Below are 57,671 nucleotides of genomic sequence, written 5' to 3' on the forward strand. Positions count from 1 at the left end.
ACAAATTGAGATGCCTAGCTTTACTTATTTCGTGCAAATGAACCCATTACTTCCTTTGTTTCTGTGATATTAACAAAAGCTTGTGGATCTGTTTCATTAATTAGTCTTTTTATTTCTGTTAGCTGGTATCTTGTTATAACGGTCATTAAGATTCTTTTTCTCTCACCTGTATAAGCACCGTACCCGTCCATAATGGTAATTCCACGAAAGAAGTTTTGGAGTAATTTCTTCTGGAGCTCTTCCCCCTTTTTCGTAACAATCATTAAGGTTAATTTAATATGACTCGTATGAATCGTATCAATTACCTTCCCTGAAGCATAAATCCCAATCAATGTGTTTAATGCCGAATCCCATCCAAAAATAAAGCCCGAAAAAATAACGACAATTGCATTTAACCCTGATAGAATCGAACCTAATGGAAGATCCTTTTTTTTCGTTAACAAGACTGCCAGGATATCAAATCCACCTGAGGATCCGGAAGCACGAAGAATAATACCGACACCAATCCCGCCCATTACTCCGCCAAAAATAGATGACAGAATCGGTTGTGATGAAATTGGAGTAACAGGTATAACATACAATGCTAAAGATGTCACAAGAACGGATATTATTGTAAAGAAAATAAATCGTTTACCCAATTTGATTGTCCCAATAATGAGTAAAGGCAAATTTAATACGAAATTTAATAACCCTGTATCAAAAGGTGTGATTAGCCCCAACATGATTGCAATTCCACTCAGTCCACTACTGAGAATCTGATGCGGGATAAAAAATAGATTAAAAGCTACACTGATTAGTAAAGAGCCAATAATAATAATAAATAAGTGAACCAAATCTTTTCTACCTAGTTTATCACTCATAACAAACCTCCCCGATCCACTCTATTCAGTTTATCAGTCAATCGTAATAATTATACTGGGAACAAAGTATATTCCTTTTCAACTACAAAATTTTGAGTTAGGATAGTATAAAGGTTTCATAAATTTTAAAATTTTCCGATACTTGGGAGGAAGTTGCCTTGTCACTAAAAAATACAGAAAAAAATAAACGTATTGAAAAGGATTTTTTAGGAGAAAAGGAAATCCCTTTTGATGCTTACTATGGTATTCAAACATTAAGAGCTGCTGAGAATTTTCCTATTACACACTATCCTCTTCATACTGAATTAATCAAGGCATTGGCGATTGTCAAAAAAGCTGCTGCATTAGCAAACATGAAAACAAAAGGACTTTATGAAGGTCTAGGTGTGGCGATTGTACAAGCTGCTGAGGAAATTATCCAAGGAAAATACCATGATCAATTCATTGTCGATCCGATTCAAGGTGGTGCAGGAACATCCATTAATATGAATGCTAATGAAGTTATCGCCAATCGAGCCCTTGAAATATTGAGAGAAGAAAAAGGCGATTATACAAAACTAAGCCCTAACACACACGTGAACATGTCACAATCAACAAATGACGCCTTCCCGACTGCCATTCACATTTCAACTTTAAACCTATTAGATACTTTGCTAGAAACAATGGAAGATATGCATAATGTATTTCAAGCAAAGGCTACACAATTTGATGCAGTGATTAAAATGGGGAGGACCCACTTACAGGATGCGGTCCCAATCCGCCTCGGTCAGGAATTTGAAGCATACCGCCGTGTACTGAAACGTGATATTAAGAGGATTAAAAACACCCGTGAGAATTTATATGAAGTAAATATGGGAGCAACAGCGGTTGGAACCGGATTAAATGCCGATCCTAAATATATCGATTATGTAGTTGAATATTTGGCTGAGATCAGTGAACTTCCTCTAATAAAGTCAGATCACCTTGTTGATGGAACACAAAATACGGATGCTTACACAGAAGTATCATCCGCGCTAAAAATTTGTATGATTAATATGTCTAAAATAGCCAATGACTTACGTCTAATGGCCTCTGGACCGAGGGCAGGTTTAGGAGAAATTTCACTAGTTCCTAGACAACCAGGCTCCTCCATCATGCCAGGAAAAGTAAACCCGGTTATGCCAGAAATGATTAATCAAGTCGCTTTCCAAGTAATTGGCAATGATCATACCATTAGTTTAGCGTCTGAAGCAGGGCAATTAGAATTAAATGTGATGGAACCGGTTCTAGTGTTTAACTTGCATCAATCGATCAGCATCATGAATAATGCTTTCAGGGCCTTTACCGATCGTTGCTTAGTTACCATTGAAGCAAATGAAGAAAGGTTAAAAGAATTTGTTGATAAAAGTGTTGGATTAATCACAGCTGTAAATCCACATATTGGTTATGAAGTGGCTGCTCGAATCGCACGTGAAGCGATTATTAATGGTCGTTCAGTAAGAGAATTATGCCGTTTATATGATGTTTTGACCGATGAAGAACTAGACCTTATCTTAAATCCTTACGAAATGACCAATCCTGGGATTGCCGGTGCTTCTCTTCTCGAACGAGATTGATAAAAAAAAGTAAATGATAGTCCTAAAAGTCCGCATTTATTAGCTTTTAGGACTTTTTATTTATTCTCTACCTATCTATAAATTAGTTAGACCCTACTAAAAAAAGCAATTACGAATCTTATTATTTTAAATCTTCTAAAACTATTGATAGAATATTCATATGGTCTTATATTAATATACTATCAGAGAAAGAAGTTGAAAAAATAATGAACAAGACGATCCAAGATATTGCTTATTCAATCCTAGACTTAGTTCCAATTAATAAAGGTAGTGATGCGAACGTTTCTTTTAAACATTCGGCAGATTTAGCTCAACATGCTGAAAATTGGGGATATAAGAGGTATTGGTTAGCTGAGCATCACAATAAGCCAGGAATTGCGAGCTCTGCTACTCCTATTTTAATTGGTCATATTGCTGCTAATACGTCTAAAATTCAAGTCGGTTCAGGAGGAATTATGCTACCTAACCACGCCCCGCTCGTAGTAGCCGAACAGTTTGGAACGTTAGAATCGCTGTTTCCTGGCCGAATCGACTTAGGTATTGGACGGGCTCCAGGAACTGACCAACTAACTGCCTATGCTTTACGTCGCAACGCTAAAAGTGATGGCCATGATTTTCCAGAACAATTAGAAGAACTAAGAGCTTATTTTAGCCCTGTAGACATGAAAGTAAATGCAATCCCCGGCAAAGGTCTTCAAATACCGATTTGGCTTCTTGGCTCAAGTGGGTATAGTGCAGAATTAGCTGGAAAACTAGGTCTTCCTTTTGCCTTTGCTAATCATTTTTCACCAGAAAATACATTGCCAGCTCTTGATTTGTATCGGAATAGTTTTAAACCATCCTCAATGCTGCAAAAGCCGTATGTAATGATTGGTACCAATATTGTTGCTGCAGAGACAGATGAAGAGGCTGTAAGACGATCAACATCCTTGCTGCAACATCATCTTGGGCTTATTCGTAATCAACAAACCTCTCTTCAACCACCAGTTGACGACATTGATACTCTATGTAGTAGTTACGAAAAGTCTATTTTAGAACAAAAGTTAGCAGGCTCGATCATTGGCAGCAGAGAGACTGTTAAAAGAAAACTCGAAAAGTTTGTACAAGAAACACAGACAGATGAAATAATCATAAATAGTCAAATTTTTGACCATGAAGCTCGCTTACAGTCCTATGAAATTGTAGCTGATGTCATTAGAAACGCTTAAATTAAAAAAAGTGAAACCCATCTAATATGGATTTCACTTTTTACTTATCATGAACTTTTTATAGTTGCTCGGATAATTCCGTTAAATATGTCCATCTTTCAATCAAAAATTCTAATCGTTCATTTAAGTGTGCTTCTTCTTCCATTAACTTCTGTGCCTTTTCAAAGTCACTTCCGGTATTATTCATTTCATTTGTAATTTCCTCTAAGCGGCTCTCCACATCTGCGATATCATCTTCGATAGTTTCAAATTCTCTTTGTTCGTTATAGGACATTTTTTTCTTTTTTGGCTTTTCTATTATAGGTGCTTCTACTTTTGGTTCTTCCTTCTTTTTCTCTACTAATTGACTCTCTTGCTCAAGAAATTCCGAATAATTTCCATAAAACGTTTGGATCAGTCCATTCCCTTTTAAAACGAGTAGCTGTTCAGCAACCTTATCTAGAAAATAACGATCATGTGAAACCGTAATGACAACACCCAAGAATTCCTCCAAATAATCTTCTAATACAGTCAATGTTTGCGTGTCTAAATCATTTGTTGGTTCATCCAATAATAAAACATTCGGTTGAAGCATTAATATCTTCAATAAATATAGTCTTCTTTTTTCTCCACCTGATAGTTTCCGAATCGGTGTACCATGTGAATATGGTGGAAACAAAAACCTCTCCAGCATTTGAGCAGCCGAAATGGTTTTCCCATCTGATGTCTCAATGACTTCGGCACTTTCTTTTAAGTACTCAATCACTCGCTTATTTTCATCCATATCCTCGTTTTCCTGAGTATAATAAGCGACTTTAACTGTCTGGCCGATAATCCGCTCTCCATCATCAAGAGGAATCTTCCCTCCCAAAATATTTAGCAATGTTGATTTCCCTGTGCCGTTCTTACCAATAATCCCGATTCGATCCCCTGGCTTCACAAGCAAATCAAAATCTTCCATGATCACTTGATCAGCAAATCGTTTAGTTGCATCTTTCAATTCAAATACTTGTTTCCCTAGTCGGCTTCCTTTAAGAGAGATATCTAATTTTTCATTCGTTTTCACAGATGATAATTCCTCATCTAAACTTTCAAATCGTTGAATCCTTGCCTTTTGCTTCGTTGAACGAGCTTTGGCCCCTCTCCTAATCCATTCGAGTTCCCGTCTAAACAAATTCTTTTGCTTTAAAACTGTTGCCGCATCATTTTCATCTCGGATTGCTTTTGCCTCAAGGAAGTCCGCATAATTTCCTTTATACGTATAGATCTTTCCACCATCTAATTCAAAAATCCGATTTGTCACTCGATCAAGAAAATATCGATCATGTGTCACGAGTAAGATTGCCCCTTGATAACGGCCTAAATAATCTTCCAACCATTTGACAGATTCATAATCTAAATGGTTCGTTGGTTCATCTAGTATTAATAAGTCAGGGGATTGAATGAGGACTTGGGCAAGCGCCACTCGTTTCTTTTGTCCGCCCGATAAATCTCCAATTTTTTTATTAAAATCATCTATACCTAATTTTGTTAAGATCGTTTTGGCATCCGTACTAACATCCCAAGCATTTAATGTATCCATATTCTTTTGTAATCGAAATAAGTCATCTTGGATTTTTTGACTATCAGGCTGTTCATTTAACTGAAGTAATGTTTTTTCATAGTTCCTCAGTAATTGAAAAATTGGGGCATCACCTGCAAAGATTTGTTCAAGCACCATTAATTCGGGTGATAGATCTGGTTGTTGGGCCAAGTAGGATATCGTATAATCTTTCCCGTAAATGAATTCTCCTTCATCTGGAAGATCGATTCCAGCTATTAATTTTAGTAAAGAGGATTTCCCCGTTCCATTGACACCGATTAACCCAATTCTCTCTTTCTCTGTAATGGTAAAAGAAAGATCACGAAATAATGTTTTTTCCCCATATGTTTTTGTTACGTGTTCGATCGTAATTGTTTTCATAAAAACCAGTCCATTCATTAATATTACTTATTGAGTAGTGCGTCCATTTATTATATCATTTTTTTTACGTCATAAAGGATTGCATGACCCCACTGATGGAAGTTTCACTTTATTCATTTGATCGGTTTAGAACAACTTCCATTTGCATTAAGGTTTCCACTATTTGTTGGGCGATGTCTGGAAGATCATTCATGTGATCTTCTGTTAGAAGTTGATTAAACTCAAGAAACCCATGGTGCTCCATCTTTTTTCCTCTTTTAAAAGGTTCATATACGACCGTTTGTTTAATTTTTACCTTTTTCCATGTCTCTTTTAAAATACTTTCAATTTGTTTGAGAAAAAATTCGTCCTTTTCATGTTCAAAAATAAATTCGCTGAAAAAAATACAACCCGCCTCATTTTTTGTTCTTAATGAAGGGAGTAACTCTGCAGACAGATTCTGCAATTTAGCCTCTATTGTGATTTTACAAGTAATTTTAGGTTCGTTTATTATCTCGCTTGGTTGTAATTGAAAAGACACATCATATATACGAGATAATTTTGCTGTATTGATCGTATCATTGCGATCAATAATAATCAGTTCTCCTGCTAAGTCTTTATCATAGAAAATTCCTTCCAATACTACTCTTATATTTTCAAATGCGGTTGGATCAAACATGAAGCTCCCTCACTTTTCATCTTTCATTCCTTTAATATCATTTGCTAATTAAGTTTGCACCATTTCGTAAAGGCAATTATAATGGATTTATTGATAAAGTGAAACTTCCAATAGTGGGAGGGATTTTCTTCCCTACTGTTGATTATTTGGGGCCAGCGGCTTGCTGGTCATACAGACGTTTCCATAGGCGTTTTTTATAAATCTGTGTTCATTATTTCGGATCTTTACGGTCAGTTAGTCCCCTTCCTATCTGTTCTGATATTTATTTCTCAGTATCCAATGGTAGGGAGCTTACTCTGCCCGTTTAAGATGAAAAAAAAGGAAAAGGGGGATGTTCTTATGCCTATTAAACTACCTAAATTACTTCCGGCACGGGAAATTCTTGAGAGTGAAAATATTTTCATCATGGATGATGAGCGTGCCAGCCAGCAGGACATCCGTCCATTAAATATTGTCATTTTAAATTTAATGCCCGAAAAGGAAAAGACTGAGACACATCTTCTTCGTTTACTGGGTAATACCCCGTTACAAGTTAATATAGCCTTTTTAAAAACGGCTACATACGAAGCAAAAACTACAAGTGCTCACCATTTGGAACAGTTTTACACAACGTTTTCAGAAATTAAGCATCGTAAATTTGACGGTATGATTATTACGGGTGCTCCTGTTGAAATGATGCCATTTGAAGAGGTTGAATATTGGGATGAATTGATTGAGATCATGGAATGGACAAAAACAAATGTTACATCAACTTTACATATTTGTTGGGGAGCTCAAGCTGCATTATTTCATCATTTTGATATTAAAAAGTTTGAATTACCGAAAAAGTGTTCCGGAATTTATTCTCATATAATCAACGACCACTCCGAGAAGTTATTGCGTGGTTTTGATGATGTCTACCTTGCTCCACACTCAAGACACACCGATGTGGCAATCGAGGATCTTGAAAAACACCCTGAACTTAAAATTTTATCTTCCTCACCAGAAGCAGGTCCATTCATTATATGTGCTAACGGTGGAAGGCAAATTATGGTAACCGGTCACCTAGAATATGAAGCGCAAACATTAGCTGAGGAATATAGTCGTGATCTCAATAAAGGATTGGAAATTGAAATTCCAAAAAACTATTTTCCAAACGATAATCCGAATGAACGTCCTTTAAATCGTTGGCGCTCACACGCTCATTTGCTCTTCTCTAATTGGCTTAACTACTATGTGTATCAAGCAACACCATACGAATGGGATTAAAAACAGCCTAGACCATTGTTCTAGGCTGTTTTTTGATTATTAAAAGATTGAAATGACGTCATTTGAATAATAAGATATTAAAATCATATATATTAGTATGTCATCATCTTCGTTTTTCGAATAGATCACTTTTATTATGACTAGAATATGTTTAAAGTACTTGAATGAAAGAGGGAGAGTTATGACGGAAAAATTAATAGCGGTGCAACGAAATCAGTATGGAGATATTATCAGTTTTCAAACATCGAGCGGGAGAGTGATTTCCTACCGAAAAGCATTGATGGAAGTCGAAGATGGGATTATCGAAGGAGTTTCTATTAATGAAGAGCAAAACGGAACTTTTATTCTTGAACCGAACATTGGAGCAACTTTTTAATGAATATCCGATTTTTTAGAAAAAAATTATCCACCCATTAGCTAGGTGGATTTTTTATTATTGTTGTTCAACATTTCGCTCTTGGATCTTTCTTAATTCGAGGATTCGCTTTTCGTCTTCTTCAAAATATTGAACTAAATCAACAATTCGGTCGATGGAGTCCCAACTCAGGTGGTGTTCTATACCTTCTACATCTTCATAAATAAGTTCCTCTTTTACACCAATTACTCTTAAGAATTGCTCCAATAGTTCATGACGGTAAACTAAGCGCTGGCCAATTTTTTTTCCTTTTGAAGTCAACACAAGGCCCCGATATTTTTCATATACTAAATAATCATCTTTATCTAATTTTTGCACCATTTTTGTTACTGAAGAGGGATGAACAGATAAGTTTTCCGCTATATCAGATACACGGGCATATCCTTTTTCTTCAATTAATATATAAATTTGTTCGATATAATCTTCCATACTTGGTGTTGGCATCTGCGTCCCCTCCACTACTGCAAGCGCTTTATCTAGTTCCATTGTATTCATGTGTATATATATAAATATTACTATATAAGATAGAATGAAACAAGGATATTCCACTATAAGCAACTTGCCCCCTGCTTTGGAGTAGCTGTATTTTACAAAATCTATGAAAATACAAATTGGATTTTCTGTTCTTTATCATCCCATTTTATTTTTGCAGCAAATTCTTTATCCTCTTTTCCACGAAAACCTTCAATAGTATCGGTTTCACCTTCTTTAAGAAGTTTTTTCACTTGCTTTTGCGTCAATGATTTTCCTTTTATTTTCTTCGAAATCGTAAACGTACAGCCTTTCTTTTGATAATTTGTGCATCCGTAAAAACTCCCTTTATCGACAATGGATCCCCCACAGCGTTTACATGTACCTAATTTAGTCAGAGAGGACTTTTTATACTGTCTTGGTACAAACGAATCCTTTAATTCATCATCAAATACCCATTTATTCGAATCTTGTATAGTTACAGATATTAAGTGCGAGATCATTTTGTTGGTTTTATCTATAAAGGCTTTAGGTGATGACGTTCCTTCTGATATTTCTTTAAGGCGTTGTTCCCACTTGGCAGTCATTTCTGCCGAAGCCAGTAGCTCATTTCCAACTGCATCTATTAAAATATGAGCTTTTGCTGTAGCGTACACGAGATTCTTCTTTACTTCTATATATTTTCGGTCCTTTAACATTGTAATAATACCAGCTCTAGTCGCCTCTGTTCCAAGACCTTCTGTTTTCATTAAAACTTTTTCTAGTTCCTTATCTTCAATTTGTTTGCCAGCCGTTTTCATTAACGTAATTAGTTGTCCCTCCGTATAACGTTTAGGAGGCTGGGTTTTACCTTCTTTCACCGTTGTCTTTATAACTGTGCCCTTCTCCCCTTTTACTAAGTTTGGTAAAAGGGTATCTTTATCTTTTTCATAAGGTGGAATGACTTTTCTCCAGCCTTCCTGGAGCTGAACTTTCCCTTTAGATATAAATACCGCCCTGCCATCAACAAGAGTTGTAATGGTTGTGTATTCCACGATTGATTTCTCATGATGGGCCGCTATCAAGCTTTTAACGATTAAATCATATAACCTTTGTTCATCTGGACTTAACGAAGAAAAATTAGGAACTTGCTCAGTAGGAATGATCGCATAATGATCTGTAACCTTCTTTTCATTTACATAACGTTTATTATCTTGAAGTGATTCAACTGATAAAGGAAAAAAGTCAGCGTATTCTTGAAAACGAGACAGCTTTCTTAAAATCTCAGGAAACATCTCTGCTTCACCTGCGGTTACATATCTTGAGTCCGAACGGGGATAGGAAACAATTCCTTTTTGATAGAGTTTTTGTAATACATCTAATGTTTTTTTCGGCGGAAATTTAAATAGTCGATTAGCATCTGCCTGTAAAGCCGATAAATTGTAGAGTAACGGTGGCAAGTAATCTTTTCTCTCCGCAACAACATCCGCAATTTCAGCTTGTTTTTGTTCACAGAATTTAGCAATCTTTTCAGCCATTTCCTTTGTATTTATTCGAGACTCTCCGTTATTTTCCCATTTTCCCTTATATTTCTTACCTTCGACCTGAAAATCACCTATTACTTCCCAGAACGGTACTGAAACAAACTGCCCGATTTCCCTTTCCCTTTTTACAATTAGGGCAAGTGTTGGTGTTTGAACTCGACCAACAGAGAAAACATCCGAGAAACCTTTTTGCTGTAAAAGGAGACTATAAAGTCTTGATGCATTCATTCCCACTACCCAATCCGCACATGCTCTTGTATATGCTTCATAAAAAAGATTTCTTGTATCAGATTCATCTAATAGGGATTGAAAGCCTTCTTTAATTGATTTGGGCGTCAATGAGGAGATCCAAAGTCTTTTCATGGGCTGTCTGGCTTTTGATAAGCGAATAACGTTCCTAACAATTAACTCGCCTTCTCTCCCAGCATCGCCTGCGTGAATGATTTCAGTCACTTGTGGGTTTGAAATCAATTTGTTAATAACGGCAAATTGTTTAGCTTTATCTCTTGAAATTTCATATTGAAAATGCTCTGGAATGATCGGCAATGAGTCAAGTGACCACTTTTTCCAAGCAGGTTTATATGTTTCTGGAGCGACAAGTTGACAAACATGTCCAACAGCCCATGTGACATAGCCTCCTTCCGGAAATAAATCGTTTGGCAGTATTTCCAAATATCCTTGTGATTTTTTTGTTTTAAAAATAGAAGCAAGCGTTATTCCCTGATCAGGTTTTTCCGCAATAATGAGCCTCATACTCTAACTCCTTATCAATAAATAATATCATTCTATTTAATCAACCTATATTATACACGAATTAATCCTTGGATTTATCATAATATAACGATCAAATTATTTATTGACTTAGCTAGAGTCTATTAATCATCAAAGTATGACATTTTTATGAAGTTTGACGAATTTTGTCTTAATTTAATTGGGGGTTTTTCCCTTACGAAACCTTGACTGAAAGCGTTTATTCAGGTATATTATAGACATCATTTAACAGAATATATTTCCACTTGCTCTAATTTTAGTCAATTATATTTTGTGCGATGATAATATTTATTTTTTTAGACGCACACGTGTCTTGAAAGGCTTAGGAGGAAAAGTAAACATGCAAAACGGTAAAGTAAAATGGTTTAACAATGAAAAAGGCTTTGGATTTATCGAAGTTGAAGGTGGAGATGATGTATTCGTACACTTCACAGCAATCCAAGGTGACGGTTTCAAATCATTAGAAGAAGGCCAAGAAGTTTCTTTTGAAATTGTTGAAGGAAACCGCGGACCACAAGCTTCCAACGTAGTTAAACTGTAATCATTCTTAATTATAAATGAACTTTCGAGGCTGACTTTTGAAGTCAGCCTCTTTTATTTTATGAAAGTTTTTTCCCACATTGTTTTATCTTTTCTCCGACAGTACAAGACGATATACAGAATTTATGTGCATAATTTCTTCCTTTTTCTTTGCGATGATGTTTATATAGAAAACAGTTTTCACAATAATAATTCATGATCGCTTCAACTTCATGATAAATTTTTTTCCGATTCATCCTTTCACCATCCGTTTTCTTGTTTTCATTATAGTACCTGCATTTTACTATGTATCACTTTACCTTCCAATGCTTGAGTCGCTAGTTTATCAGCCTCTTTATTTTCATTTCTTGGAATTGCCTGGTAACGTGGCTTTAACCCAAGTGCTTTGATTTTCGCCTCAATTCGGTCTAACCACCGATTTAAATTTTCTTCATAGCAAGGCCATTCTCCTTCAAGCTGTTTTAATACGACTTGAGAATCCCCTTTAAAGTCACATGGTACATGATGGACTCCCAGTTCTTCTAAAACATTCACCGCATAATGGAAGGCAGCATATTCTGCTTCATTATTGGTATCCATTTGCTCAATTAATTCGTTGGCTCGTAACCTGTACTTCTTTTTTCCCTGCCGATAATAAATTACGATCCCAATTCCCGCTTGGTTGGTCCCTTTATTAAAACCACCGTCAAAATATACCATAACATCATGAGGGTCTTCCTCAATTTCAGTAACCAATTTTTTCATTTCCTTTAAGTTCCAAGTCTGCCCCATTTCATCATAGAAATTAAGTTGAGCTGACTTTCCAGATTTATCAATCTCTTCGCCAGTTATAATTGCCAAATCCTGTGTGATCCAATCAGATGTGAAATAAATAGGTTCTTGACCCTTTATTTTATAGGCCCATTCTAATTTATATTTCATGTTTCTCCGCACCTTTCAAGGATGATCTAAAGGGGGATAGAATTTCCCTTTAGTTAAACAATGGTATATACACTTTCACGTTTATGATATTTAGTTTATACTTTTTTCATTGACTAAATGCCAGCAACCTATAATTTTTCACTTTACTTTATTATATTTCTGGAGGCTTTAAAATGATTGAGGTATATTTTGATGGAGCAAGCGCAGGAAATCCGGGTCCAAGCGGAGCAGGTATTTTTATAAAAGGAAACGGCCAGCCTGAACGTTATTCTATTCCATTAGATGAGATGAGCAATCATGAAGCTGAATTTCATGCGTTTATCTTAGCATTAGAAATTTGTCTCGAAAAACAGTTTCAAACCGTTTCTTTCCGTACGGATTCGGAACTTGTTAATCGTTCTATTGAAAAAGAGTTTGTAAAAAGTAAACAGTATAAGCCACTCCTTGAACGAGCTTTATTGTTAACCCAACAGTTTCATTTATTCTTCTTAAAATGGATTCCAAGCAGCGAAAATAAAAATGCAGATGAATTAGCTCGTAATGCTATACGACAAGCTAGCAAAAAACAAAAAGACATGGATCATTGATTTCAGGCTATTGCTAGAAGGGTTAGGTTGATTGCTTTGCATAAAAAATCAATATTTGCTGATATTACTTTATTGCTAGTAGCCTTTATCTGGGGTACTACTTTTGTTATCGTCCAAAATGCGATCGGTTTTTTAGAACCACTTACATTTAAATGGAATAAGATTTGGTATTGCAACATTACTTTTAATTTTCTGGCTCCTTATCTTCCAGCGTGAGCAATTAAAAAATCTGAACCGTAAGCTTGTTATTTCTGGCCTTTTCATTGGTTTTTGGTTATTTGTTGGTTATGCTGCACAAACACTTGGATTATTATACACAACCTCCTCTAAAGCTGGATTCATTACAGGTTTGAGCGTTGTCCTTGTCCCTATATTTTCTTTACTTTTATTAAGACAAAGACCGAGAAATGAAGCGATCCTAGGAATTAGCATTGCTACAGTTGGACTCTATCTAATCACCATGACAGATTCTGTTTCCATTAATATTGGGGATGTGTTGATCTTTATTTGTGCGATTGGATTTGCCCTACAGATTGTCTATACAGGAAAATATAGCTCACAGTTTCCGTCATTATTGTTAACTATTATCGTAATCGGTATCGTATCTCTTTTATCGATGGTTGGTTCGTTTTTATTCGAAGATTGGCAGCTAGCCTTTCAACCCAATATTATTTTTGATCGTGAAGTTATTATAGCATTATTAATTACTTCTCTGTTTGCGACAGCTTTTGCTTTTTTAGTTCAAACATCGGTACAAAAATTTACGACATCCACTAGAGTTGCCTTGATTTATGCCATGGAGCCCGTGTTTGCTGCAATAACAGGGTTTATATGGGCGAATGATCGCCTTTCATCCAGTGCTGTTATAGGCTGCATACTCATTTTTACCGGGATGATTTTTGCCGAAATACCAGTAAAAAAATACTTTCGTAAAGAACAAAAGCATGGGGATCAGAAGAATGTGATGTAAAAGAAAAGAAGTTGAACACCTTTTAATGATTAGGGATTCAACTTCTTTCCTTTTATTGGACGATTATTCTTTTCCTAAAAATGGATAGCAAATTAAGCAATTAGCTCGAAGTCCTTAACAAACTGTATCGCTCCACTACGTGTTTTAACTTTTCCTCTAACTAAAGTTTCTAACAATGAAAGATAGAAGCTGCCATCAAACTTCTTTTGTGCTTTAATCGTTAATTCAATGGCTGAATTTATAAGTTCGTCTGATGCCTTTGTATATTGCTTTCCATAATAAATAAATCCGATCGCATCCTCATGTAAATGAAAACCTTTACTTTGTAGAAAATCAATATACTGTGCTACTGTTTTCAAAATCTATCCATTCCTTCCCCTAGTTTTTCCTCCTCCATAATAACGGATAATACGACAAATTTCTACCTTTTTTGAAAATTAAATGGCCAATCGCACCAGTGATGATTCCAAGCAATGCTCCCCCCAGTACTTCCTCCGGTTTGTGCCCGAGCATTTCTTTTAGTTTTTTAGGGGTTTTTTCTTCAAATTGAATAGACTCATCCTTATGAACTTTATTAATGAGGTCATCCATGTCATTCACTTTTAATGTAAGTTCCCCGGTTTGACGACGAATTCCTTGTGCATCATACATCACGATTAAGCCATATACGAGAGATAGTGCAAAATCAATTGTAGGAATCCCCCTTCTGAGTGCTATAAATGTCGTTAAAGAGGAAACACCAGCTGAGTGTGAGCTTGGCATACCACCGGTTTGAAAAAATAAGCTTGGTTTCCACTTTTTCGTTTTAAAGAAATGGATAGGTATTTTTAATGCTTGCGCTAAACCTATACTAGCCAATGCGATGTATATTCCTTTATTCAACTTTACCACCTCACTAGTAGTGTGAAGAGTTAAGAGTGAAATTATTCTCAAGAGGTCATACTAAAACCGGAGGTGAAACAACATGGGTAATAAAAGTTCCAAAAATCGCGGCAATAAGGGATATGGTGTTAATCCTCAAGGTTTTGGCCAAGAAACAGAATTTGCACAAGAGCCTAAAACAAAACTCGAGAATGCAGCTAAAAAGAAAAATACAAAATAACATATGAATTAAATTCATAAAAAATCCCAATCTCTCACAAGAAATTGGGATTTTTTATTAAAATGTTATTAGGCTAGCTTCTCCTCGACTTCAATAAAGCGATAAAGTCCTTTCATTCCTACTTCATCAAATTTCGCTAGAGCCTTATTTCGATCCATATTAAATATGCTTTTTTCTAGATCAAAATGCAATGGGACATCACATTTAATTTCTGCTAATTGGCGGCTTAAATAAAGCATATCAAGGTCACTTTCAATTTTTGCCTTTTGTGATTTCGTTAATCCGTTTAAATTAGCAACCACTCCTTCAACACTTTCATATTGTTGTAGAAGTTTAAGCGCCGTTTTCTCACCGATCCCTTTAACACCCGGATAATTATCACTGGCATCTCCCATAAATGCTTTTAAGTCAATCATTTGTTTCGGCATTATTCCTTTTTCTTGATAAAAAGTATCCTCATTATGAACTAGATAATTTCCAATCCCTTTTTTTAATAAAATAACTGAAACTTGCTTTTCAATTAATTGTAGGATATCTTGATCACCCGTTACAATATATACATTTGCTTCTTCCTTTGCCATTTTGGCAATTGTTCCAATACAATCATCCGCTTCATAGCCTGCTACCCCAATATTCGGTACATCAAAAGAATCTACTACCTCTTTCACTAATTCAAATTGAGGCACTAACTCAATGGGTGCTTCTCCACGGTTTGCTTTGTAATCAGGAAATAATTCATTACGGAAGGTTTGACTGCCCATATCCCAACAAACTGCCACATGACTCGGTTTAAAGGAAGAAACCGCCATAAAAAAGTGCTTAACAAAACCATTCACTGCATTCGTTGGGGTCCCTTTCGAATTAATCATAAATTGGCCTGTAACTGCTGTTGCATAAAAAGCTCTAAATAATAAGGCCATTCCATCAACAAGCATTAATGAGGGTTTTAGATTAGAATTCATACACTCACTCCTCGAACTTTTAACATAAACACTATTATAACATTAATTTAAGAGTGAGAGAGTGGAAATACATCTCCTCGTTTGGAAAAGTATGGGATTTATAAGTCGAGTAATTCCCAAATCCATTGATTAAGCTCCGTTGTGATTCTTTTTCCACGAGGTAATTTTATTGCCGCTTGATCAAGTATAGTCCGTTCCTTTTCCATTATGGTGATAATCTCTTCAATACCATATTTATTATTTAAAACACGGCCCATTTTTTTTGCGGCTATTAATTGGTCATAAAACAAAGCCATCCGATTTTCCACAGTATTCGCCTGTAAATTACAATATAAACCATCGAATGGTATTCTACGATTTACGATTATTTCCTTTGCTAATAGATAGGACCTTACAGCGTGAATCATTTGTTTCTGTCGCTTATCTGAAAACTCTTTTGATCGGACATCCTTTATATTTCTGGCCATTAAACGAATATAGTGTTGATATAAGGTGAATAAAGAGTAACTTTCTTGAATTAGCGTTTTTAGCTTATCTGAAAAATAATGATGATCCTGATACACAATCGGTGATCTTACCCATTCCAAAAGGCTGTAATTGGATTTTTCTAATAAATGCAAAGCCTTGAAAAGGTCCCAACCGACTGCATCATAAGGCTCTGGAAAATCCAATGTTTCCAGAGCCTTTTCTAATGATACATACTTTTTAATATCTCTAGCTTTAAAGATAAACCGAATATCATGATCAGACTGGCTCGTGGCCTCTCCCCAAGCTCGACTTCCTGCCTCCACAGCAAATAGAATATCGATTTCATATCTTTCTTGTATTTCAGTCAGCCAAGATTGAATCATGATAACCACTCCAAAATGAGCAAATGTGTACTTACAATGTAACGCTACCCTTAATTAGCTTTATCAACAACCGATAGCAGATTCTGTTGGATTCTCTTTAGTTCATCAATTGGGAAATCATTTGAAATAGATGCTAATGCACCTTGGTAGTATTCTTCCAATTCAACAGTAATATGTCCAGTCACTTCTTGAAAAACATTTGTTAACTGTCTGCCATAATGCTCTATCAGTTGCCCTTTTCCTTTTGCTAAATAATCGTCTGCCGGTTCTTGAAGAGTCTTTTCTAATTCATCACTCAAATATTTTCGTTCATTTTTCTCAAAGAAGGATTTAGGGTTTCTGAAGTAAGATAATGCTTTTTTAAATACCTCGTGATCCATTGTTGTAAAAGCTATGTCAAAATCAGTGCTTTCCAATTTGTCCAGCTCAAATGAACTAAAGGTTAATTCAGGATTCCATTCTCGTAATTGACTATCGATTGAGCGTTCAGTCTCTACTATTAACCTTCCAATAAAAGCCTCTAAACGTAACGCAGTGGCTCGTAATTCTTGCGCAAAGTCGTAACCGAAATCCTCTAGAAAACTATCTAAAGCAGTCTGTAAAGCTTTCTTTAAATTTCGCCCATCGTCTTTTAATAATGCCGGATTGAACGACTCTTTTAAAAAGTCATTGAACCGTAAAAATACTCGCTGTTTGATATAATAAACCAATTCCTCGGTTTCCTGACCTAATCGTTGTTGTAGGTAGCCATCATTTTGCTTATCCATAAACTCGAGAACCTTGGCTTTTTCGGAAATAAATTGTGTCTTCTTTTTCTCCTTCGTTTCCTCATCTGCCTGAGCCGAACCAATAAAGTTTTGTAACTGAGAGAACATTTTTTGCAAATCAGACTTCGCAGAATTCATAGCAATTTCACGTAAATCATGATCAATAAAGGCATAAAAAGAATCTTCAAAAATTTTCATTCTTGATGGAACGGGAGGAACGCCTGCTAGCTTCTCGTTTAAAGCGCTCATACTTGATACTGGATATAAATGTGGTTTTCGTATCCCGAATACAAGCAACTGTTCTTCCACATAATCAAGGACCGCGTGCATTTCGTCTTCACTGTTTGCTAAATCAATTGCATTCACAATGAAAAACATTTTATCAAGTGAAAATGTATCTTTTACACGGCCCAATTGAATAAGGAACTCACGGTCTGCTTTTGAAAAAGCATGATTATAGTACGTAACAAACAAAATCGCATCTGAGTTTTTAATATAATCAAAGGCAACACCTGTATGTCTTGCATTAATAGAGTCAGCTCCAGGTGTATCAACAAGGGTAATGCCTTTACGGGTCAAGTCGCAATCATAGTAAACTTCAATCAATTCGACAAGACATGACTTTTCTTCATTAGCAACAAAACTTGAAAACTCGTTTAAATCCGTTTTTATTGTTTCACCTAACTGACTTTGATAGGCAGATAACCCTCGTACAAATGCTTGTAAAAAGGCTATATGCATTTTTTCAAAAGGGTCGACATTGATATTTGTAGAAATAATCTGCCTAGATGTCTTTATAGCCTCATCAAGTGTTTCTGCTCTACGTTCAAAGGCTGCTAATGAGCGGTTTACATCAGCCATTAATGTATCAAGAGCCTTGAGCTTAACTAACACTAATCCATGATGATGGGTCTCATCCACTGGCATAATTTTATTGATTGCTGCTGTTGTGGGATTAGGTGAAACAGGTAATAATCGATCACCGATCAATGCGTTGGCAAAAGAGGATTTTCCTGCACTAAAAGCACCAAATAAGGCCACAGTAAACGATTGATTTTCTAATCTTTCCGCTTTCTGGATCAACTCAACTGAAAGCTTCTGAAATCCTGGAACTTTTTCTACTTGGTTTGCACTGTAACGCAAATTTGATATTAACTGCTTTAACTCCTCCCCATTCGTCTTTCCCTTACTTGAAACCTCATATGTCAAGCGTTCCTTAATAGGTTTAGTAGTCTCTTCTTCAACAAAAAAGTCGTGCTGAATAACTTTGGCCTCTTCTAATTCCTCAATCCCCAAGTCTTTAGCCTTTTCTTGATACAACTCGGCATCAAATTGCCCTGATAATACTCTTGTCATTTTATCTTTAATAGCACGTTGCTTCTCTTTAATCGATCCCATGTCAGAAAATGCTTGAAAATATTTCATATAATGGGATAATTGTGTTTTTAATTTTTGTATCTCATTCTCTTGTTTTCGATTGAATAAGTCAAAATAAGCATTCTGTATAGAGCTTAATTGTTCCTTCGTTTGTCTTTTAATGGCCTCTGTTACATCGTTACAGTACTTTAACACATAGTCACCTGTTACCCTTGCCCCTGGTTTCACCTCGGAAGCAAGTAAATCTTGGTTAAACTTTACACTAAAATGTTGAATAGCTGAGATCAATGCTTCATCATGAATTTCATGTTTTTTATGAAGCGTTTGAAATAGTTCTTTTATATGCCAGTCAATCTGTGATGTAACCTTTTCTGCAAGGTCCGTAAAGAACTGTTCCAATCTATTCAGACGCTCTTGCTCGGTTTTTTGTTTAGAAAAGAGAAGTCCAACTTTGAAATCTGGCTGCCTTGTAGCTAGATAAGCTTGGGCAAGATCACGAGTCTCGAAAGGCATTAAATAGGCATTATCCAATAAATCATTCACTTTATCATATAATTCTTTTTCAACTTTCTCCTGTCCTTCTTGTAAAATTTGAAGTTCGTTTTTTAAGTAGTCTACATGTTCTAGGAGTTTCTCTCTGTCTTCTTCTGTAAGCTCCGCTAATAATTGTTCTAAATCCTTGGACTTTGTATCATCTTGTTGGATTAGAAACTTGCTGTGCTCCTCACATAAACGATTAAGAGATACATAGATTGATTGAGGAAGCGACTCAATTCGATCGTTAATTTTTTCACCGATGAATTCTTTTAAAGATGAAAATTGATTATAAGGGTGATCCTGTTGTTTTAATGATGTATAAAAGATTTTTGCCGGCTTCACTCCCCAAGAAGCAAAAGATTCTACAACACTATTTTGAAAATCAATAAAACGTAATTCTTCCTCCCGATGCTTATCAATTTGGTTTATAACTAAATAAACCTCTTTTCCGGCTTCTGTGAGTTCCTTCGTAAACAGAAAGTTTAATTCACTTTGAACATGATTATAATCCATTACATAAAAAATAAGATCTGCTAAATGGAGGGCAGACTCTGTCGCAATCCGATGGGCATCATCTGTCGAATCGATTCCAGGTGTATCCATAATGAGAACATCTTTAGGGATGGATGTTTTAGAATAACTAATTTCAATCGACTGAATTTGATCCCCATCTTTACAGTAGGATTTAACTTTTTCAAAATCATACGGCGCCGGATAAATATGCGGAGTGTCTTCTTTAAAGAAAACTTTGGCATAATCATCCCCTGATTTGATTTTTACTAAGTTTGCACTCGTCGGTATCGGACTAGATGGAAGAATATTCTCCCCCATTAACGTATTTATCATACTTGATTTACCCGCAGAAAAGTGTCCACAGAAAGCAATCGCAAATTCTTGTTTTTCCAATTTCACTGCGAGATCCTTCACCCGCTTGACAGATTGATGATTATCATGTTCATTAAATAACTCAGATAGCGCAACCAACTGTCCCCTTAGTGTTGCTGCATTTCGCTGTAATCCAACTTTGACCATAAGCTTTATCCCCTTGTTTTTTCAATATACTAATATTTTAAACTATTTTACACAGATTTCCTACTTAAAAAACTTCGAACCTAACTTAAATTTTTGATGCTCGTTAATATATAGTTGTACATAATATTTTTTTCCAAATTGAAAAGCTCTGCATTGTCATGTTACATAAGTTTTGCTAAAATGTACTTGTGTAACATTAAAAGTACTTAGGAGGATATTCCGAATGGAATATGTTGACCCCATTAAGGATGTTGAACAAATCCATGCCATAAAGTTAATTTTGCAGAAACAATCGTATCGGGATTTACTTCTTTTTAGTCTAGGTATTAATACAGGCATAAGTCTTAATCAGCTACTTTTTTTAAAAGTAGAGAATGTATGGACTGGTGAAGAAATGAAAGAGTTTTTAGTATTAACGAAGGATAAAAATGGAGATAATCAAGAGTTCTATTTAAATCGTCAAGTAGAAAAAGTGTTAAAAAGTTACCTAGCTTTTTCTGAATTAGGTCATTCCGATTATTTATTTAAATCTAAAAAAAATAATCACCCCATTACCCGACAACAAGCTTATCGAATTATTAATCAAGCGGCAAAATTAGCGGGAATCACTGGAAAGATTGGCACACACACCTTGAGAAAAACATTCGGCTACCATGCATATCGGAAAGGAATTGCTATTTCGATTATTATGGATATTTTACATCACCAATCACCAGCTGAAACGTTACGTTATATTGGAATTGACAAGAATGAACAACATTTGATTAGAGTTGATGTTAATTTATAATAAAACCTCCCATGCGGGATGCACAGGAGGTTCTTATAGGGGGCTTTAATTCTCATCAATCGAATCGGTAATATCCACATTCGTAAAATCATTAACATAATCCTCGATTACTTGAACATAAAGCGTTTGTTTGTTTTTCATAAATTTAAATAATCCATTATTGAAATCCGTGCCTTGCTCTTTAAAGAAGATCCCCTCATATTCTGCTGCTTTTGAATGAGTAAACTGTAAACGGTATTGTTCCTTTTCTTTTACTAAGTAAGCGCGGCAGCCTTTTTCAAAATGACCTTCTTGATTTCTAACAGAACGTGAAACCGAGATAATGTGTAGATCAACAAATGGAATTTCTTGCAGTAATGTGTTAATAATGGAACCTTTTGTCATCTGTTCCCAGCGACTTTGCGCAGTTTGGCCGAGTACGATTTGTGTAATATGTTTTTCTCTAGCGACTTCAGCAATTACTTTTGAAACAGGACGTTTTTCGTTCTCTTTAATAATGAACTCTTCCACATTATGTTGTTGGGCTAATTCTTTCCAACTACTAATGTAGAAAGATTTCTCTGCATCCATTTCATCAAAAGGCATTGGATCAATGGTTAAGATATACAGTGGACAATCCAGCATACTGGCTATTTTACAACCACGTTTAATTAATCGTTCACCATTTGGTCCATAGTACACACAGACGAGGATGCTTTCGTCCATACGACCTTTTACTTTTTTCATTTTTTGTCACCTCATTAATATCTAATAGAGATTTACTCTATCAAGCTATGTATGACTATAACTTATGCCACTTTTTCAGTCAATGGTTTTGAAGATAATTTCATTTTAACTACAATCTTGGGAATACTTATAAAAACATTACTTTAAATGACCATTTGACAAACAATAAATTTAAAGGAGGGAACCGAATGTCTTGGTTGCATATCATGATTTTCATCCCATTTGCGTTTGCCATCATTATTCCAGTACTTTACAAACTTACGATTAACAAATTCCACACCGGGTGGCTTGTCTTGCCGATCCCAATTTTGATATTTGGTTATTTATCAACCTATATTACCACTATTTCCAATGGAGAAGTCTTTTCATACACATTATCTTGGATTCCTTCGTTGGATATTAATTTTACAACCTATTTAGACGGTCTTTCGCTAATTTTTGGATTGATTATTACAGGGATTGGGGCACTCGTTGTCCTGTATTCGATTTATTATATGTCAAAAGAACGTGAGGCATTAAATAATTTCTATATATACCTATGTTTATTCATGGGTGCTATGCTCGGAGTTGTATTCTCTGATCATGTTCTAGTCCTTTATGTATTTTGGGAGTTAACAAGTATTTCATCCTTTTTACTAATTGCCTATTGGTTTCAACGGAAGCAATCTCGATATGGGGCACAAAAGGCACTCCTTATTACCGTATTTGGTGGTCTAGTGATGTTAACAGGCTTTATTATGCTGTCAATGATCAGTGGGACATATAGTATCCGAGAAATGTTAACCTCAGTAGATTTACAACATCCATTATTTATTCCTGCGATGGTAACCATCCTTGTAGGTGCTTTTACTAAATCTGCTCAGTTTCCTTTTAGTATTTGGTTACCGGATGCAATGGAAGCTCCTACCCCCATTAGTGCCTATCTTCATTCAGCAACAATGGTAAAGGCTGGGATTTATTTAGTCGCCCGCTTTACTCCCCTATTTGGTGGAAATGAAGTTTGGTTTTGGCTTGTGTCAGGGATTGGACTTATTACATTATTATACGGGTCGATTAATGCTGTAAAACAAACCGATTTAAAAGCGTTACTCGCCTATTCAACCATTAGTCAACTTGGGTTAATTATGAGCCTATTAGGTGTAGGGTCTGCGGCTATGTATTTCGATAATGGTGAACAATCATCCCTTTATGCAATAGCTATATTTGCGGCCATCTTTCATTTAATTAACCATTCGACCTTTAAGGGAACTCTTTTCATGGTGGTGGGAATTATTGACCACGAAACAGGGACACGGGACATTCGAAAACTGCGTGGCCTTGTCCAAGTGATGCCAATTACGTTCACACTTGCCTTAATCGGCAGCTTTTCGATGGCAGGCCTCCCGCCATTCAATGGTTTCCTTAGTAAAGAGATGTTTTTCACTGCGATGTTAAACATTTCAAATCTGAATGTATTTAATATGGACACATTAGGATTGCTATTTCCAATCATCGCTTGGGTTGCAAGCGTATTTACATTTATTTACTGTATGATTTTAGTGCTTAAACCTTTTACTGGGAACCATCGTTTAGCAAAATTGGATAAAATTGCTCATGAACCACCGATTGGGATGTTGATTTCACCAATCATTTTAGCAGGTCTAGTGATCCTTATTTTCTTCTTCCCGAATCTATTAGGTAAGTATTTAATTGCCCCTGCTTATTCTGCTATTCTGCCCGGTATTGGGGATAGCCAGATAAAAATCAGTGCTTGGCATGGATGGTTCGCTCCAGAATTAATGATGACCGTTGGCGTTGTCATTATTGGTTCGATAATGTATTACTTCTTGCGTAAATGGATTGGGATATACCGTTTCTACCCTCAAGTTATTACATTAAATAACCTATATAATGAAGGACTTGATAAATCGGAATCCCTCTTTAGGAAGATAACAAATAAGTATATGAACGGATCACTTCGTACTTATTTAATATATATTTTAGTATTTATCATCATTACCTTGATGAGCTCTAGTGTCCTTTTAAATGCACTTGTGTTTGATGCTTCAAAAGATGCACCGATTTCTTTTTATGAATGGGGCTTAATTATAGCAGCCATACTAGCTGCCTTTACTGTTTTGTTTTCAAAATCAAGAATGGTCTCTTTAATTTCAGTCGGTACACTTGGCTATCTTGTTTCAATGTTCTTTGTGATATTCCGTGCTCCCGACTTAGCTTTGACCCAATTTGTTGTAGAAACGGTAACTACTGCTTTATTCCTACTCTGTTTCTACCACTTACCACGCTTTGGGAAATATTTAGGCTCGGTTCGATTTAAAGTCACAAATCTACTTGTATCGATTGGAGTTGGATTGACTGTTACACTCATTGCCCTTTCGGCAAACGGATATAAATTATTTGATTCGATTGGCAATTATTTTGAAAATGCATATGAGCTTGCTGGTGCCAAAAACATTGTTAATGCCATTTTAGTTGATTTCCGCGGCTTTGATACGTTGCTAGAAATCTCGGTATTGGCCATTGCAGGACTCGGAGTTTATACGTTAATTAAACTACCACTTTTAAGGAGGGATAAGAATGAAACCAAATGATGTTATCTTGCATATGGTTGTCAAAGTGGCAGCCGTGATCATCTTTACTTTTGCGGTTTATTTATTTTACGGGGGCCATCATAATCCTGGTGGGGGATTCATCGGGGGCCTAACGGCGGCTTCTGGGATAACTCTTTTATTTCTAGCTTTTGATATTGAAACAATTAAAAATAATATTCCTTTTGATTTTAAAAATGTGGCAGCTCTTGGTGTCTTGATCGCGATCTTAACGGGGGTGGGAAGTTTTTTGTTTGATGCACCTTTTTTAAGCCAAACCTTTGGGTATTTTAACATCCCAATTTTTGGAGAAACCGAGCTTGCAACTGCTCTTATTTTTGATACAGGTGTTGCATTAGCCGTTATTGGTACGGCCGTTACCATTATTCTATCAATAAGTGATGATCGCCCATGATGGAAACGGTAATGTCGATTGTTGTTGGATTGTTTTTTACGATTGGAACATACTTAATCTTATCAAAAAATTTATTGCGAATAATTTTCGGCTCTTCGATTATTAGCCATGGGATTAATTTGCTTATTTTGACAATGGGTGGCCTCAAAACAGGCGGACCCCCATTGTTAAGCGAAAAAATTCACATCTTTACAGATGGCCTGCCACAGGCATTAATTTTAACCGCGATTGTGATTAACTTTGCCGTAACAGCCTTTTTATTAGTTCTAAGTTACAAAATTTATAAGGTATATGGCACAGATGATTTGGAACTATTAAGGGGAAATGAAGATGAATAATTTAGTATTAATGCCGATATTGATTCCTTTGACAGTTGGCATGGTTTTAATTTTATTTCGGAAGAACATCATACTGCAAAGAGTTCTAAGTAGTTTAACCTTTGTTGCAACTGGGATTGTTTCTATCTTTTTAATGGAACAAATCAGATCCGAAGGTGCACAAACTCTTGCTCTAGGGGGTTGGCAGGCACCATACGGGATTGTCATGGTAGCTGATATGTTTTCTGCCCTATTATTATTAACGAGTAGTTTTGTCTCACTCTGTTGTTTGCTTTATGCTTTTAATACAATTGGTCGAGAGCGTGAGTTGTTTTATTTCTATCCACTATTTTTATTTTTGATTACAGGTGTAAATGGCTCTTTTATAACCGGGGATCTTTTCAATCTGTATGTTTGCTTTGAATTAATGTTATTGGCTTCCTATGTATTAATTACACTTGGGGGCAGCAAAATTCAGTTACGGGAATCGATTAAATATGTACTTGTTAACGTTGTTTCATCATTCTTTTTCCTAGTTGCCATCGCTTATCTGTACTCGATTACAGGAACGTTAAATTTGGCACACCTCTCAGTCCGAATTGCTGAGGTGGGACAGAATGGTCTACTAACAACCGTTTCTTTACTCTTTTTAATCGTATTTGGAATTAAAGCTGGCCTTTTCTTATTCCAGTGGTTACCAGGATCCTATAGTGCCCCCCCAACAGCGATTGCAGCCATATTTGCGGCACTACTTACAAAAGTTGGGATTTACGCGATTTTCCGGATGTTCACTCTCGTATTTTATCACGAACCCGAGATCACCCATTTGTTCATTGGAATTTTAGCGGCTTTAACAATGATTTTAGGTGCAATAGGAGCTGTTGCTTTTTGGGATATTAAGAAAATCCTTACCTATAATGTCATTATAGGGGCTGGATTAATGCTTGCTGGATTAGCCTCATTTACATTTAATGGCTATCTAGGCTCCATTTATTATCTAATTCACGATATGATTATTAAAGCGCTGCTGTTTCTAATCGGTGGCACAGTAATTTCCCTTACAGGTACAAGTAAATTAAAGGAGATCAGTGGGCTGATTCGTAATCATCCATATATAGGCTGGATGTTCTTTATCGGTGTACTCTCTATTTCAGGAATTCCACCTTTAAGTGGGTTTCTTGGCAAGGTCTTTATTACAAGGGGAACATTTGAAGCGGATTATTACTGGTTAGGTGCAGTAGGAATTATCACAAGTTTAATGGTTTTATATTCTGTTATGAAGATCTTTATGAATGTTTTTTGGGGCGAAACGACCATTAGCACGGATATGGAACAAGGAACAATAAAAGGGATTACATTCTCCCTCATCCTATTGACGGTAGCAACAATTGTTCTTGGGGTTGGTGCAGAGGGAATAAATGAATATGTTCAACTTGCAGCTGAAGGTTTAGCTGATCCAAATATGTATATTCAAGCTGTTTTTGGTAATGAAATAACGCCGTAATATCTTTTTCGGAAAGGGGTGGATCAATTGCCCATACAATTACTGATCAATCTATTAATTGCCTTTTTATGGATGTTCTTTCAAGATTCATGGCACTTTATATCCTTCTTAGGAGGATATTTAGTGGGACTCTTCATTTTGTTTAGTATGCGCCGCTTTTTCAAGGTACGTTTTTATTTAATCACGCTGTGGGCGGTCGTAAAACTATTGATTGTTTTCATTCGAGAACTAATCTCCTCTAGTGTACTGGTTGTTCGTCAAATCATGAAGCCAAAATTAAATATTACGCCAGGTATTTTTAAAATGAATACAGAGCTTGAAACGGATACAGAAGTAGCTCTTCTTTCACTTTTATTAACATTAACCCCTGGTTCAGTCGTTATGGAAGTAACACCGGATAGGAAAACATTATATATCCATGCATTGGATATTCCTGAATCAAGTGATGCAGTCATTAAATCGACCAAGGTATTCGAAAAAGCCATAAAGGATGTGACACGCTATGTTTAAACTAATCTTAATTACCTCTCTCGTCCTTTTAACTCTCGCAATCTTAGCCGGTATATACCGCGTCGTAAAAGGGCCTTCGACTGCAGATCGTGTCCAGGCATTAGACTTTATTGGAATTAATTTAATTGCTAGTACAGCAATATTTTCAATTATTCTCAATACACATGCTTTTTTAGATGTTATATTGCTATTAGGAATTCTGTCATTTGTTGGTACGATTGCATTTGCCAGATACGTTGAAAGAGGTGTCGTCATTGAGCGTAACAGTAAGTGAAGCTATTGCCGCTGTTTTAATTTTAATTGGTGCGATTTTTAGTTTCCTAAGTGCAATAGGACTGAATCGCCTCCCTGACGTTTATACACGATCACATGCAACATCAAAGAGTACTACTTTAGGTGTTCTATGTACACTAGTGGGAACGTTTGTATATTTTCTAATAACGGATGAATATATAAGTATACGTTTAATACTTGGAATCTTTTTTGTGTTTTTAACAGCACCTGTGTCAGCTCACATGATTTGCCGGTCTGCCTATCGCTCTAATGTAGAACTAGCCTCAATTAATGTGCAAGACGAATTAAAGGAGTATTTGGAGCCTAACCCATCACGTTCTAAGCTAAGTGACTCCTAGCATTCTTCTATAACAAAAAGCCGAGTTCTTTTTAAAGAGACCTCGGCTTTTTACGATATTCTCATTTTAGACAATCAATCATCGCCCTTTCTCATTTATACTTGCAAACAATTTTTAATTTTATAAAATATAAATTATTCCCCAACAGAATGTGGTTTTATCGTTTGAGTTAATACATGTTTCAATACAAAAGCATAAACACCTACAGTTGCTCCAATTAATACCGCTGTCATATTATACCACCATCCTCTTTTTTAATGATAATGACTATCATTTACATTAAAAATTTTACCATGATTGAAAATAATTTTCAATAGATGATTAAATATTGTCACAATTTTGCCTTACCTCGTAGCCTACTTATCCTTTATTTACAGAATTTATTTATTTCTTCACAATGCGTTCCATTTTTCCTATAAAAAATATGTTAAAATGAGGGATAATTGGACTAGTGTTGGGTTGAGAAATGGAAGTGTCTATAATAAAACAGGTGACCGATATAATTAGTAGTACAATCGATTCAATTAAAGGTGTTTTTCCTTTTGGTCTTTTAATCGATGATTCCTATATACTTCAGCAACCATATACACAACAATCAATTGGAGTATTAATTGGAATGACAGGTGATCTTAGCGGCAGATTGATTATCGATGGAGATGAAACAGTCTTTACATCGATAGGAGAGGTTATGTTTGGCATGAAAGTAGAAGGTGAAATGCTGAAATCATTTGCTGGGGAACTTGGTAACATGATTGCTGGCACCTTATCAACAGCGATTGCTAGACATAAAATAGAAATGGATATTACTCCACCAACCGTTCTTGTTGGTGAAACAAAAATATATGGATTTGAAAAAGCATTTTGTTTACAAGTAATCATTCAAAATATAGGGAATTTGACGATTCTCCTGATGATTGAACAACAATAGGATTCCCTCAACAAACAAAATGACTAAGTATTTATAGTTTTGCTTCTGAGACAACCCTATTGTTTTGCTTTTACTTTGAGTAATTTCTAAATGCCCATGGTCTTCATATCCCTAACAGGATTCCGACGACTCGGTAGTTGGACAATGATAAAGGATGCTACAATAAGCAGGGAGCCAAATAATTGTACCATGCTTAACTTTTCATGGTACATCAGTACACCCAATAACGTGGCAATTAATGGTTCGACCGTAGATAATATGGCCGCTTTGCTGCTATCTACCTTATTTAATCCCGATGTATATAGAAGAAATGCTACAACGGTCGGAATTAATCCTAATCCTGTACTATATAAAAGCGCTTGGGGATTTATAATTAATTCCCATTTATTCCAAAGTTGTGTGATGGGTACTAAAAAAATAATAGCAAATAGAAAGGTATAAAAGGTAATCGCAAAAGAATGATACGTCTTTAAAGCAAATTTGCTAAAAATACTATATAAGGCATAAAAGAATCCTGACCCCAATCCAACAATGACCCCTAACGGTGTGATGACATCCAAACTACCACTACCAATTCCTGCAATTAATCCACACCCCAAAATGGTACCAAAAACAGAGATGACTTTCTTCTTGTTCATCCCTTCTTTTAACAATAAATAAGATAAAATCGTGACAAATACAGGTGATGTATATAACAGAATAACAGCCAGTGAGATATTCATCTCATTCATTGCTTTGAAGTAGCACCAATTAAAGAATACAATACTCACAATACCCGTACCAACAAAATAGATCATATCTCGTGGCTTTTTAAGCGGTTGGATTGATCCTTTCCTCATCAACCCGATTAATAATAAAAAGATTGCAGCCCATCCAACTCGTAACGCAACAATCTCCATTTCTGAAAAACCAATAGTCGCTAGTTCTTTTACAAAAATAGCGATAAATCCCCAAAGTCCTGCTCCCAATAATATTTTAATGTAAGATCCCATTTTTTCTCATCTCCACGTTATTAATAATGGGTAAATTTTATCATATATATTTTAGTTGTAAAACAATGGAAATGACAAGAGGACAACAATTAAAAATTGTTGTCCTTTTTATTAAGAAATGAGATGTGTTTATCCCATCGTACTCACTTTTTAGATATAGCGACTTTCCATTGCTCTGGTCCTGCTTCAAGGTACTCCCATGTAAACTGGTCCGTACGCTCCATCATAAATTGATAATACAATGGTTTTGGATCATGGTCATTAATAATTTGCATGACTTCGCCTGTTTGTAATGAGTCAAATGTATTAAAAATGACTGGATGTTTCTCACGTGGGGGATAATCCGGTACCATTACAGTTGCTGCAAATGTATTCATAAGTTTAGACCTCCTTTTCACTTATATAGTTTACACGGTCTAACGTATGAATAAAGTGATTCCCCTCACAGCATTTATCTTTTTTTAACTCGTTACTTTTGTTGGTAAAATAGAGAGAACCGACTGCACAACCTTCATGTCTTCATTCTTATTTAATAAAATATAGACATTTCCCTTATCTTCATGGGTACGAATCAATCGACCGATCCCTTGACGCAAGCGAAGAAGCATATAAGGTAAATCTACTTCAGTAAAAGGATCTCCAGCACTTTCACGCTTAGCAGTAAAAACAGGATCATTAGGTGGAAACGGTAATGAAGTTATAATCACATTTTCTAATGATTCACCAGGGATATCTAATCCTTCCCATAAATGAACCGAGCATAACACCGATTCAACGTGATTTTGAAACTTGGAAACCAACGTACTAATTTCTGCGTCTCCTTCAAAATAAATCGGATAGGTTATCCTATTGATACTATATTGTTTAAATTGTGTGAGCTCTGTTTCTGAATTAAAGAGAACAAGGGTCCTTCCTTTGTTTTCAATGATGCGCTCGAGAATATATTCCATTTTTTCATTAGGAGCCTGATCTACAAAGTATGGCATGCGAATCGTCATTTGTTCATCATAATCGAAAGGAGATGCCACCGTAAAAGATAAACTTTGTTTGATTCCTAAAGATTGAGCCATATAATCAAATGAGCCGTTCTCGGATAATGTAGCTGATGAGAAAACATATGGTTTTTTTTGTGAGAATACTTCGTCTTTCATGATTTCCTGAACCAGCCTTGGCATGATGACTAATGTCCGTTCTTCTTCAAGCTCTTCAAACCAGATAATTCCTTTTGTTTCCTTTACAAATAATGATAAGGAATAGGAGATTTGTTCTAAATATTCCTCAACAATTTTTAAGTCATATTCATTGATGGTAAACATTTCACTTTCAAAAACAAGTTCTTCCTCTAGTGTTGATATCGTATCAAGTAGCATTTTGCCCACTTTTAAAACCGAATCTGTTTTTTCAATTGTTCGTTTATCTGAACCTTCATGAATAGAGGATGCCTGATCTAACTCATAAAAAAACTGTTCATTGTGGGCTAAACAATCTTCAATTGTATATAAGGTTTTTTCTCTAACATCATTAGCCATTAATCTAGTTAATAAAGTTTCAAGGACTCGTTCACTAAATCGATATGTGAGCGCCTTTTGGCTGGCATATTCTAATAAATGTCCTTCATCAAAAACGACGCATGAGTGATCCGGTAATAAAGCCAATTGACCTTCCCGTTTTCGTGATTCTTTTGTCCAAATATGTTCCATATAGAAATCATGTGAACAAATAATTAAATCTTGTGCATGGCGGTACCAATCACGGTGGAGAGTTTGACCACAACGATGGCGGTTTTCACAAGTAAAACAATCCTGTAATGAATCCCAATTTATTTTCTTCCATTGCTCGTTCGTTAATTCCGGATAATCCGTGCGGTCACCGTAACGAGTAAATTTCTGCATCGATCCCCCATCATGAATAAAATCTGGCAAGCAATCATGAATGTCTAAATAATGAGTATCATCTTCATGAACAACCACTTTGTCCAATTTATTTAAACATAAATATTGATTCCTTGATTTAGCCAAACGGACATCAATATTTAAATCGAGCGCCTTTTCAAGCTTGGCAATATCCCCTTCTTTTTTTACAAGCTGCTCAATTAATGTTTCGTCCGCACAAGCTATAATAGCAGGCCGATTTGTATATCGCGCATAACAGATCGCGTATAAAAGGTAGACAATCGTTTTCCCTGTTCCGACACCAGCTTCAGCAAAAATCACGTTTTTCTCTTTAAATGCTTTTTCAAGCTGAAAAGCCATATAAATTTGTTCATCCCTTAGTTCAAAACCAGATTCAGGAAGGATATCATAAAAAACATCGCCAATCCATTCCCCTAATCCATCAAAAAAAGATTCAGATTTATTTAATTCAAACGGTAAGCTACTTTGCATATGTATGATATTCCTCCATGAAATTAGACACTTTTTAAAAAGAATGAGCGCCTTTCAAAAAAGGCGCTGCCTTAAAGCTGTTATATTATATCAAATCATGTTCTCGTTATATAGCTATAATTGTTAGGTTTATTCTTTTGTTTTTCTTGCTCTGCTGCTTCTAAAAACATTTTTACTGCCGCTATATAAACCTGTTGCCGACAGACCTACCATTAATCCGACTATGATTCCATCAAGCAGTGGTTGCACATATAGTATTCCAAAAACTAATCCTAATAAAAGGGAAACAAGAGGAGAATACTTAATCGGCAGCCCGACCCTTTTAACAACTTCCACTACTCCAATAATAATAGGGATAATCACTAATTGAAAATACTCTAACAAAACAATGTCCTCCATTCTTAAAGTGATGATTAATATCATATGTTTTAAGAATGGAATCGGTACGGCATTGAACTAATAATTAGACCTAACTTTATTTTTCCCTTGGGGGACGTTTTCCCCAATATTGATAGTAATCTGTTTTAATAAACCCATTAAAAAGTTTCCGCTTTTTAGTAGCCTTTTTCCCAAAATGAGTTTCAAACTCTTCATCTGACGTTAACATGTAAATGGACCAAGTATCCAAAGGTTCAAAGGTTTTTCCCATTTCATTATACATTTTTTGGACGGCCGCTTTTTCACCTAATCGTTCACCATATGGAGGATTACCTACAATGACGCCATATTGCTTTGATGTTGTAAAATCTTGAACCCTCATTTGTTTAAACGTAACTAAATCTCCCAATCCTGCTTCAAAGGCATTTTCCTGTGAGATCTTAATAAGACGATGATCAATATCAGATCCTATAATATCAAGAGGTTGATCATATTTAGCAACATCCTCTACTTCTGTTCTTGCCTCATCCCAAATCTTAGGTGGGATAAGATTCCAAGCTTCAGATACGAACTCACGGTTAAAACCAGGCGCGATATTTTGACCAATTAAAGCTGCTTCAATCGGAATGGTTCCAGAACCACAAAACGGGTCGACAAAAGGACGATCGGGTGTCCAATTTGTTAACATGACAAGCGCAGCGGCTAATGTTTCTTTTATAGGTGCCTCTCCTTGATCAACCCTATAGCCTCGTTTGTGTAATCCGCTTCCACTTGTATCAATTGTAAGCAATGCGACATCTTTGTGTAAGGCCACTTCGATTTTATATAGTGGTCCATTTTCTTCAAGCCAGCCTTCTATTTTGTAATGGCGTTTCATTCGTTCTACAATCGCTTTTTTTACAATTGATTGACAATCAGAAACACTAAAAAGCTTTGATTTTACTGACTTTCCCGAAACTGGAAACTCCGCATTTACTGGCAAAAACTTTTCCCATGGCAACGCTTTTGTTTTTTCAAATAGTTCATCAAAGGTTGTAGCTTTAAATTCACCTATTTTCAACTTTACCCGGTCTGCGGTTCTTAACCAAAGATTACTCTTGACAATAGCCATTTCATTGCCATGATAACTAATTCGGCCGTTTTCAACTTGGCAATCATATCCAAGTGCTCTAACTTCTTTCGCAACCAAAGCCTCTAATCCCATTGCTGAGGTTGCAATTAATTCATAATTTGTCATAACTTCACCCTTTTAATCGCTTAAATTTATGTATTTTGTCCGTGAAAAAGTCAACTACCCCACCTTATTAACGCTAGTGATTCTACTAGAAATGAGGCTTGTTCAACTTTTTCATATTATTAATAAATATTAACATACCTCTTGTAGAGAAAGCTATTTCATTCATACATGATAAAAGCTCTCCTATACTGGAGAGCTTAATTGAAATTATAAGTTTGTCATTAATAACGTTCTATAAGCCATGTTTTGTTCCTTTGTACTGCAAACGACCTTCATCTCGTACTCAGGTGGTAATCATCTATCTACAGATGAATCATCATCTGTCCTTCTCTTCGTTCACTTCCTCTGAGAAAGCGCCCCTACCATAATTTGGGTTTCTCGCTCGTGGGGTTTACCTCGTTCCACCCTTTTTATTTCTAAAAAGGCTTCGTCACTGTGGCACTTTCAAGGTATTCATACCATATCCAAATAAGGACTTAGGTATTTTCCCTGCCGTCAAGTAATTTACCTGCCCTGGCTTATGTTTTGGCCAGGCACGAACACTACAGACATCGCAGTCTGTGCGAGCATGGACTTTCCTCTGCATTATAAAAATACAGCGATTACCCGAACGTTATTAATGGAACAAAATTAATTATAGTAAAACAGAATATGAAAAGCAATAGCAATTATTCCTATTCATACAATTTGCTACCAAACACATGTTTTTCAAGGTTTGATAATCGTTTTAAAATATCGAAATTTGTGGTTCCGGCTGTTTGCGTAGCAGGACGTTTAGAAGCTTCTTCTAATTGTTTTCGAAGTCGCATATTCTCTTGTTGCAATTCTTCAATTTCCTGATGAAAGGTCTCATAGTCTTTAATAATATAGTCTAAAAATTTATCTACATCTTCAGGCTTATAACCTCTCATCGCTGATTTAAATTCTTTCTCTAAGATGTCTTTAGCCGTTAATTTAACTTTATCCGCAAGCATGTTATTCTCACCTCGAACCTTTTGCCCCATTATTATGTATATTTTTTCAAAAATATCCTCTTTTGTCAATTTTTCTTTATCCAAATACCGTATTTAACTCCATTGATCTTGTTCTACAAGAGTTTGTAAATCATCAAACCCAATAAGTCTTATTTCGTACTCTTTTTTTTCCTGTGCGTTAAGAGCTGTTTCATAAATGAATTTTGGACTTCCCTCTTTTTCTAGATCATAGAACAATAATAAACAATCACTTTTTTGAATGAAAAATTGATTCTTTGCCCGAAATTGCCAAGGCTTTTCGTACGGCTTCCGAGAAACAGAATCAATAAAATCGGCTTCTAATAAAATAGACTCATACCATTCCCGATTTTGTTCATTCCAGTTACTTTCCTGGTCGAGAAATGGGGTGATCACTGCTAATTGTAAATAATTAAATTCTTCCTGTTCCCGCAACTCATAGACCACTTCGGCAGCCCATAATTCTGTGCCCAGCCCACCACTTATAAGTACCCACTGGAGACCATCTTCTAGCATAAGAATAAGTTGTTCCTTAATCGCTTTTTTTATGTAAGGAATGGCTGGGTGATCCTGTTTAAAAACACCAATCTCATATGGTTTATATCCTGAAATAACAACAGTTTTAACGATATGCGAGGTCCCCCCTTCTCTTGTTACTGATAAAGAAAACAAGGGCCCTTAGCACAGCCCTTGCTTTACAAACTATCTAAAAAGTCCTGGTCTTGGGCGTTTGCCAGGTCCAGCAAATGCGCCACCAACCATGCCAGGTCCCATGCCAGGTCCCATGCCAGGTCCAGCAAATGCACCGCCAACCATGCCAGGTCCCATGCCAGGTCCCATGCCAGGTCCAGCAAATGCACCGCCAACCATGCCAGGTCCCATGCCAGGTCCCATGCCAGGTCCAGCAAATGCACCGCCAACCATGCCAGGTCCCATGCCAGGTCCCATGCCAGGTCCAGCGAATGCACCTGCTACCATTCCTGGAGTTGGTCCTCCAAAACCTGGAGTTGGTGCTGGTGGTGGTCCTGGTACAGGACCAATATTTGTACTGGTCACCTCGTTCACAAACGATTCAGTATGTGGAAAATGTTGTTGTTGTTGATAGTTTGTGTGGTGAACATTTGTTGTATGCGAAGGGAAAACATGTGGTACTACAACATTTTCAAAGCTATGATTTACACAACACTTTGTTGGATGAACAACAGCGGGTAATACTTTTGTTGGTCTGCAATACATACAATCCGATCTCCTTTCATCTTTGTTTGGTTTACACTAACAACATATGAAAAAAAGATGATCTTGTACTAATGAATTTACCTAGTTTTAGTGATTTTTTGTTTTATTAGAAAATACCTCATGTTAAAACAAGGTATATAAGCTATCTTTAAAGCTTGTAAAAAAGATTGCCGTCAATCCAATTACAACAAAAAAGAGATACAAAATTGCTTTATACATCATGACCCGTCCTATCATTAAATACTGGTGTGTAATACCACACATTTATTTATTTTACAACCATCTAACCTTGTACACAAGTATAAAGTCAATTATAAGTAAAGACCTTCTAAGCCTATTTTCTAAGTATTTTAGATGTGAGACGAGTCATTCTTTTTAATAGTTTCTCATTCTGTTCATTTGTTAATTGGAAGTATTTTTTCATCGCAATTTCGGTATATTCAATGGCCTTATCTAAGTCTCTCAATCGATGTTCAAAGATTTTTGCTAATTCCACGCATGCTTCTATTTGTAATTTGTGATCGGCTTCCTTAACAACGTCTGTCCATAAATCAATCGCCCGGCCCCATTCTTTTTTCTTTTTAAATACAAATGCAAGTTCATGCTTTGCTTTAACTGACACTTCTTCCTTACTTTCCGCAAGCCGGGTATATACCTTCTCAGCCGCTCTCTTTTCTCCTATATAAGAAAACCAACGACCTACTTCAAAGAATTCTTTACTTGTTTGGCTTTTATCGAGATTTAATAGTTGAAAAGTTAAATGGGTATACAGAGTAATTAAGGATAAAATATCCAGTTCATTATGTTTTAGAATTCCTAGCATTCCTTCCGGATTTTTTCGCTCTACAAAATCAAAATAAATCATTGGAGCTAAAAATCCGGGAATATCATCTTTTCGTTCAAAACCTAATATTTCCCTTTCGACGTTAAAAAGCTTGATCCGATCGAGACGATGTTTCCACATTCTTCTCGCAGCATGGTATAAATCAAAATGACCGAAAGCCGGAAGTTTGGGCACATGATTTCGAATCAATGTGTGCTGTGTTTGAACTTGCGGCCAATCAAAAGCCTTTCCATTATAAGTAACCATACTCGTGTAATTGATACTTTCCAAAAAGCTCTTATACAAAGGTACTTCTGAACCAGGTTGTGGAAGAATATGTTGTTTAACAACAATCTCTTCATCTTTAACACTTGCATGTCCAAGTAGAAATATAGTTGTTCCGGTTCCTGCACCAAGACCGGTTGTTTCAGTATCAAAGAAAAATAAGTCTTGGGCCTTATATCCGAACGAGGATAAAGGATGTGCTAGTTCACTATGATTCCATGCATGAACCGCTTGAAGGAAATCGATAAAACGATACTTTCCATGGTAAGCCTCTAAAGGATAGGTTACTTCCCTTACTAAACAATAATCTTCATCAACAAAGTAAGGGGTGACGCCCCACTCTTCCCAAATATCAAGAAACGGAATGTCTTTTTGTTTGGCAGCCTGATGAGATCTTATCTCGTCACCCCGCTCATTGTTATGTGATAGATGATTTTTTAGTCGATTTAGCTTATTTTTTATTGACATTCATTTATCACCTTTGGATTCGAGACCATTTGGAACATCGATAATAATCGTAATGAATCCTGTTTCACTGATTCTGATGATGAATCTATTCCAATACAAGACGGACAACCATGTTCACACGGACAATTCATTACCATACTTTTCGCCTCTTTAATAATCGAATTCATTCCCTCATAGATTTTTTCACTTAACCCAATTCCCCCCGGATAGCGGTCATAGAAAAAAATAGTCGGTTTTTCGTTATGGGCCGCCTTAATTTGTGGTACAACATGGATATCACCGGCATCACACATCACAAATAATGGAGCAATATGCTTCAAGGCATGAGAGGCCCCGATAATCCCTTGATCAAGCCTTTCTTCATTTAAATTGATCTCCTCTTGGTTTAACGATATCCAGGCTGAACTTGTATGCAATTCTTCTTCTGGAAGAGTGATCGGACCTGAACCGATGTTTTCATGGGTTTCAAATTTAATTTTTTTAAAAATAGTGGCCATCGCCAAAACACTAACATCACCAAAGCCAATTTCAACCTTGTTGTCTTTCTGGTATTTATCGACTTCAAGGACCTTTAATGCGACTGCTAAATTTGCATCTGTATAGTAATCTACGGAAACTTCACGTACAAATGCCTTTTTTTCTTCCCAATCCAATTTTTCCACTTGGTATTGAATTCCTTGATGAAGATAAATGGCTTCTTCATGCAAAAGTGTCATGCTTGAAAATCGATCCATCTCCCCTATTACCTTTACATTGGCCACATCCGAATAATCAATAATGACCACATTTTCCTGTGAAGCTGAACGTAGGGAAATATTATGAGCTGGAAAAGAGTCCCTCATCCAATACCATTTATCTCCATTCTTATAAAGAATTCGTTCCTCTGTAAGATATTCAAGGAGTTCACTCGTTTCAATGCTGCCAAATGTCTCCCCTTCTCTAAAAGGGAGTTCATATGCCGCACACTTCATATGATCAATAAGGATAATTAAATTATCCGGATTTATTCTCGCCGTTTCAGGACTTCGGTTAAAGAAATAATCAGGATGTCCGATGATATATTGATCAAGTGGGCTAGAACTAGCGACCATAACCACGAGTGATTCCCCACGCCGCCTCCCTGCCCTTCCGGCTTGCTGCCAAGTACTGGCAATTGTACCTGGATATCCTGTCATAATACATACTTGCAGTTGACCAATATCAACCCCTAACTCTAAAGCGTTGGTGCTAACAACTCCATAAATGTCACCTGAACGAAGTCCATTTTCAATTTCCCGTCTTTCAGTCGGTAAATATCCACCACGGTACCCTCTGATTGCCTTAGGACCTAATTGATATTTAACCAATTCTTTTAAATAAGATAGGATAATTTCAACACGAACACGGCTTCTGGCAAAAACGATGGTTTGAATTTTATTTTTCAAAAGATGGCTTGCTAGCTTTCGAGCCTCTAAAGTTGCGCTTCGCCTAATATTTAACGGTTTATTGACAATCGGGGGATTATAAAACAGAAAGTGTTTCGTTCCACTTGGTGCACCGTTCTTTTCAATTAAATGCATCTTTTTTTCAGTTAATGTTTGAGCTAATTCAAGCGGATTCGCAATGGTTGCCGACGTACAAATAAAGATGGGGTTACTGCCATAAAATCGGCAAATTCTTTGTAAACGTCTTAATACATTTGCTACATGACTGCCAAATACACCTCGATAAATATGAAGTTCATCGATAATAATATATTTTAAGTTTTCGAAAAGAGAAACCCATTTCGTATGATGCGGCAAAATTCCTGAATGAAGCATATCTGGATTAGTAATCACGATATGCCCGGCTTTTCTCACCTTCTGGCGAATATTTGCTGGTGTATCCCCATCATACGTATAGCTATTGATCTTTAAGCCAGCTTCCTCTATTAATTCATTAATTTCACTTTTTTGGTCTTGAGCTAGTGCTTTTGTTGGAAACAAATAAAGGGCTCTAGCGTTCGGATTATTTATAATGGTTTCAATAACGGGAAGGTTATAACATAATGTTTTTCCAGATGCAGTTGGCGTTACAGCAACTATATTGTTTCCTTCCATAACCTGATCATAAGCTTCTTTTTGATGGGTATACAATGTATGAACCCCTCGTTGTTGTAGAGCTTTTATTAAAGAAGGATGAATCGAATCTGGAAAATCAACCACTTTTGCTTCTCTCGCTTCAATTGTCTGCCAATGAACAATATTTTGTTTGAAATGGTCGGAGAACTTTAATTCTTTTATAATCTCTTGTAACGATTTGTGTAGACTCATTCGTATCCCTCCATCATTCTTATTGTAGCGAATAAACGTTCGTTTATAAAGTGTTTTCTACTAATTCTATATATTTCTAAGACCTTTTTCGTTTTCTCTGTTAAAATGGGATAGGGTAAATAATTTGAGGTGACTTTAATGAATAACGAGCAAATTAAAAATGTCTTATCTGAGTTTTCATTATTTCGCAATCTTAGTGACGATGAAATATATAAAATTGTTGATATATCGATTTCAAGAGAATGGAACAAAGGCAGTCATGTATTTTTACAGGATGAGCCACTTGAAAACGTCTATTTTATCTACGAAGGAAAAATCAAAATTTATAAAACTGATTTGAATGGGAAAGAACAAATCGTTTCAATTTTAAAAAAGGGCGATATGTTTCCCCATGTTGGATTCTTTCGTAAAGGTAATTATCCTGCCTTTTCGGAAGTTCTAGAAGATGCGATTTTAGTTGTGGTTCCGATTTCTCAATTTGAAAAGGTTTTAATTGAAAACCCTGAACTATGTATTAAAGTCTTTAAGGTGTTAGGAGAAAAGATTGTTGATTTACAGGAGCGACTTGAATCACAAATCTTAAATAATACGTATCAGCAAATTATAAAGTTATTGATTCGACTTGGGAGAGAACACGGAAAAGAACTGGATAATGGTCGCATTCTTTTAAAAGCGGAGTTTACAAATCGGGACCTCGCGAATATGATTGGTACAACAAGAGAAACAGTGAGCCGGACTCTCACACGACTCAAAAAGGAGCAACTGATCGAAACAGATGCAAGCAATGATTTAATTTTTGACCCCTATCTATTAGATGAGGAACTTTTTTTATAGAAAATAACAAGAGGATGAATCGAAATCACCGATTCATCCTCTTTTGTATCACTTAGCTTAATGCAAGCATATCTTTCATATCTTCTTGTGCCGTACCAATTAATTGTAAATTGAATGTTTCTTGAAGGACTTTCATAACTCCTTCAGAAATAAACTCAGGTGGCTTAGGTCCAATTCGAACATCTTTAATTCCTAGACTAAATAATCCAAGTAAGATCGCTACAGCCTTTTGTTCAAACCAAGAAAGAACAATACTTAATGGTAGATCATTAATTTCACACTCGAACGCTTCAGCAAGTGCTTTTGCGATTTTAATCGTAGAACCAGAGTTATTACATTGTCCTAAGTCAATATAACGTGGAATGTCTGTTCCTGGTACTGTTCCGTAATCCACATCATTGAAGCGGAATTTCCCACATGATGTCGTTAAAATAACCGCTTCTGGAGGTAAAGAAGTCGCTAATTCACGATAGTACTCCCCACCCTTTCCAGGTGCATCACAACCCGCGATAACGAAGAAACGTTTAATTTTTCCATCTTTAACCGCTTGGATGATTTCCGGAGCAATTCCTAGAACTGTTTCATGGTGATAACCAGTTGTCAGTGTTTCTTCTGATTCAATATTTGCTTCTGGTAGTTCTAAAGCACGGTTAATTAATGGACTGAAGTCATCATTTTCAATTTTTTGAACATTTTCCAAACCAGCAACTTCATAGGAAAACATACGATCTGCATAGGTTCCTTTAATAGGCATAACACAGTTCGTTGTAGCTAGAATCGCTCCTGGGAATTTCTCGAATAATCTTCTTTGATCAAACCACGCTTTCCCGATATTACCCTTTAAGTGGGAATATTTCTTTAATGCTGGGTATCCATGAGCAGGTAGCATTTCTGAGTGAGTATAAATATTAATGCCTTTCCCTTCTGTTTGTTTTAACAGTTGCTCAAGAGCAAATAGATTATGTCCTGTTACTACAATACATTTTCCTTCAATCTTATTTTGCGAAACCGTAATTGGTTCTGGAACCCCTAGAATGCTTGTATGCGCTTCGTCTAATACTTCCATCATACGAACCGTAGATTTACCCACTTTCATAAGCATTTCAATATGTTCTTGAACATTAAAGTTAGAGTTAGTTAACGTCATATACAATGCTTCATGAGTAGTCGCATCAACAAAAGGATCCGTATATCCTAATTGGTTTGCGTGAGTACGGTAAGCAGCAATCCCTTTTAACCCAAAAATCATTGTATCTTGTAAACTAGCAATCGTTTCATCTTTTCCACATACACCGATAACTTTACATCCCCCGCTCGGAGTTTGTTCACACTGATAGCAAAACATTAATTAATCATCCTCTCAAAACTTGTATTACGTACATATTATCAATCACTCATTTATAAAAAAGTGATATTAATCACTTAATGGACCAATGTCACAAACTGTTCACAGTAATGCAAAAAACCACCCAGGACCTGGATGGTTTCTTACATTGTTATACTTTAAATATTCCACCAATCCCTTTGACAACAGAAGATACTTGACTAACAGCATTAATCATTTGACCGGCCGTATCGACCATCTTTGGAATATCGAGACTGCCATCTTGTGATTTAAAGGAATTCAACACATTTTGAACACTTGATGGTGGTTTAGCTAAGAAAGAAGCTTTAGGATAGGGATGAAAATAAGGTTCTTGATTTTGGTACATTGGGTTATTGTACGATGGTGCTTGTTCATCCGATAATAACGGATTTTGAAAAACTAGATCTGAGTAGGTTGGTTCGTTTGAACTATTATTTGTAGATTGAATACTCTGTTGTTGCTGGAACTCCCCTTGTTGGGGCTGTGTAAAATATGGATTTCCGTAAGGATAGGGAAACCCACCTGCGTATGGGTTTATGAAAGGACTCCATGGCGGTTGCCCTATACCATTTGTTCGCTCTTGGAACAAATATGATGGACTTTGATAAGGGTAATTGAATGAATTCCATTGATTGTTGTGTATAGATGGCATACGATAGAAACCTTGATTTCTTGAGTATGGAGTATACATAACATTTCCTCCTCCTACTATCTTCAACAGCGTATTTCTTCTTCAACACTTTTCGTTATTATACAATATGTAGTTATGCCTAGATGGTGCAATGTCAACTAATGGGGATTCCTGTCGGAAATCTAAATATTTTAAAAACAAAATATATAATTCTTCCATGGTAAAATAGGGAAAAAGATCACTGGGGAGGATAAAAAAAAGATGACTGTTCACGAACTCAAGTTAAAATTTCTACAAATTCGCAAATATTTGACAGAAGATGTTAATGAATTATTAGATTTTACAAAAAAGTCCTATATTCATAATGAGATTTCAATTGGTGAATATCGGAACCTTGTTCGTGAACTAGAAAATTTAGGGGCCCGCATTCCAGAAATTCTATTCGTTAATGACACCATTGCACAATAACTAAGAATGTATTACAGAATAAAGGGTTTGACTGATAAGATGTCGATGAATTACGATAGCTTATCAGTCAAACCCTTATTTATCGATTTTATTTTCGTCTAAAATGGTATTTAATACAAATGTAATCGAATTCATCATATCCAAGAAATTTTTTCTACTTGTTTGTGGATAAAACGCTTGAATTGCTATCTTTTCCAGTTGATCCTTCGTATTAATGAGTTGCTTAATATTTACTTGATTATGTTGTTTCGTCCAAAGATCTACCTCGACCCACCATTGATCCACTAAATCCTGGACTTTGTCCGAAAATGGCATAACTTCTTGGTAGAAATCCCCTGATTGACCGTCTTCTTTTGCTTGTTGGAATCTTTGTAAGATTTGATCGGACACTAAAAGTAATTGGTTCGTTAATTTAATTAATTTATTATTTTCCATACACTTATTTTACCATCTTTTTAGAAAAAACTCTTTATTAATAACTTAGTTTTAATCTAAATGATTTCGAATTTATTTCCTGACGCTCTCGATTAGCGGTCATTTTTCCTTCTAATATTTCCATTTGTTTTACATAGGAATCCAAACGAGTTTCTTGTTCTATTTCCCACCGTTGATGTTGTTGAGATATATTAAATACGATTGAATGATCTAATTGTTCAAGCTGTGATTCCATCTCAAGTAACATTTGCATTAAATCCCCTTTTCTAAGAACAGCCGTTTGCATCGTTTTATACCTCCCTTGTGATCTTAAATTTATCTATTCTTTCTTTTTTATAAACTTCCTTCTCGCTTGACAAAACTAGAAGGAATTCGTCAAAGAAAGAAGAAAATTTCAAAAAATATTTTCCCATTCGACAAAGATTGGATAAAAGCAATGTTATATGTAGAAAATACACTTGGGAGGTGTTTTTGGATGAAACAAAAACAAAAACAAAATAAAGTACAACCTAAGAAACTTGAAGAAACGAAACCAGGATATGGCGATAAAAAATTAGAAGGGCCTGATCGTCCTTCTACATAAGAAAAACTGAGTGAGGAAACCTCACTCAGTTTTTCTTATTGAAGAAGGCTTTTGAATAAAGCCAATTTATGTAGTTGCTCTTGCTTCTTTCTAAACCAATCAGTGAGTATTATGGATTCATTTATTTTGGGATCTTCATACCATTTCGATGGAATCCGCTTATTTAATGACCAATCTTCAACGCTTTCATTAGCGTGGTCGATAACAGGAAAAGCCATACGCAAAAATGGGGTATCATTTTTTTTTCTTTTCATAAAATAGTACTCATAATCATATCTTGAACCTGTATGAACTGTCTTGGCAGCAAACTCATATACAAGAGGATAGATATCGTTATCAAAAAGAATGGCTGCAATTTTTTTCCCAAGCTCAATCCGCTTATGAACCTTTTTAAATCCTGTTACACTGGCTCCAAATAAAGATCCATTACAAGTAGGTAATAATACAGAGCTGAAATGGAACCAATCTTGAAAATTAAAATAAGCGGAGTGGAATACTTTTCTTTGATAGAAAGGATGATGGATTACCGGCTTTTGAACAACATTTTGCTCGTTAATAATGAGGGAGTATAACATTCGTTTTAGATCTTGAACATACCAAAGTGCATTCCATTCTTTTTCCATAAATGAAGATATGTGAAAATGTTTTAATAAATGAAACATGGGTTGTTTTTTCAACTTCGAATACTGATACAGCAAAAGTTGTGGATAAGCATCCTGAAAAATTAACCAATTAGCTTTTTCATAAGTAAAATAAATCGTTTCTCTCGTTTTTTTGTCTAATAATCGCGGCATCCAGTTTCCTTCGAGATCACACATATTCCAACCAGCGTTTCGCGAAACCATATGAGCTAGAAAGGACCATAAAATCTCTTGATTCTCTTGATAGAATCGCAAATAAGCATCAGTGCGCGAGATATTGTCAAGATTCCATTTTCTTGTTTCATCTTTAATTTGTTGAACAAGCATCATTTCATCATTTAACATACATTCACAGCCTTTTGATTAGACTACTAGTATCGTTTGCCAATTGGTGCATTTTATACAACATGATCATGCTATAATTTGGTATTATTAATAATAGCATGTGAGGTGATAATAAATGCATTTCAACTATCCGAATGGGAAACGTTTTTTTTCAAACAATCAATTAAAGCCTATTAAACGTAAGGATCTAAACATATCTTATGGAAAAAGAGGGATGACTTTAGAAGAGGACCTTAATGAAACAAATCAATATTATTTAAGTAGAGGAATAGCTGTTATCCATAAGAAGCCTACTCCCATCCAAATTGTAAATGTAGATTATCCAAAAAGAAGTGCGGCTGTTATTCGTGAAGCCTATTTTAAACAAGCGTCTACGACCGATTATAATGGTATCTATAAGGGAAAATACATTGATTTTGAGGCCAAAGAAACGAAACTAACTACAGCTTTTCCTCTTAAGAATTTTCATGAACATCAAATCCAGCATATGGAGCAGGTATTAGAGCAAGATGGAATTTGTTTTGTCATTCTACGCTTTTCTTCATCTGAAGAAGTCTATTTTTTTGAAGCACATTATCTTCTTTCCTATTGGGAACGTATGAAAAACGGTGGAAGAAAATCGATAACAAAAGAGGAAATTAAACAAAATGGTCTTTACATACCACTTGGGCTGCAACCAAGACTTGATTATATTAAAATTATCGACCAACTTTACGATTTTTAATATAATGGTAGAATAGATAATCATCTATACCTAGTTAAAATTATATCCACCTTTGTTAAGTGAAGAAAGGAAGGAATTACGATGACAGAAAACTATTCATCTAGGGAGGAACGTCGAAGACAGCAAGAATCCGCTAAACAAAAGCGAAATGGAAACAAGAAAAAGATGTCGAAGGGTTCCTTATTAAAAACTACTTTACTAGTAATCCTAGCTCTCGCAATTATTGCGGGTGTTGGAGGTGCAGCAACATTTGCTTACATGGTGAAGGATACTCCAAAATTGGATGCTGCTACATTAAAGGCATCTATTCCATCCGAAATCTACAGCTTGGATGGAACATTTGTTACTGAAATTGGTACCCAAAAACTAGACTATGTGGATTATGAAAACATACCAGAACTTGTTAGGAATGCAGTGATTGCCACGGAAGACTCCCGATTTTTTAAACATCATGGGATAGACCCCATTCGGTTAGTCGGTGCTGTAATCGCCAATGTGACCGATGGTTTCGGGGCTGAGGGTGGTAGTACAATCACTCAGCAGGTTGCAAAAATGCACTTTTTAACTTTTGAAAAAACAATATCACGTAAAGCCCAAGAAGCATGGCTTGCGATTCAACTAGAACGAAATTATACGAAAGAAGAAATCTTCGAATTATATGTAAATAAAGTGTTTATGTCTCAGAGAGCAACGGGGATTGCAACAGCGTCAAAGATTTACTTTGGCAAAGAATTAAAAGACTTAACTTTACCTGAAGCTGCTCTTATTGCAGGGATGCCGCAAAGCCCGAACAATTATAATCCTTTCAATCATCCTGAAAATGCAAATAATCGTAAAAATGTCGTACTATCGTTAATGCACAAACACGGCTTTATTTCTGAGACCGAAATGAAAGAAGCACAAGCCATTCATATTTCTGATTTAGCGCTGAAAGAAGAAGATCGACAGCAGGAAACTGATATTCCATATGACCCATTTATTGGTCTTGCTATTAAGGAAATTGAAAAAAAATACCCTGAAATTAATGTGTATTCAGACGGGTTAAAAATCTATACAACCCTTGATCTAAATGCGCAGGATCATGTGGATAAAATGATGTATACAGACGAGGTAATTGAATTTCCTGATGACAAATTCCAAGCAGGAATCACTTTACTTGATACGAAAACGGGGGAAATTCGTGCCATTGGGGGCAGTCGTGACAAAGAACTAGATTTTGGTCTTAATTACGCTGACTTCCCACGTCAACCAGGTTCTACTATCAAACCAGTTCTTGATTATGGACCAGCAATTGAACACTTAAAATGGGGAACGTATCAAACGATAGTTGATGAACCTTATAAATATTCGACTGGGCAAACCGTAAATAACTGGGATATGAGACATATGGGCGCCATGTCGATTCGTGAGGCACTCGCTAGATCTCGTAATATACCAGCTGTTAAAGCCTTAAAAGAGGTTGGTACTGACCGGGCAAAAGAATTCGCAAACGGGCTTGGACTTGATTTAGATGAAGAAATATACGAAGCGAGTGCATTAGGCGGTCTTGAAGATGGAGTTTCTTCATTACAAATGGCTGGAGCTTTTAGTGCATTCGGAAACAATGGCTATTATACAAAGCCACACGCGGTAAAGGAAGTTGTTTTCAGAGATGGAACAAAAATTAATATGAAACCTGAAACAGAAGTAGCGATGAGTGATTATACTGCATTTATGATTTCTGACATATTAAAAAGTGCTGTCTCTGCCCCATATGGTACAGGTCGCGCTGCAAATGTTCCTGGTCATCATATCGCAGGTAAAACGGGTACAACTAACTACTCTAGTGATAAAAAACGAGAACATAAAATTCCAAGTGGCGGAGTACCAGATATATGGTTTGTGGGCTATAATACCAACTATACTATTTCAGTATGGACAGGCTATGAAAAGCTGCACACTCCAATTGTAGGCAGTGATCAACAGCTAGCTAGGAAAATATTTAAAGAATTAATGACCCATGTTTCAGAAGGAAAAGAAACAGCGGACTTCACGATGCCTAATTCGGTACAAAGAGTAAAAATTGAAAAAGGAACAGCTAAACTTGCTAGTGATTACACACCTAATGACCAAGTTGCTTACGAATATGCTGTAAAAGGTCACGTACCGAATGAAGTATCCCAGAAATTTAAGAAATTAGAGGCTCCAAGCGGATTCTCTGCACAGTATGATCAAGGTGCTAATGAAGTTCGTTTATCATGGAGTTCAAGTATTGAAGGTTCTTATAACCTATCAGTATCCGTAAATGGAGGAGCTGACCAATCGTTACCTTCAACTTCAGAAAATGGATATAGAATGGCTAGTCCACAACCTGGTGCAACTTATACATTTAAATTGTCCGTTTCTAAAGATGGTCGACAAAGTGATGCTGTAACTGCTAGCGTTCAAATCCCAGGTCCTGAGAATGAAAATGAGGCTGAAGATCAAGATCAACAAAATGAAGATCAAGATCAAAACAGCGAAAACAACGAACAGGGCGAAAATAATGAACAAAAGAACGAAAACAATGGGAACAACGGGAATCCCGGAAATAACGAAAACAATGGAAACAATGGAAACAATGGGAATCCCGGAAATAACGAAAACAATGGAAACAATGGGAACCCCGGAAACAATGGAAACAATGGGAAACCTAATAACGAGAAACCAGATGCTAATCGGGAAGATGATGATGCTGATGAAGATGTTGAACAAGAACAGCCCGAACAAGGGGACGTAAATCAACCTTCTCCGAATCAGCAGCCACAACAGCAACAGCAGCAACAACAACAACAAGAAACTGAGGAACAGCCACAACCATAATAAAAAGCGTCTAAGAGCCGATCAAGCTTTTAGACGCTTTTTTTTCACACACTGTGATTAAGATTTTTTTAACTTCAACAATGCTTCTTGTTTTTTATATACTTTTTCCATTTCCACAAACAGTTCGGACAATTGAACAAAAGAGTGATATTTATTAGAGTTTTGCAAAATATACTTTAATCTTTCTCCAATATTCACTGGTTTTATCTTCAAGCCATCCGTATCTTGGACTTCGCTATCAACAGGTTGACGGTTAGACCAATACAATGCTTTTAAAAATAAGTCGATCCCCTTTTTCATTGGCATTTCTGTTTTGGAAGAATCTCTTTTAGAGAAACCTGCTTGTAATTCTTTTTTTGTCTCCTGCCATTGTGAAAATAGGACAGGAACAGTTATTTTAGGTTCTGTCCATGGCTGAGTTCTCATTTTCCCTTCTCCTTCGCCCTCATTCTCTTTTTCCCTTCTCTACAAACCTCTAATAAGGGGCATGATGGACATTGCGGGTTTTGCGCTTTACAATGATAGCGGCCAAAAAAGATCATGCGATGATGGGTAACTGACCATTCATCCATCGGTACTTTTTTCATTAACGTCTCTTCCACTTCCAAAACGGTGTCTTTCCAACGACAAAAACCTAACCGCTTGCTTACTCTTTCAACATGAGTATCAACGGCAATAGCAGGAACATCAAAGGCAACAGACACCACAACATTTGCTGTTTTTCTACCGACGCCAGGAAGTTTCACTAGTTCCTCCCGTGTATTAGGCACAATGCCACAATGCTCATCCAATAAAATTTGACATAGCTTTTGAATATTTTTAGCTTTATTTCTAAATAAACCGATGGAACGGATATCTTGCTGGAGTTCTTCTAGTGATACGTTTAAATAATCTTCAGGGGTTTTATATTTTTCAAATAGATTCTTCGTCACCTTATTAACCAAAACATCTGTACACTGCGCAGATAGTAGGACCGCAATGACTAACTCAAACGGATTTCGATGGTTTAATTCGCAATGAGCATCAGGAAACATTTCCCCCATTTTATCTAAACAAAACCTAATCTCGCTTTTCCTTAACATCTTCTTCCCTTTCCCATTATATTAATTTTCTAACCAATTATAAAAAGGTAGTGGCTGCTTATTTACAGGTTCCTCTATTGGCCTTTGCTTTTGTTGTTGATGTTGCCGGATTTTACGCCCTTGGCTTTTTGCCTGTTCAATCGTTTTGATTCCATTTCGTTTCCAATCAAAAAGAATTCGATCAATGTATCGGAAATTTAACTTTCCTGATATAACCGCTTCTCGTAAAGCTGATTTGATAAGTACGGGATCATGATGATCATCATCCAACCACATTGATAGTGATTCGCACTCAAATGGTGAAAGCGGTCTGCCGAATTCTTGTTCAAAACAGGTATATAAATTTAATTCTTCATTCTTATTAGCCTGTAGTTCTTTTTGCTTTTCATCCATTAAGAAAGAGTCAATTAGCTTTTCCCATAAGGGATCTAATGAATACTTTTCAAATCTAATTCCCCCGGTAGATCCCTCATTAATTTCAATCATTCCTTTTTGGATTAATCTACGAAGCAAGTCCGAGCACTCTGATACGGATATCGTCATTGAAGAGGATAGTTCAACTGGAGTAGGAAATTCATTTCCTTTATCGATATGTGAAATAAGTTGTAGCAATAGGACAAGTTCTTCTTCATTTAATCTCATATTTTTGTATTGGGACAGCAATGCTGAAGGAATTGTGATTTGTCCTTCATGCAACCATTTTAAAATCTTTGTTTTACTCAATTTTGAACACCTCCTTATTAGTATAACACGAAAATAAGAGGTTCGTCAGGTAGTGAAACTTCCCAATAACAACTACTAAAAAGGTGTTAGAATCCTCCATTTTATTATTGGAGATGTCTAACACCTTATCATTTTAGGTTAAAATTATGGATAAAGTCGATTCAATAATCGTGGGAAAGGAATGGTTTCACGAACGTGCTCAACTCCACTTAACCATGCGACCGTTCTTTCTAGTCCAAGTCCAAAACCGGAATGGGGGACTGCGCCGTATTGGCTTAATTCTAAATACCATTTGTAAGCAGCCATTTCCAGTCCATGCTCTTCCAATCTCTGTTTTAATAAATCATAATCATGTATCCTCTCAGAGCCTCCAATAATCTCGCCATAACCTTCTGGAGCGATTAAGTCAGCACAGAGAACCACTTCCTGCCGATTCTTATCTGGTTGCATATAAAATGGCTTTAATGTTGTTGGATAGTGGGTAATAAAAACAGGTTTATCATAACTTTCCGCAATTGCCGTTTCATGAGGTGCACCAAAATCATCACCCCACTCAATATCATCAAAACCTTTTTCATGCAGCAGTTTAAGTGCGTCGTCATAAGTGATCCGTGGAAAGGGTGCAGTTATAGTTTCTAACTTACTTACATCTCTCCCAAGAGTTTTCAATTCTAACGGACAGTTTTTGAGCACAGATTGCACGAGAAATGATACATATTCTTCCTGAACTTGTAAGCTTTCATCGAACTCTACGAATGCCATTTCAGGTTCAATCATCCAAAACTCAATTAAATGTCGTCTTGTTTTTGACTTTTCTGCTCTAAATGTTGGACCAAACGAAAAGACTTTACCTAATGCCATTGCAGCGGCTTCCATATATAGTTGCCCACTTTGGGAAAGGTAAGCATCCTCATCAAAGTATTTCGTTGCGAAAAGTTCAGTTGTCCCTTCTGGTGCACTACCTGTTAAAATCGGTGGGTCTACTTTAACAAAACCATTTTGATTAAAGAATTCATAAGTAGCACGGATAATTTCATTACGTACTTTCATGACAGCATGCTGCCTTTTAGAACGAAGCCATAAATGACGGTGGTCCATTAAAAATTCAGTACCATGCTCTTTAGGAGTAATTGGATAATCAACAGAATGATGAAGGACTTCGAGCTTCTTAATTTGCAGCTCATAACCGAATGGTGAGCGCTCATCTTTCTGTACGATCCCTGTCGCATATAGAGACGATTCTTGTGTAATTGTTTTAGCAGTTTGAAATACCTCTTCAGATACATCTGCTTTTACAACTACACCTTGAATAAATCCTGTTCCATCCCGCAGTTGTAAAAAAGCGATTTTTCCACTTGAACGTTTATTTGCTATCCAAGCACCAATGGTTACCTCTTCATCCAGATGCTTTGGTACCTCAGCAATCGTTACTTTTGCCATGCATTTGTTCCCTCCAAAAACTATTAACTAGTATGTATTATGTATGATTATACCATTTTAGTTAAAAAATAGAAAATTGATGTAGAAGTGAAAAAGCGAAAATCTAAGATTTTCGCTTTTTCCTTCTATTTGGTTTTCTTTTCAACAAACTCTTTCATTCGCGCAATTGCAGCTTCTAACAAATCAAGTGAAGTTGCATACGATAACCGAATATTTTTGGGTGCGCCAAAACCAGATCCTGGAACGACCGCTACCTTCGCTTCTTCCAACAAAGCAGTTGAAAATTCATCAACAGTCGAATAGCCAGTTTGTTCTGCAGCCTTTTGCACATTTGGAAACAGATAAAACGCACCTTGAGGCTTGAGACAGGTAACTCCTGGGATTGCAATTAAGGCCTCATAAATGGTATTTAATCGTTCCTCAAATGCTTTTCTCATTTTTTCAACTTCATCCTGTGAACCACTGTACGCAGCAATCGCTCCATATTGAGCAGTTGTTGTTGGATTTGATGTACTATGACTAGCTAAATTTGTCATGGCTTTAATAATTTCGCTATTTCCTGCAGCATAACCAATTCTCCAACCTGTCATTGAATGGGATTTTGATACACCATTAATAATAATCGTCTGCGCTTTTAATTCCGGTGAGAGTTGTGCGATTGAAATATGTTGATGTCCACCATAAATTAATTTTTCATAAATTTCATCGGATACGATGAAGATATCTTTTTCTAAACAAATTCTACCTAATGCAGCCAACTCATCCTTTGTATAAATCATTCCGGTTGGATTGCTTGGTGAATTAAGAATGAGTGCTTTTGTTTTATCTGTAATGGCACCCTCTAACTGATCTGGTGTGATTTTAAATTCATTCTTTTCATATCCTTCAATATACACCGGTACGCCACCAGCTAATTTCACTTGTTCAGGATAACTCACCCAATACGGCGTAGGTATAATCACTTCGTCCCCATCATTTAGTAAAACTTGGAACAAAGTGTATAAAGCATGCTTTGCACCACTTGCCACCATGATTTCATTCACTGTATATTCTAAACCTTGATCACGCTTAAATTTCTTTGATATTTCTTCTTTAAGTGCAGGTAATCCTGCAGACGGAGTGTATTTTGTATGACCTTCGTTCATGGACCTAGTAGCCGCATCAATAATATGTTGTGGTGTATTAAAGTCAGGTTCACCTGCTCCAAGTCCAATTATGTCATAACCAGCAGCTTTCAATTCTTTTGCCTTAGCTGTAATAGCCAAAGTTGCAGACGGTGTTAATGCTTTTACTCGATTAGCCAGCTTTACTTCCATTTTTTCAATCCCCTTTAGAATATTCGGTTATTATATATCATCATTAAGTTAAGTTATGAATATGCCTTATAAATTTTCTATTTTTTTAAGCCATTTCCCTGTCTCAAATTCAATCAAGTAATAGTTTAATAAATTTTTATCTGTACGGGTATGAACCTCCCAAAGTGGGATTCCTTTTTCCATTCCAAGTTTTACTGAGATAATCGGATCGGAGCTAATTTCACCAGAAACAACTTGAATCGCTTCTTGACGTTTAATTCCATCAGAGGCCTTTTTTACAACAATTTTTCCTTTTTCTTCTGGAATCCAAGCAATAAGCCTTGTACCCTTCCCGTTTCTTCCCTGGATTACATAATAAGACTCTTCACCATTATATATATTAAAATCGTCTATCGTTGAAATAGAAGTTTCTTCCTTAACAACTTTAACAGCCTTTTCCTCTGCTAATTTAAGCGGGTCGATCGCATTCATATAAATGACAGTACTCAACGTAATGAATCCTATTACAAGAATACCAATTATTAATAACCATTTTTTCATTGTCATCACTCTTTATTATGTAGGTAAGGTATTTTTTTCTACTCATACTATATATCTTGCCGGTTATAATAATTTAACAACAAGTTAGTCAATACCACTTTATTATAACAGGATATTTACAAGTTTAGTTTAAATTTACCTAAAATATATTCTAGTCCAAACCGTCCAATTTAGGCTGCTGTAGTGCAGCCCTTTTTCTTATGTCCCCATTAATCTAACCATTGCTCAATCTGTTTGACTGTTTCGTCAATAGATAATCGTTCTGCTTTAACAGGAGGAAGTGATTGAAGAAAAGCCTTGCCATAAGATGTGGTTATGATTCGTTGATCAAAAATCACAAAAGCACCCTTATCTTTTTGAGTTCGAATCAGTCTTCCGAAGCCTTGTTTGAACCGAATAACAGCTTCTGGAACTGAATATTCATAAAAAGGGTTACCCCCTAGATCTTTTATTTGTTGACATCGAATGGCTGTAAGCGGTTCGTCTGGTGGTGAAAATGGGAGTCTCACCATAATTAAACACGATAAATCATCCCCAGGAATATCAATTCCTTCCCAAAAGCTGCTTGTACCAAACAGGATTGCTTTATTAAAACGTTGAAAATTTCTTACTAATCTTTCTCTGCTTCCATTTGTAATACCATGTGCTAATAACGTATAATCCTGCAAGAAACCACTTTCTTTAATTAAATCATACGTTTTTCTAAGCATTTCATAGGACGTAAATAAGACCAAAAGTCGTCCTTCTGCTGCTTCTGCGATTGAAATAATATGTTCACCAATTGCTGAGACATATTCATCAACTGTTACAGCTTTTACTTCAGGTAAATCATTTGAAATGATAAATTTAAGCTGTTTTTGGTAATCAAAGGAAGTCGGAACAACTATTTGTGAACAATTTTCTTGATCAAGACCAAGACTTTTTCTCATATATTGAAACGAATCTTTTACAGTCAGAGTGGCAGAAGTCACAATGACACTTTTCTTCTGTTGGAATAAGTGTTCCTTCAATCCATTTGAAACATGAATAGGTTGTGAAAAAACAGTTGTTTTATTCTTTCTGGATCTTGTATCAATTTCAATCCATGAAATCTCTTCCCCACTATGTTGTAAAAATACGCTTCTCATGCTCTGCATAAGCTTATCCGCCTTATTTAGCCATAGAGTTAATTCATCGATAATTGCATTTTGTCTAAGCGTTTTTCGATCCCTGTCCATCAACCATTGATGTCGCTTTCGTAAAGCGTTAGTGATATCTTTTAATAAAAATAAAAATCGTTCCGCATCACTTACTACTGAATGACTTTCCTTCGTATGGTCTATTACTAAGGCACATTGAATGGTACTTGGGTAAGATTGATTTTTTTGTTTCTGTTTCGCTTTTGCATAAAAAGCTATAGTTTGAAACAATTGATCCATTTCTAGTAATAAATCTGAGAGATATTGATTTAATTCTCCTCTGTTTATGAAGTCTTTTTCTCTAAATCCTAGCTCCTCTAATACTTTTTCTACTTTATATAGAAGCTGTTTTTGTTCATATACCCCCATTTGCTGCAGGAGAAACCGTACAAATGCATAATCAAATACAAATCCAAAATGTTTTCCTGCTATTTTTTCTAAATGGTGTCCTTCATCAATAATGATATAATTCGACGTTGGCAGCGTTTTTTTATCTGCTATTAAATCTGTTAACAACAGACTGTGATTGACGATCAATAAGTCTGCATGCTGAGCTTCTATTCTCGACCTTAGATAGTAATCATAATTGCTGTTATACCTATTATTTGTGCTCCTTTGGTCAATAAATTGGATTCTTTGCCAAAACAGCTGACCTCCACTCGACAAATTAAGTTCATCTTTATCGCCCGTTAATGTAATGGTTAACCAAACTAGAATCTGCATTTTTGTCAAAGTTGTATCATAATTATCATCGGTCTCTTTTAATAAAAGCGAGAACCGATCTAAATTTAAGTAATGATTTTTCCCTTTTAAAATAGCGGTTTTGAATGTGAAGGGAAGCATCTTTTTTAATAAGGGAATCTCCTTATGCAAGAGTTGCTCTTGCAATTGGGTTGTAAAAGTACTGATGATTACTCGTTCATTTTTCAGTTTAGAAAAATAAATAGCTGGCAACAAATACCCTAGAGACTTTCCCACACCTGTTCCTGCTTCTATTAAGGCATGGCCTCCACTCTGAAACGATTGATAAATGTGGTCCATCATTTGTAACTGGCCGCTTCTTTGCTCATACTCAGGAAACACAGTCGACAGTAAAGATTCTTTATCTTGTTCTGGTTGAGGATATGGATGATCCTGTTTATCACAAATATCCTCCAGCTCTTCCCTTTTGCAAATATATAGTCCATTATAAACTTCAAGTTCTGTTAACTCTTCAATGAACCCTTCTTTCTCTAAAATAAGTTCATCAATAATCTCATTTAGATCGCTTTTCAGTCCATGAGATAATGGATAAAGTTGCTTTAATGTTCCTAATGGTAATTTTCTAAGCTTTTCAAATAGAATGAGCAATAACTCTGCTGTTACATAAGCATCACTATCTGCCTGATGGGGGCGATCATGTTCCAAGTTCTCTTGCAGCGCCAAATCAGATAGCTTAAAACTGTCACTCATAGGTAATAAAATTCTCGCCATTTCTACCGTATCAAGTACAGATCCATAGAATCCCTCATATCCCGCCATAATTAATTCTTCCTGTAAAAAGGAAAGGTCAAATAAAACATTATGCGCGACAAAATAAGCCCCCTCCAGCATTTCAACAATCTTTGGAGCAATGTCAGCAAATAAAGGAGCATCTTCTACCATTTTATCGCTAATACCTGTTAATTCTTCTATAAAAATCGGGATCGTTTGTCCTGGGTTTAAAAACGAGGAAAATTGATCAACAATTTGTCCGTCTTGAATGACAACGCCAGCAAATTGAATGATTCGATCGCCTTTTTTCACTGAATTCCCTGTTGTTTCCAAATCCACAACAACATATTTATTATTCATGGTCTAACACCTCTTACATTCCTTTTTTAAACGTAAGGAATGTCGTTTAACAATTCTTGTGTTTCACCGTACCATATTTTTACGAAAAGGAAAAGACCTATTGATACCCGTATCAAATTCGCAGGATATAGTACCTTTGAAAAAGTCCATGTCATCCGCCGGAGGCTTAGCTACATTCAACTGGAGTTTTCAGCCCAAGCTGAATGAAGTTAAGAGAGCTGACTCCTATGAAGTCAGCTCAGGGAAAAATCTATAAAATTGTTTTTTCTAATTCTTTATCGATTAACTCTATAATCCGATTTTCCTGATCCATAATTGCAATTTTTGGTTGGTGATAGGCAAGCTTCTCTTCTGATACTAAAGCGTAAGATATAATAATAACTGTATCTCCCGGTTGAACTAATCGGGCTGCTGCCCCATTTAAACATATGATCCCCGAGCCTCTTTCCCCCGGGATAATATACGTTTCAAAGCGCGCACCATTATGATTATTGACGATTTGTACCTTTTCATTCTCCACCATTCCCACTGCTTCAAGTATAGCAGAGTCAATTGTGATGCTGCCTACATAATTTAAATTCGCCTCCGTCACGGTTGCGCGATGGATTTTCCCATTCATCATCGTTCTAAACATTCTTACTCCCCCTAATCCCTATTCATGATGATATTATCAATTAAACGTGCTCTAGAGAATTTCACAGCTAGGGCAATGATATAACTCCCATTAATAGATTCAAATTCTTCTAATTCTGGATATGATAATAGACTTACATAATCGATTTCCCCTGAAGTTTTGTTTGCGATTCGATCTTTAATACCTGAAATAATTTTATGCGGATTTGTTTCTCCAGCTTGGATCAT

59 protein-coding genes, 1 other RNA gene and 1 pseudogene (1 of these 61 running past the window's edge) are annotated in these 57,671 nt (G+C 36.1%); 22 read left to right on the forward strand and 39 right to left on the reverse strand.

Annotated features, from left to right (window positions below):
• Positions 1 to 20: 20 nt before the first annotated feature.
• Entirely contained in the window at positions 21 to 860 is an 840-nt protein-coding gene (locus R4Z10_RS14520) for a YitT family protein (RefSeq protein ID WP_338470015.1), read from the reverse strand.
• Between the two features lie 158 nt (positions 861 to 1,018).
• Between R4Z10_RS14520 and aspA the strand changes: the two genes are divergently transcribed.
• Both aspA and R4Z10_RS14530 read left to right on the forward strand, forming a co-directional pair.
• A complete protein-coding gene (gene aspA / locus R4Z10_RS14525; protein ID WP_338470016.1) occupies positions 1,019 to 2,455 on the forward strand; it encodes an aspartate ammonia-lyase in 1,437 nt (478 codons plus the stop codon).
• 206 nt (positions 2,456 to 2,661) lie between these two features.
• Entirely contained in the window at positions 2,662 to 3,663 is a 1,002-nt protein-coding gene (locus R4Z10_RS14530) for an LLM class flavin-dependent oxidoreductase (RefSeq protein WP_338470017.1), read from the forward strand.
• A 58-nt stretch (positions 3,664 to 3,721) separates the two neighbouring features.
• Here R4Z10_RS14530 and R4Z10_RS14535 read toward each other — a convergent pair whose 3' ends face one another.
• Both R4Z10_RS14535 and R4Z10_RS14540 read right to left on the reverse strand, forming a co-directional pair.
• Positions 3,722 to 5,605, reverse strand: coding sequence for an ABC-F family ATP-binding cassette domain-containing protein (locus R4Z10_RS14535; RefSeq protein ID WP_338470018.1), 1,884 nt, complete (start codon positions 5,603 to 5,605; stop codon positions 3,722 to 3,724).
• Between the two features lie 109 nt (positions 5,606 to 5,714).
• Positions 5,715 to 6,263, reverse strand: a complete 549-nt coding sequence (locus tag R4Z10_RS14540) for a hypothetical protein (protein WP_338470019.1) — start codon at positions 6,261 to 6,263, stop codon at positions 5,715 to 5,717.
• Between the two features lie 339 nt (positions 6,264 to 6,602).
• On the opposite strand from R4Z10_RS14540, the gene metA reads away from it, so the two are divergent.
• Positions 6,603 to 7,511 carry a homoserine O-succinyltransferase gene (gene metA / locus R4Z10_RS14545; protein ID WP_338470020.1) on the forward strand — a complete coding sequence of 303 codons (909 nt, stop codon included), beginning with the start codon at positions 6,603 to 6,605 and terminating at the stop codon, positions 7,509 to 7,511.
• Between the two features lie 181 nt (positions 7,512 to 7,692).
• Positions 7,693 to 7,887: a DUF3892 domain-containing protein gene (locus R4Z10_RS14550; RefSeq protein ID WP_338470021.1), complete on the forward strand. Its 195-nt coding sequence runs from the start codon at positions 7,693 to 7,695 to the stop codon at positions 7,885 to 7,887.
• A gap of 57 nt (positions 7,888 to 7,944) precedes the next feature.
• Here the strand turns inward: R4Z10_RS14550 and mntR are convergent, their stop codons facing one another.
• On the reverse strand, positions 7,945 to 8,370 hold the full coding sequence (gene mntR, locus R4Z10_RS14555; RefSeq protein WP_338473250.1) for a transcriptional regulator MntR: 426 nt from the start codon (positions 8,368 to 8,370) through the stop codon (positions 7,945 to 7,947).
• A 152-nt stretch (positions 8,371 to 8,522) separates the two neighbouring features.
• Positions 8,523 to 10,673 carry a DNA topoisomerase III gene (locus R4Z10_RS14560; RefSeq protein WP_338470022.1) on the reverse strand — a complete coding sequence of 717 codons (2,151 nt, stop codon included), beginning with the start codon at positions 10,671 to 10,673 and terminating at the stop codon, positions 8,523 to 8,525.
• A 358-nt stretch (positions 10,674 to 11,031) separates the two neighbouring features.
• On the opposite strand from R4Z10_RS14560, the gene cspD reads away from it, so the two are divergent.
• Complete coding sequence (gene cspD / locus R4Z10_RS14565) at positions 11,032 to 11,232, forward strand: cold-shock protein CspD (protein ID WP_019155915.1); 201 nt, start codon at positions 11,032 to 11,034, stop codon at positions 11,230 to 11,232.
• A 58-nt stretch (positions 11,233 to 11,290) separates the two neighbouring features.
• Here the strand turns inward: cspD and R4Z10_RS14570 are convergent, their stop codons facing one another.
• Both R4Z10_RS14570 and R4Z10_RS14575 read right to left on the reverse strand, forming a co-directional pair.
• On the reverse strand, positions 11,291 to 11,467 hold the full coding sequence (locus tag R4Z10_RS14570; RefSeq protein WP_338470023.1) for a zinc-finger domain-containing protein: 177 nt from the start codon (positions 11,465 to 11,467) through the stop codon (positions 11,291 to 11,293).
• Between the two features lie 28 nt (positions 11,468 to 11,495).
• Positions 11,496 to 12,152: a ribonuclease H family protein gene (locus R4Z10_RS14575; protein ID WP_338470024.1), complete on the reverse strand. Its 657-nt coding sequence runs from the start codon at positions 12,150 to 12,152 to the stop codon at positions 11,496 to 11,498.
• Between the two features lie 173 nt (positions 12,153 to 12,325).
• Here R4Z10_RS14575 and R4Z10_RS14580 point away from each other — a divergent pair, with 173 nt between their 5' ends.
• On the forward strand, positions 12,326 to 12,739 hold the full coding sequence (locus tag R4Z10_RS14580; RefSeq protein ID WP_338470025.1) for an RNase H family protein: 414 nt from the start codon (positions 12,326 to 12,328) through the stop codon (positions 12,737 to 12,739).
• Positions 12,740 to 12,775: 36 nt separating this feature from the next.
• A pseudogene (locus R4Z10_RS14585) lies at positions 12,776 to 13,709 on the forward strand (DMT family transporter).
• 92 nt (positions 13,710 to 13,801) lie between these two features.
• Here the strand turns inward: R4Z10_RS14585 and R4Z10_RS14590 are convergent.
• The gene (locus R4Z10_RS14590; protein ID WP_338470026.1) at positions 13,802 to 14,068 is read right to left on the reverse strand and encodes a DUF6123 family protein; all 267 of its coding nucleotides are present in this window, start codon (positions 14,066 to 14,068) and stop codon (positions 13,802 to 13,804) included.
• A gap of 19 nt (positions 14,069 to 14,087) precedes the next feature.
• Positions 14,088 to 14,591 (reverse strand): divergent PAP2 family protein, encoded by a 504-nt coding sequence (locus R4Z10_RS14595; RefSeq protein WP_338470027.1) that lies wholly within the window; start codon positions 14,589 to 14,591, stop codon positions 14,088 to 14,090.
• Between the two features lie 82 nt (positions 14,592 to 14,673).
• On the opposite strand from R4Z10_RS14595, the gene sspL reads away from it, so the two are divergent.
• Positions 14,674 to 14,811, forward strand: coding sequence for a small, acid-soluble spore protein L (sspL, locus tag R4Z10_RS14600; RefSeq protein ID WP_338470028.1), 138 nt, complete (start codon positions 14,674 to 14,676; stop codon positions 14,809 to 14,811).
• Between the two features lie 68 nt (positions 14,812 to 14,879).
• Here the strand turns inward: sspL and R4Z10_RS14605 are convergent, their stop codons facing one another.
• The 3 genes from R4Z10_RS14605 to R4Z10_RS14615 all read right to left on the reverse strand — a co-directional run bounded on the left by R4Z10_RS14605 (position 14,880) and on the right by R4Z10_RS14615 (position 20,337).
• On the reverse strand, positions 14,880 to 15,773 hold the full coding sequence (locus R4Z10_RS14605; protein WP_338470029.1) for a 5'-3' exonuclease H3TH domain-containing protein: 894 nt from the start codon (positions 15,771 to 15,773) through the stop codon (positions 14,880 to 14,882).
• Positions 15,774 to 15,871: 98 nt separating this feature from the next.
• Entirely contained in the window at positions 15,872 to 16,624 is a 753-nt protein-coding gene (locus R4Z10_RS14610) for a nucleotidyltransferase domain-containing protein (protein ID WP_338470030.1), read from the reverse strand.
• A gap of 50 nt (positions 16,625 to 16,674) precedes the next feature.
• The gene (locus R4Z10_RS14615; RefSeq protein WP_338470031.1) at positions 16,675 to 20,337 is read right to left on the reverse strand and encodes a dynamin family protein; all 3,663 of its coding nucleotides are present in this window, start codon (positions 20,335 to 20,337) and stop codon (positions 16,675 to 16,677) included.
• A 223-nt stretch (positions 20,338 to 20,560) separates the two neighbouring features.
• Here R4Z10_RS14615 and R4Z10_RS14620 point away from each other — a divergent pair, with 223 nt between their 5' ends.
• Positions 20,561 to 21,124, forward strand: a complete 564-nt coding sequence (locus R4Z10_RS14620; RefSeq protein ID WP_338470032.1) for a tyrosine-type recombinase/integrase — start codon at positions 20,561 to 20,563, stop codon at positions 21,122 to 21,124.
• 45 nt (positions 21,125 to 21,169) lie between these two features.
• Here the strand turns inward: R4Z10_RS14620 and R4Z10_RS14625 are convergent, their stop codons facing one another.
• Positions 21,170 to 21,850: a universal stress protein gene (locus tag R4Z10_RS14625; protein WP_338470033.1), complete on the reverse strand. Its 681-nt coding sequence runs from the start codon at positions 21,848 to 21,850 to the stop codon at positions 21,170 to 21,172.
• A gap of 188 nt (positions 21,851 to 22,038) precedes the next feature.
• On the opposite strand from R4Z10_RS14625, the gene R4Z10_RS14630 reads away from it, so the two are divergent.
• The 8 genes from R4Z10_RS14630 to R4Z10_RS14665 all read left to right on the forward strand — a co-directional run bounded on the left by R4Z10_RS14630 (position 22,039) and on the right by R4Z10_RS14665 (position 28,744).
• Positions 22,039 to 24,441 (forward strand): Na+/H+ antiporter subunit A, encoded by a 2,403-nt coding sequence (locus R4Z10_RS14630; protein WP_338470034.1) that lies wholly within the window; start codon positions 22,039 to 22,041, stop codon positions 24,439 to 24,441.
• Positions 24,428 to 24,853 (forward strand): Na(+)/H(+) antiporter subunit B, encoded by a 426-nt coding sequence (locus R4Z10_RS14635; protein ID WP_338470035.1) that lies wholly within the window; start codon positions 24,428 to 24,430, stop codon positions 24,851 to 24,853. Before R4Z10_RS14630 ends, R4Z10_RS14635 begins: the two co-directional genes overlap by 14 nt.
• Entirely contained in the window at positions 24,853 to 25,191 is a 339-nt protein-coding gene (locus R4Z10_RS14640) for a Na(+)/H(+) antiporter subunit C (protein WP_338473251.1), read from the forward strand. The genes R4Z10_RS14635 and R4Z10_RS14640 overlap by 1 nt, the downstream gene beginning before the upstream one ends.
• On the forward strand, positions 25,184 to 26,674 hold the full coding sequence (locus R4Z10_RS14645) for a Na+/H+ antiporter subunit D (protein WP_338470036.1): 1,491 nt from the start codon (positions 25,184 to 25,186) through the stop codon (positions 26,672 to 26,674). The genes R4Z10_RS14640 and R4Z10_RS14645 overlap by 8 nt, the downstream gene beginning before the upstream one ends.
• A 27-nt stretch (positions 26,675 to 26,701) precedes the next feature.
• Positions 26,702 to 27,184, forward strand: a complete 483-nt coding sequence (locus R4Z10_RS14650; RefSeq protein WP_338470037.1) for a Na+/H+ antiporter subunit E — start codon at positions 26,702 to 26,704, stop codon at positions 27,182 to 27,184.
• Positions 27,177 to 27,458, forward strand: coding sequence for a Na(+)/H(+) antiporter subunit F1 (locus tag R4Z10_RS14655; RefSeq protein ID WP_338470038.1), 282 nt, complete (start codon positions 27,177 to 27,179; stop codon positions 27,456 to 27,458). Before R4Z10_RS14650 ends, R4Z10_RS14655 begins: the two co-directional genes overlap by 8 nt.
• Entirely contained in the window at positions 27,439 to 27,816 is a 378-nt protein-coding gene (gene mnhG / locus R4Z10_RS14660; RefSeq protein ID WP_338470039.1) for a monovalent cation/H(+) antiporter subunit G, read from the forward strand. The genes R4Z10_RS14655 and mnhG overlap by 20 nt, the downstream gene beginning before the upstream one ends.
• Before the next feature lie 466 nt (positions 27,817 to 28,282).
• On the forward strand, positions 28,283 to 28,744 hold the full coding sequence (locus R4Z10_RS14665; RefSeq protein WP_338470040.1) for a chemotaxis protein CheX: 462 nt from the start codon (positions 28,283 to 28,285) through the stop codon (positions 28,742 to 28,744).
• A gap of 86 nt (positions 28,745 to 28,830) precedes the next feature.
• Here the strand turns inward: R4Z10_RS14665 and R4Z10_RS14670 are convergent, their stop codons facing one another.
• From R4Z10_RS14670 to R4Z10_RS14725, 12 genes are all read right to left on the reverse strand, one after another.
• Positions 28,831 to 29,736, reverse strand: coding sequence for an EamA family transporter (locus R4Z10_RS14670; RefSeq protein WP_338470041.1), 906 nt, complete (start codon positions 29,734 to 29,736; stop codon positions 28,831 to 28,833).
• A gap of 143 nt (positions 29,737 to 29,879) precedes the next feature.
• Positions 29,880 to 30,113 carry a DUF2249 domain-containing protein gene (locus R4Z10_RS14675; protein WP_338470042.1) on the reverse strand — a complete coding sequence of 78 codons (234 nt, stop codon included), beginning with the start codon at positions 30,111 to 30,113 and terminating at the stop codon, positions 29,880 to 29,882.
• 84 nt (positions 30,114 to 30,197) lie between these two features.
• Complete coding sequence (locus R4Z10_RS14680) at positions 30,198 to 32,120, reverse strand: ATP-dependent DNA helicase (RefSeq protein ID WP_338470043.1); 1,923 nt, start codon at positions 32,118 to 32,120, stop codon at positions 30,198 to 30,200.
• A gap of 129 nt (positions 32,121 to 32,249) precedes the next feature.
• Positions 32,250 to 32,504, reverse strand: coding sequence for a hypothetical protein (locus tag R4Z10_RS14685; RefSeq protein ID WP_338470044.1), 255 nt, complete (start codon positions 32,502 to 32,504; stop codon positions 32,250 to 32,252).
• A gap of 91 nt (positions 32,505 to 32,595) precedes the next feature.
• Positions 32,596 to 33,735, reverse strand: a complete 1,140-nt coding sequence (locus R4Z10_RS14690; RefSeq protein WP_338470045.1) for a class I SAM-dependent RNA methyltransferase — start codon at positions 33,733 to 33,735, stop codon at positions 32,596 to 32,598.
• Between the two features lie 230 nt (positions 33,736 to 33,965).
• Positions 33,966 to 34,349: RNase P RNA component class B (gene rnpB / locus R4Z10_RS14695), an RNA gene on the reverse strand.
• A 60-nt stretch (positions 34,350 to 34,409) separates the two neighbouring features.
• Positions 34,410 to 34,709: a cell division regulator GpsB gene (gene gpsB, locus R4Z10_RS14700; protein ID WP_338473252.1), complete on the reverse strand. Its 300-nt coding sequence runs from the start codon at positions 34,707 to 34,709 to the stop codon at positions 34,410 to 34,412.
• Between the two features lie 93 nt (positions 34,710 to 34,802).
• On the reverse strand, positions 34,803 to 35,357 hold the full coding sequence (locus tag R4Z10_RS14705) for a DUF1273 domain-containing protein (protein WP_338473253.1): 555 nt from the start codon (positions 35,355 to 35,357) through the stop codon (positions 34,803 to 34,805).
• Positions 35,358 to 35,429: 72 nt separating this feature from the next.
• Positions 35,430 to 35,963 (reverse strand): spore coat protein, encoded by a 534-nt coding sequence (locus R4Z10_RS14710; protein ID WP_338470046.1) that lies wholly within the window; start codon positions 35,961 to 35,963, stop codon positions 35,430 to 35,432.
• A gap of 123 nt (positions 35,964 to 36,086) precedes the next feature.
• Positions 36,087 to 36,182, reverse strand: a complete 96-nt coding sequence (locus R4Z10_RS14715) for a hypothetical protein (RefSeq protein WP_338470047.1) — start codon at positions 36,180 to 36,182, stop codon at positions 36,087 to 36,089.
• 115 nt (positions 36,183 to 36,297) lie between these two features.
• Positions 36,298 to 37,539 (reverse strand): ribonuclease H-like domain-containing protein, encoded by a 1,242-nt coding sequence (locus tag R4Z10_RS14720; protein ID WP_338470048.1) that lies wholly within the window; start codon positions 37,537 to 37,539, stop codon positions 36,298 to 36,300.
• Positions 37,530 to 39,830, reverse strand: a complete 2,301-nt coding sequence (locus R4Z10_RS14725) for a DEAD/DEAH box helicase (RefSeq protein ID WP_338470049.1) — start codon at positions 39,828 to 39,830, stop codon at positions 37,530 to 37,532. The genes R4Z10_RS14720 and R4Z10_RS14725 overlap by 10 nt, the downstream gene beginning before the upstream one ends.
• A gap of 138 nt (positions 39,831 to 39,968) precedes the next feature.
• Between R4Z10_RS14725 and R4Z10_RS14730 the strand changes: the two genes are divergently transcribed.
• Positions 39,969 to 40,664: a Crp/Fnr family transcriptional regulator gene (locus R4Z10_RS14730; RefSeq protein ID WP_338470050.1), complete on the forward strand. Its 696-nt coding sequence runs from the start codon at positions 39,969 to 39,971 to the stop codon at positions 40,662 to 40,664.
• A 52-nt stretch (positions 40,665 to 40,716) separates the two neighbouring features.
• On the opposite strand, the gene hcp is transcribed toward R4Z10_RS14730, so the two are convergent.
• Positions 40,717 to 42,009, reverse strand: a complete 1,293-nt coding sequence (gene hcp / locus R4Z10_RS14735) for a hydroxylamine reductase (protein WP_338470051.1) — start codon at positions 42,007 to 42,009, stop codon at positions 40,717 to 40,719.
• A 151-nt stretch (positions 42,010 to 42,160) separates the two neighbouring features.
• Positions 42,161 to 42,721, reverse strand: coding sequence for a YppG family protein (locus R4Z10_RS14740; RefSeq protein WP_338470052.1), 561 nt, complete (start codon positions 42,719 to 42,721; stop codon positions 42,161 to 42,163).
• A gap of 201 nt (positions 42,722 to 42,922) precedes the next feature.
• On the opposite strand from R4Z10_RS14740, the gene R4Z10_RS14745 reads away from it, so the two are divergent.
• Positions 42,923 to 43,129, forward strand: coding sequence for a YppF family protein (locus R4Z10_RS14745; protein WP_338470053.1), 207 nt, complete (start codon positions 42,923 to 42,925; stop codon positions 43,127 to 43,129).
• A gap of 75 nt (positions 43,130 to 43,204) precedes the next feature.
• On the opposite strand, the gene R4Z10_RS14750 is transcribed toward R4Z10_RS14745, so the two are convergent.
• Positions 43,205 to 43,564, reverse strand: a complete 360-nt coding sequence (locus R4Z10_RS14750; protein WP_338470054.1) for a DUF1798 family protein — start codon at positions 43,562 to 43,564, stop codon at positions 43,205 to 43,207.
• A gap of 37 nt (positions 43,565 to 43,601) precedes the next feature.
• Complete coding sequence (locus R4Z10_RS14755; RefSeq protein WP_338470055.1) at positions 43,602 to 43,850, reverse strand: hypothetical protein; 249 nt, start codon at positions 43,848 to 43,850, stop codon at positions 43,602 to 43,604.
• A gap of 66 nt (positions 43,851 to 43,916) precedes the next feature.
• On the opposite strand from R4Z10_RS14755, the gene R4Z10_RS14760 reads away from it, so the two are divergent.
• Positions 43,917 to 44,147 carry a hypothetical protein gene (locus R4Z10_RS14760; protein ID WP_338473301.1) on the forward strand — a complete coding sequence of 77 codons (231 nt, stop codon included), beginning with the start codon at positions 43,917 to 43,919 and terminating at the stop codon, positions 44,145 to 44,147.
• A gap of 35 nt (positions 44,148 to 44,182) precedes the next feature.
• Here R4Z10_RS14760 and R4Z10_RS14765 read toward each other — a convergent pair whose 3' ends face one another.
• Positions 44,183 to 45,133 (reverse strand): DUF2515 family protein, encoded by a 951-nt coding sequence (locus tag R4Z10_RS14765; protein ID WP_338470056.1) that lies wholly within the window; start codon positions 45,131 to 45,133, stop codon positions 44,183 to 44,185.
• A gap of 115 nt (positions 45,134 to 45,248) precedes the next feature.
• On the opposite strand from R4Z10_RS14765, the gene recU reads away from it, so the two are divergent.
• Positions 45,249 to 45,857: a Holliday junction resolvase RecU gene (recU, locus tag R4Z10_RS14770; RefSeq protein WP_338470057.1), complete on the forward strand. Its 609-nt coding sequence runs from the start codon at positions 45,249 to 45,251 to the stop codon at positions 45,855 to 45,857.
• Between the two features lie 81 nt (positions 45,858 to 45,938).
• Entirely contained in the window at positions 45,939 to 48,698 is a 2,760-nt protein-coding gene (locus R4Z10_RS14775; protein ID WP_338470058.1) for a PBP1A family penicillin-binding protein, read from the forward strand.
• 57 nt (positions 48,699 to 48,755) lie between these two features.
• Here R4Z10_RS14775 and R4Z10_RS14780 read toward each other — a convergent pair whose 3' ends face one another.
• From R4Z10_RS14780 to panC, 9 genes are all read right to left on the reverse strand, one after another.
• Complete coding sequence (locus tag R4Z10_RS14780; RefSeq protein WP_338470059.1) at positions 48,756 to 49,124, reverse strand: YpoC family protein; 369 nt, start codon at positions 49,122 to 49,124, stop codon at positions 48,756 to 48,758.
• The gene (gene nth / locus R4Z10_RS14785; protein ID WP_338470060.1) at positions 49,121 to 49,780 is read right to left on the reverse strand and encodes an endonuclease III; all 660 of its coding nucleotides are present in this window, start codon (positions 49,778 to 49,780) and stop codon (positions 49,121 to 49,123) included. Before nth ends, R4Z10_RS14780 begins: the two co-directional genes overlap by 4 nt.
• Before the next feature lie 21 nt (positions 49,781 to 49,801).
• Positions 49,802 to 50,503, reverse strand: coding sequence for a DnaD domain-containing protein (locus R4Z10_RS14790; RefSeq protein ID WP_338470061.1), 702 nt, complete (start codon positions 50,501 to 50,503; stop codon positions 49,802 to 49,804).
• A 144-nt stretch (positions 50,504 to 50,647) separates the two neighbouring features.
• Positions 50,648 to 51,943 (reverse strand): asparagine--tRNA ligase, encoded by a 1,296-nt coding sequence (gene asnS / locus R4Z10_RS14795; RefSeq protein ID WP_338470062.1) that lies wholly within the window; start codon positions 51,941 to 51,943, stop codon positions 50,648 to 50,650.
• 125 nt (positions 51,944 to 52,068) lie between these two features.
• A complete protein-coding gene (locus R4Z10_RS14800) occupies positions 52,069 to 53,259 on the reverse strand; it encodes a pyridoxal phosphate-dependent aminotransferase (RefSeq protein ID WP_338470063.1) in 1,191 nt (396 codons plus the stop codon).
• A 66-nt stretch (positions 53,260 to 53,325) separates the two neighbouring features.
• Entirely contained in the window at positions 53,326 to 53,799 is a 474-nt protein-coding gene (locus tag R4Z10_RS14805) for a DUF5590 domain-containing protein (RefSeq protein WP_338470064.1), read from the reverse strand.
• 209 nt (positions 53,800 to 54,008) lie between these two features.
• Entirely contained in the window at positions 54,009 to 56,810 is a 2,802-nt protein-coding gene (dinG, locus tag R4Z10_RS14810; RefSeq protein WP_338470065.1) for an ATP-dependent DNA helicase DinG, read from the reverse strand.
• A gap of 250 nt (positions 56,811 to 57,060) precedes the next feature.
• Positions 57,061 to 57,444: an aspartate 1-decarboxylase gene (gene panD, locus R4Z10_RS14815; protein ID WP_338470066.1), complete on the reverse strand. Its 384-nt coding sequence runs from the start codon at positions 57,442 to 57,444 to the stop codon at positions 57,061 to 57,063.
• 11 nt (positions 57,445 to 57,455) lie between these two features.
• Positions 57,456 to 57,671, reverse strand: partial view of a pantoate--beta-alanine ligase gene (gene panC / locus R4Z10_RS14820; protein ID WP_338470067.1) — the 3' end only. Its footprint extends 633 nt past the window's final position; 216 of the gene's 849 nt are visible here — the last part of the coding sequence; its start codon lies beyond the right edge, outside the window — the gene reads right to left on this strand; the stop codon is at positions 57,456 to 57,458.

Source organism: Niallia sp. XMNu-256, from assembly GCF_036670015.1.
In the GTDB taxonomy this organism is placed as follows: domain Bacteria; phylum Bacillota; class Bacilli; order Bacillales; family Cytobacillaceae; genus Bacillus_BD.

Excerpts from the sequence above, each read along its gene's own strand:
- R4Z10_RS14520 (WP_338470015.1), bottom strand. The coding sequence starts at position 860 with ATGAGTGATAAACTAGGTAGAAAAGATTTGGTTCACTTATTTATTATT.
- R4Z10_RS14530 (WP_338470017.1), top strand. The coding sequence starts at position 2,662 with ATGAACAAGACGATCCAAGATATTGCTTATTCAATCCTAGACTTAGTT.
- R4Z10_RS14535 (WP_338470018.1), bottom strand. The coding sequence starts at position 5,605 with ATGAAAACAATTACGATCGAACACGTAACAAAAACATATGGGGAAAAA.
- R4Z10_RS14540 (WP_338470019.1), bottom strand. The coding sequence starts at position 6,263 with ATGTTTGATCCAACCGCATTTGAAAATATAAGAGTAGTATTGGAAGGA.
- metA (WP_338470020.1), top strand. The coding sequence starts at position 6,603 with ATGCCTATTAAACTACCTAAATTACTTCCGGCACGGGAAATTCTTGAG.
- R4Z10_RS14550 (WP_338470021.1), top strand. The coding sequence starts at position 7,693 with ATGACGGAAAAATTAATAGCGGTGCAACGAAATCAGTATGGAGATATT.
- mntR (WP_338473250.1), bottom strand. The coding sequence starts at position 8,370 with ATGCCAACACCAAGTATGGAAGATTATATCGAACAAATTTATATATTA.
- R4Z10_RS14560 (WP_338470022.1), bottom strand. The coding sequence starts at position 10,673 with ATGAGGCTCATTATTGCGGAAAAACCTGATCAGGGAATAACGCTTGCT.
- cspD (WP_019155915.1), top strand. The coding sequence starts at position 11,032 with ATGCAAAACGGTAAAGTAAAATGGTTTAACAATGAAAAAGGCTTTGGA.
- R4Z10_RS14570 (WP_338470023.1), bottom strand. The coding sequence starts at position 11,467 with ATGAATCGGAAAAAAATTTATCATGAAGTTGAAGCGATCATGAATTAT.
- R4Z10_RS14575 (WP_338470024.1), bottom strand. The coding sequence starts at position 12,152 with ATGAAATATAAATTAGAATGGGCCTATAAAATAAAGGGTCAAGAACCT.
- R4Z10_RS14580 (WP_338470025.1), top strand. The coding sequence starts at position 12,326 with ATGATTGAGGTATATTTTGATGGAGCAAGCGCAGGAAATCCGGGTCCA.
- sspL (WP_338470028.1), top strand. The coding sequence starts at position 14,674 with ATGGGTAATAAAAGTTCCAAAAATCGCGGCAATAAGGGATATGGTGTT.
- R4Z10_RS14605 (WP_338470029.1), bottom strand. The coding sequence starts at position 15,773 with ATGAATTCTAATCTAAAACCCTCATTAATGCTTGTTGATGGAATGGCC.
- R4Z10_RS14610 (WP_338470030.1), bottom strand. The coding sequence starts at position 16,624 with ATGATTCAATCTTGGCTGACTGAAATACAAGAAAGATATGAAATCGAT.
- R4Z10_RS14615 (WP_338470031.1), bottom strand. The coding sequence starts at position 20,337 with ATGGTCAAAGTTGGATTACAGCGAAATGCAGCAACACTAAGGGGACAG.
- R4Z10_RS14620 (WP_338470032.1), top strand. The coding sequence starts at position 20,561 with ATGGAATATGTTGACCCCATTAAGGATGTTGAACAAATCCATGCCATA.
- R4Z10_RS14625 (WP_338470033.1), bottom strand. The coding sequence starts at position 21,850 with ATGAAAAAAGTAAAAGGTCGTATGGACGAAAGCATCCTCGTCTGTGTG.
- R4Z10_RS14630 (WP_338470034.1), top strand. The coding sequence starts at position 22,039 with ATGTCTTGGTTGCATATCATGATTTTCATCCCATTTGCGTTTGCCATC.
- R4Z10_RS14635 (WP_338470035.1), top strand. The coding sequence starts at position 24,428 with ATGAAACCAAATGATGTTATCTTGCATATGGTTGTCAAAGTGGCAGCC.
- R4Z10_RS14640 (WP_338473251.1), top strand. The coding sequence starts at position 24,853 with ATGGAAACGGTAATGTCGATTGTTGTTGGATTGTTTTTTACGATTGGA.
- R4Z10_RS14645 (WP_338470036.1), top strand. The coding sequence starts at position 25,184 with ATGAATAATTTAGTATTAATGCCGATATTGATTCCTTTGACAGTTGGC.
- R4Z10_RS14655 (WP_338470038.1), top strand. The coding sequence starts at position 27,177 with ATGTTTAAACTAATCTTAATTACCTCTCTCGTCCTTTTAACTCTCGCA.
- R4Z10_RS14665 (WP_338470040.1), top strand. The coding sequence starts at position 28,283 with ATGGAAGTGTCTATAATAAAACAGGTGACCGATATAATTAGTAGTACA.
- R4Z10_RS14670 (WP_338470041.1), bottom strand. The coding sequence starts at position 29,736 with ATGGGATCTTACATTAAAATATTATTGGGAGCAGGACTTTGGGGATTT.
- R4Z10_RS14675 (WP_338470042.1), bottom strand. The coding sequence starts at position 30,113 with ATGAATACATTTGCAGCAACTGTAATGGTACCGGATTATCCCCCACGT.
- R4Z10_RS14680 (WP_338470043.1), bottom strand. The coding sequence starts at position 32,120 with ATGCAAAGTAGCTTACCGTTTGAATTAAATAAATCTGAATCTTTTTTT.
- R4Z10_RS14690 (WP_338470045.1), bottom strand. The coding sequence starts at position 33,735 with ATGACAAATTATGAATTAATTGCAACCTCAGCAATGGGATTAGAGGCT.
- gpsB (WP_338473252.1), bottom strand. The coding sequence starts at position 34,709 with ATGCTTGCGGATAAAGTTAAATTAACGGCTAAAGACATCTTAGAGAAA.
- R4Z10_RS14710 (WP_338470046.1), bottom strand. The coding sequence starts at position 35,963 with ATGTATTGCAGACCAACAAAAGTATTACCCGCTGTTGTTCATCCAACA.
- R4Z10_RS14715 (WP_338470047.1), bottom strand. The coding sequence starts at position 36,182 with ATGTATAAAGCAATTTTGTATCTCTTTTTTGTTGTAATTGGATTGACG.
- R4Z10_RS14720 (WP_338470048.1), bottom strand. The coding sequence starts at position 37,539 with ATGTCAATAAAAAATAAGCTAAATCGACTAAAAAATCATCTATCACAT.
- R4Z10_RS14725 (WP_338470049.1), bottom strand. The coding sequence starts at position 39,830 with ATGAGTCTACACAAATCGTTACAAGAGATTATAAAAGAATTAAAGTTC.
- R4Z10_RS14730 (WP_338470050.1), top strand. The coding sequence starts at position 39,969 with ATGAATAACGAGCAAATTAAAAATGTCTTATCTGAGTTTTCATTATTT.
- hcp (WP_338470051.1), bottom strand. The coding sequence starts at position 42,009 with ATGTTTTGCTATCAGTGTGAACAAACTCCGAGCGGGGGATGTAAAGTT.
- R4Z10_RS14740 (WP_338470052.1), bottom strand. The coding sequence starts at position 42,721 with ATGTATACTCCATACTCAAGAAATCAAGGTTTCTATCGTATGCCATCT.
- R4Z10_RS14745 (WP_338470053.1), top strand. The coding sequence starts at position 42,923 with ATGACTGTTCACGAACTCAAGTTAAAATTTCTACAAATTCGCAAATAT.
- R4Z10_RS14750 (WP_338470054.1), bottom strand. The coding sequence starts at position 43,564 with ATGGAAAATAATAAATTAATTAAATTAACGAACCAATTACTTTTAGTG.
- R4Z10_RS14755 (WP_338470055.1), bottom strand. The coding sequence starts at position 43,850 with ATGCAAACGGCTGTTCTTAGAAAAGGGGATTTAATGCAAATGTTACTT.
- R4Z10_RS14765 (WP_338470056.1), bottom strand. The coding sequence starts at position 45,133 with ATGTTAAATGATGAAATGATGCTTGTTCAACAAATTAAAGATGAAACA.
- recU (WP_338470057.1), top strand. The coding sequence starts at position 45,249 with ATGCATTTCAACTATCCGAATGGGAAACGTTTTTTTTCAAACAATCAA.
- R4Z10_RS14775 (WP_338470058.1), top strand. The coding sequence starts at position 45,939 with ATGACAGAAAACTATTCATCTAGGGAGGAACGTCGAAGACAGCAAGAA.
- R4Z10_RS14780 (WP_338470059.1), bottom strand. The coding sequence starts at position 49,124 with ATGAGAACTCAGCCATGGACAGAACCTAAAATAACTGTTCCTGTCCTA.
- nth (WP_338470060.1), bottom strand. The coding sequence starts at position 49,780 with ATGTTAAGGAAAAGCGAGATTAGGTTTTGTTTAGATAAAATGGGGGAA.
- asnS (WP_338470062.1), bottom strand. The coding sequence starts at position 51,943 with ATGGCAAAAGTAACGATTGCTGAGGTACCAAAGCATCTGGATGAAGAG.
- R4Z10_RS14800 (WP_338470063.1), bottom strand. The coding sequence starts at position 53,259 with ATGGAAGTAAAGCTGGCTAATCGAGTAAAAGCATTAACACCGTCTGCA.
- R4Z10_RS14805 (WP_338470064.1), bottom strand. The coding sequence starts at position 53,799 with ATGAAAAAATGGTTATTAATAATTGGTATTCTTGTAATAGGATTCATT.
- dinG (WP_338470065.1), bottom strand. The coding sequence starts at position 56,810 with ATGAATAATAAATATGTTGTTGTGGATTTGGAAACAACAGGGAATTCA.
- panD (WP_338470066.1), bottom strand. The coding sequence starts at position 57,444 with ATGTTTAGAACGATGATGAATGGGAAAATCCATCGCGCAACCGTGACG.